General features: G+C 65.8%; 54 protein-coding genes (1 of these 54 cut by a window edge). 39 read left to right on the forward strand and 15 right to left on the reverse strand.

Annotated elements, in window-relative coordinates:
- Positions 1-254 precede the first annotated feature (254 nt).
- Both HWX76_RS23975 and HWX76_RS23980 read left to right on the forward strand, forming a co-directional pair.
- Positions 255-1,406: a branched-chain amino acid ABC transporter substrate-binding protein gene (locus tag HWX76_RS23975; protein WP_176016435.1), complete on the forward strand. Its 1,152-nt coding sequence runs from the start codon at positions 255-257 to the stop codon at positions 1,404-1,406.
- Between the two features lie 153 nt (positions 1,407-1,559).
- Positions 1,560-2,732 (forward strand): FAD-binding oxidoreductase, encoded by a 1,173-nt coding sequence (locus tag HWX76_RS23980; RefSeq protein WP_176016436.1) that lies wholly within the window; start codon positions 1,560-1,562, stop codon positions 2,730-2,732.
- A gap of 100 nt (positions 2,733-2,832) precedes the next feature.
- On the opposite strand, the gene HWX76_RS23985 is transcribed toward HWX76_RS23980, so the two are convergent.
- A complete protein-coding gene (locus tag HWX76_RS23985; protein WP_176016437.1) occupies positions 2,833-4,014 on the reverse strand; it encodes a serine hydrolase domain-containing protein in 1,182 nt (393 codons plus the stop codon).
- A gap of 277 nt (positions 4,015-4,291) precedes the next feature.
- Between HWX76_RS23985 and HWX76_RS23990 the strand changes: the two genes are divergently transcribed.
- The 4 genes from HWX76_RS23990 to HWX76_RS24005 all read left to right on the forward strand — a co-directional run bounded on the left by HWX76_RS23990 (position 4,292) and on the right by HWX76_RS24005 (position 7,226).
- The gene (locus tag HWX76_RS23990; protein WP_089489002.1) at positions 4,292-5,419 is read left to right on the forward strand and encodes an aminotransferase class V-fold PLP-dependent enzyme; all 1,128 of its coding nucleotides are present in this window, start codon (positions 4,292-4,294) and stop codon (positions 5,417-5,419) included.
- 96 nt (positions 5,420-5,515) lie between these two features.
- A complete protein-coding gene (locus HWX76_RS23995; protein WP_089489003.1) occupies positions 5,516-6,085 on the forward strand; it encodes a YdeI/OmpD-associated family protein in 570 nt (189 codons plus the stop codon).
- 94 nt (positions 6,086-6,179) lie between these two features.
- Positions 6,180-6,614, forward strand: coding sequence for a lysozyme inhibitor LprI family protein (locus HWX76_RS24000; RefSeq protein ID WP_124594193.1), 435 nt, complete (start codon positions 6,180-6,182; stop codon positions 6,612-6,614).
- A 105-nt stretch (positions 6,615-6,719) separates the two neighbouring features.
- A complete protein-coding gene (locus HWX76_RS24005; protein ID WP_050017270.1) occupies positions 6,720-7,226 on the forward strand; it encodes a GNAT family N-acetyltransferase in 507 nt (168 codons plus the stop codon).
- A 119-nt stretch (positions 7,227-7,345) separates the two neighbouring features.
- On the opposite strand, the gene HWX76_RS24010 is transcribed toward HWX76_RS24005, so the two are convergent.
- A complete protein-coding gene (locus HWX76_RS24010; protein ID WP_176016438.1) occupies positions 7,346-7,921 on the reverse strand; it encodes a TetR/AcrR family transcriptional regulator in 576 nt (191 codons plus the stop codon).
- 146 nt (positions 7,922-8,067) lie between these two features.
- On the opposite strand from HWX76_RS24010, the gene HWX76_RS24015 reads away from it, so the two are divergent.
- The 3 genes from HWX76_RS24015 to HWX76_RS24025 all read left to right on the forward strand — a co-directional run bounded on the left by HWX76_RS24015 (position 8,068) and on the right by HWX76_RS24025 (position 9,990).
- Positions 8,068-8,760 carry a glutathione S-transferase gene (locus tag HWX76_RS24015; protein ID WP_176016439.1) on the forward strand — a complete coding sequence of 231 codons (693 nt, stop codon included), beginning with the start codon at positions 8,068-8,070 and terminating at the stop codon, positions 8,758-8,760.
- Positions 8,761-8,938: 178 nt separating this feature from the next.
- Positions 8,939-9,313: a VOC family protein gene (locus HWX76_RS24020; RefSeq protein ID WP_176016440.1), complete on the forward strand. Its 375-nt coding sequence runs from the start codon at positions 8,939-8,941 to the stop codon at positions 9,311-9,313.
- Positions 9,313-9,990 (forward strand): hypothetical protein, encoded by a 678-nt coding sequence (locus HWX76_RS24025; protein WP_176016441.1) that lies wholly within the window; start codon positions 9,313-9,315, stop codon positions 9,988-9,990. Before HWX76_RS24020 ends, HWX76_RS24025 begins: the two co-directional genes overlap by 1 nt.
- A 5-nt stretch (positions 9,991-9,995) precedes the next feature.
- On the opposite strand, the gene HWX76_RS24030 is transcribed toward HWX76_RS24025, so the two are convergent.
- On the reverse strand, positions 9,996-10,967 hold the full coding sequence (locus tag HWX76_RS24030; RefSeq protein WP_124638380.1) for a LysR substrate-binding domain-containing protein: 972 nt from the start codon (positions 10,965-10,967) through the stop codon (positions 9,996-9,998).
- 134 nt (positions 10,968-11,101) lie between these two features.
- Between HWX76_RS24030 and HWX76_RS24035 the strand changes: the two genes are divergently transcribed.
- Positions 11,102-13,402: an NADP-dependent malic enzyme gene (locus tag HWX76_RS24035; RefSeq protein ID WP_176016442.1), complete on the forward strand. Its 2,301-nt coding sequence runs from the start codon at positions 11,102-11,104 to the stop codon at positions 13,400-13,402.
- Between the two features lie 124 nt (positions 13,403-13,526).
- On the opposite strand, the gene HWX76_RS24040 is transcribed toward HWX76_RS24035, so the two are convergent.
- Positions 13,527-14,948 carry a hypothetical protein gene (locus HWX76_RS24040; RefSeq protein ID WP_176016443.1) on the reverse strand — a complete coding sequence of 474 codons (1,422 nt, stop codon included), beginning with the start codon at positions 14,946-14,948 and terminating at the stop codon, positions 13,527-13,529.
- 379 nt (positions 14,949-15,327) lie between these two features.
- Here HWX76_RS24040 and HWX76_RS24045 point away from each other — a divergent pair, with 379 nt between their 5' ends.
- The 4 genes from HWX76_RS24045 to HWX76_RS24060 all read left to right on the forward strand — a co-directional run bounded on the left by HWX76_RS24045 (position 15,328) and on the right by HWX76_RS24060 (position 18,423).
- Complete coding sequence (locus HWX76_RS24045) at positions 15,328-15,972, forward strand: hypothetical protein (RefSeq protein ID WP_244138009.1); 645 nt, start codon at positions 15,328-15,330, stop codon at positions 15,970-15,972.
- 362 nt (positions 15,973-16,334) lie between these two features.
- On the forward strand, positions 16,335-17,534 hold the full coding sequence (locus HWX76_RS24050; RefSeq protein ID WP_176016445.1) for a PLP-dependent aminotransferase family protein: 1,200 nt from the start codon (positions 16,335-16,337) through the stop codon (positions 17,532-17,534).
- Positions 17,535-17,546: 12 nt separating this feature from the next.
- Positions 17,547-17,738: a hypothetical protein gene (locus HWX76_RS24055; protein ID WP_124638385.1), complete on the forward strand. Its 192-nt coding sequence runs from the start codon at positions 17,547-17,549 to the stop codon at positions 17,736-17,738.
- A 97-nt stretch (positions 17,739-17,835) separates the two neighbouring features.
- Positions 17,836-18,423, forward strand: a complete 588-nt coding sequence (locus HWX76_RS24060) for a pyridoxamine 5'-phosphate oxidase family protein (RefSeq protein ID WP_176016446.1) — start codon at positions 17,836-17,838, stop codon at positions 18,421-18,423.
- 25 nt (positions 18,424-18,448) lie between these two features.
- Here the strand turns inward: HWX76_RS24060 and gcvA are convergent, their stop codons facing one another.
- A complete protein-coding gene (gene gcvA / locus HWX76_RS24065) occupies positions 18,449-19,339 on the reverse strand; it encodes a transcriptional regulator GcvA (protein WP_176016447.1) in 891 nt (296 codons plus the stop codon).
- 134 nt (positions 19,340-19,473) lie between these two features.
- On the opposite strand from gcvA, the gene HWX76_RS24070 reads away from it, so the two are divergent.
- The 12 genes from HWX76_RS24070 (at position 19,474) to HWX76_RS24125 (ending at position 31,580) form a co-directional block, all read left to right on the forward strand.
- Positions 19,474-20,178, forward strand: coding sequence for an SDR family oxidoreductase (locus HWX76_RS24070; RefSeq protein ID WP_124554383.1), 705 nt, complete (start codon positions 19,474-19,476; stop codon positions 20,176-20,178).
- A 198-nt stretch (positions 20,179-20,376) separates the two neighbouring features.
- Complete coding sequence (locus HWX76_RS24075) at positions 20,377-21,654, forward strand: epoxide hydrolase (protein ID WP_176016448.1); 1,278 nt, start codon at positions 20,377-20,379, stop codon at positions 21,652-21,654.
- Positions 21,655-21,945: 291 nt separating this feature from the next.
- Positions 21,946-22,989, forward strand: coding sequence for an alpha/beta hydrolase (locus tag HWX76_RS24080; protein WP_050017258.1), 1,044 nt, complete (start codon positions 21,946-21,948; stop codon positions 22,987-22,989).
- A complete protein-coding gene (locus HWX76_RS24085) occupies positions 22,989-23,531 on the forward strand; it encodes a cytochrome P460 family protein (RefSeq protein WP_050017257.1) in 543 nt (180 codons plus the stop codon). The genes HWX76_RS24080 and HWX76_RS24085 overlap by 1 nt, the downstream gene beginning before the upstream one ends.
- 259 nt (positions 23,532-23,790) lie before the next feature.
- The gene (locus tag HWX76_RS24090) at positions 23,791-24,138 is read left to right on the forward strand and encodes a DUF4148 domain-containing protein (RefSeq protein ID WP_050017256.1); all 348 of its coding nucleotides are present in this window, start codon (positions 23,791-23,793) and stop codon (positions 24,136-24,138) included.
- Between the two features lie 84 nt (positions 24,139-24,222).
- Positions 24,223-25,014 (forward strand): alpha/beta hydrolase, encoded by a 792-nt coding sequence (locus HWX76_RS24095; protein WP_050017286.1) that lies wholly within the window; start codon positions 24,223-24,225, stop codon positions 25,012-25,014.
- A 76-nt stretch (positions 25,015-25,090) separates the two neighbouring features.
- Positions 25,091-26,491, forward strand: a complete 1,401-nt coding sequence (locus HWX76_RS24100; protein WP_176016449.1) for an amidase family protein — start codon at positions 25,091-25,093, stop codon at positions 26,489-26,491.
- 375 nt (positions 26,492-26,866) lie between these two features.
- Positions 26,867-27,337 carry a rhodanese-like domain-containing protein gene (locus tag HWX76_RS24105; RefSeq protein ID WP_050017254.1) on the forward strand — a complete coding sequence of 157 codons (471 nt, stop codon included), beginning with the start codon at positions 26,867-26,869 and terminating at the stop codon, positions 27,335-27,337.
- A gap of 28 nt (positions 27,338-27,365) precedes the next feature.
- Positions 27,366-28,304, forward strand: coding sequence for a serine O-acetyltransferase EpsC (gene epsC, locus HWX76_RS24110; RefSeq protein ID WP_050017253.1), 939 nt, complete (start codon positions 27,366-27,368; stop codon positions 28,302-28,304).
- Positions 28,305-28,312: 8 nt separating this feature from the next.
- On the forward strand, positions 28,313-28,534 hold the full coding sequence (locus tag HWX76_RS24115) for a helix-turn-helix transcriptional regulator (protein WP_050017252.1): 222 nt from the start codon (positions 28,313-28,315) through the stop codon (positions 28,532-28,534).
- A 138-nt stretch (positions 28,535-28,672) separates the two neighbouring features.
- Positions 28,673-29,605: a family 2A encapsulin nanocompartment shell protein gene (locus HWX76_RS24120; RefSeq protein ID WP_050017251.1), complete on the forward strand. Its 933-nt coding sequence runs from the start codon at positions 28,673-28,675 to the stop codon at positions 29,603-29,605.
- Entirely contained in the window at positions 29,580-31,580 is a 2,001-nt protein-coding gene (locus HWX76_RS24125) for a family 2A encapsulin nanocompartment cargo protein cysteine desulfurase (RefSeq protein WP_124630873.1), read from the forward strand. Before HWX76_RS24120 ends, HWX76_RS24125 begins: the two co-directional genes overlap by 26 nt.
- Positions 31,581-31,660: 80 nt before the next feature.
- On the opposite strand, the gene HWX76_RS24130 is transcribed toward HWX76_RS24125, so the two are convergent.
- From HWX76_RS24130 to HWX76_RS24155, 6 genes are all read right to left on the reverse strand, one after another.
- Positions 31,661-32,545 (reverse strand): acetylglutamate kinase, encoded by an 885-nt coding sequence (locus HWX76_RS24130; RefSeq protein ID WP_176016450.1) that lies wholly within the window; start codon positions 32,543-32,545, stop codon positions 31,661-31,663.
- A gap of 48 nt (positions 32,546-32,593) precedes the next feature.
- Positions 32,594-33,115 (reverse strand): PTS sugar transporter subunit IIA, encoded by a 522-nt coding sequence (locus HWX76_RS24135; RefSeq protein WP_176016451.1) that lies wholly within the window; start codon positions 33,113-33,115, stop codon positions 32,594-32,596.
- 132 nt (positions 33,116-33,247) lie between these two features.
- On the reverse strand, positions 33,248-33,469 hold the full coding sequence (locus HWX76_RS24140) for a hypothetical protein (RefSeq protein ID WP_050017247.1): 222 nt from the start codon (positions 33,467-33,469) through the stop codon (positions 33,248-33,250).
- A 546-nt stretch (positions 33,470-34,015) separates the two neighbouring features.
- Positions 34,016-35,656 carry a chaperonin GroEL gene (gene groL / locus HWX76_RS24145; protein ID WP_050017246.1) on the reverse strand — a complete coding sequence of 547 codons (1,641 nt, stop codon included), beginning with the start codon at positions 35,654-35,656 and terminating at the stop codon, positions 34,016-34,018.
- 12 nt (positions 35,657-35,668) lie between these two features.
- A complete protein-coding gene (locus HWX76_RS24150) occupies positions 35,669-35,959 on the reverse strand; it encodes a co-chaperone GroES (protein ID WP_011694564.1) in 291 nt (96 codons plus the stop codon).
- A gap of 193 nt (positions 35,960-36,152) precedes the next feature.
- Entirely contained in the window at positions 36,153-37,172 is a 1,020-nt protein-coding gene (locus HWX76_RS24155) for an NAD(P)-dependent alcohol dehydrogenase (protein WP_124638399.1), read from the reverse strand.
- Between the two features lie 126 nt (positions 37,173-37,298).
- Between HWX76_RS24155 and HWX76_RS24160 the strand changes: the two genes are divergently transcribed.
- Positions 37,299-38,228 carry a LysR substrate-binding domain-containing protein gene (locus tag HWX76_RS24160; protein WP_176016452.1) on the forward strand — a complete coding sequence of 310 codons (930 nt, stop codon included), beginning with the start codon at positions 37,299-37,301 and terminating at the stop codon, positions 38,226-38,228.
- 123 nt (positions 38,229-38,351) lie between these two features.
- Here the strand turns inward: HWX76_RS24160 and HWX76_RS24165 are convergent, their stop codons facing one another.
- Complete coding sequence (locus HWX76_RS24165) at positions 38,352-38,534, reverse strand: hypothetical protein (protein WP_244138010.1); 183 nt, start codon at positions 38,532-38,534, stop codon at positions 38,352-38,354.
- Positions 38,535-38,884: 350 nt separating this feature from the next.
- Here HWX76_RS24165 and HWX76_RS36950 point away from each other — a divergent pair, with 350 nt between their 5' ends.
- The 8 genes from HWX76_RS36950 to HWX76_RS24205 all read left to right on the forward strand — a co-directional run bounded on the left by HWX76_RS36950 (position 38,885) and on the right by HWX76_RS24205 (position 45,840).
- Positions 38,885-39,010 (forward strand): hypothetical protein, encoded by a 126-nt coding sequence (locus tag HWX76_RS36950; protein ID WP_256975687.1) that lies wholly within the window; start codon positions 38,885-38,887, stop codon positions 39,008-39,010.
- Positions 39,011-39,321: 311 nt separating this feature from the next.
- A complete protein-coding gene (locus HWX76_RS24175; RefSeq protein ID WP_176016453.1) occupies positions 39,322-40,005 on the forward strand; it encodes a hypothetical protein in 684 nt (227 codons plus the stop codon).
- Between the two features lie 25 nt (positions 40,006-40,030).
- Complete coding sequence (locus tag HWX76_RS24180; protein WP_050017241.1) at positions 40,031-40,342, forward strand: hypothetical protein; 312 nt, start codon at positions 40,031-40,033, stop codon at positions 40,340-40,342.
- 291 nt (positions 40,343-40,633) lie between these two features.
- Positions 40,634-42,583: an arylsulfatase gene (locus HWX76_RS24185; protein WP_050017240.1), complete on the forward strand. Its 1,950-nt coding sequence runs from the start codon at positions 40,634-40,636 to the stop codon at positions 42,581-42,583.
- Positions 42,584-42,598: 15 nt separating this feature from the next.
- On the forward strand, positions 42,599-43,648 hold the full coding sequence (locus HWX76_RS24190) for a formylglycine-generating enzyme family protein (protein ID WP_176016454.1): 1,050 nt from the start codon (positions 42,599-42,601) through the stop codon (positions 43,646-43,648).
- Positions 43,649-43,701: 53 nt separating this feature from the next.
- Entirely contained in the window at positions 43,702-44,466 is a 765-nt protein-coding gene (locus tag HWX76_RS24195; protein WP_244138015.1) for a MetQ/NlpA family lipoprotein, read from the forward strand.
- Complete coding sequence (locus HWX76_RS24200) at positions 44,460-45,446, forward strand: YkgJ family cysteine cluster protein (RefSeq protein ID WP_176016456.1); 987 nt, start codon at positions 44,460-44,462, stop codon at positions 45,444-45,446. Before HWX76_RS24195 ends, HWX76_RS24200 begins: the two co-directional genes overlap by 7 nt.
- A gap of 67 nt (positions 45,447-45,513) precedes the next feature.
- Entirely contained in the window at positions 45,514-45,840 is a 327-nt protein-coding gene (locus tag HWX76_RS24205; RefSeq protein WP_050017237.1) for an antibiotic biosynthesis monooxygenase, read from the forward strand.
- Positions 45,841-45,850: 10 nt separating this feature from the next.
- On the opposite strand, the gene HWX76_RS24210 is transcribed toward HWX76_RS24205, so the two are convergent.
- Positions 45,851-46,741, reverse strand: coding sequence for a hypothetical protein (locus tag HWX76_RS24210; protein WP_176016457.1), 891 nt, complete (start codon positions 46,739-46,741; stop codon positions 45,851-45,853).
- Between the two features lie 155 nt (positions 46,742-46,896).
- On the reverse strand, positions 46,897-47,829 hold the full coding sequence (locus HWX76_RS24215; protein WP_050017235.1) for a LysR family transcriptional regulator: 933 nt from the start codon (positions 47,827-47,829) through the stop codon (positions 46,897-46,899).
- Positions 47,830-48,034: 205 nt separating this feature from the next.
- Here HWX76_RS24215 and HWX76_RS24220 point away from each other — a divergent pair, with 205 nt between their 5' ends.
- The 4 genes from HWX76_RS24220 to pdeR all read left to right on the forward strand — a co-directional run bounded on the left by HWX76_RS24220 (position 48,035) and on the right by pdeR (position 56,539).
- Positions 48,035-48,808, forward strand: coding sequence for a putative hydro-lyase (locus HWX76_RS24220; RefSeq protein WP_176016458.1), 774 nt, complete (start codon positions 48,035-48,037; stop codon positions 48,806-48,808).
- 86 nt (positions 48,809-48,894) lie between these two features.
- Complete coding sequence (locus HWX76_RS24225) at positions 48,895-50,193, forward strand: MFS transporter (protein WP_176016459.1); 1,299 nt, start codon at positions 48,895-48,897, stop codon at positions 50,191-50,193.
- A 127-nt stretch (positions 50,194-50,320) separates the two neighbouring features.
- The gene (locus HWX76_RS24230) at positions 50,321-53,959 is read left to right on the forward strand and encodes a hydantoinase B/oxoprolinase family protein (protein ID WP_176016460.1); all 3,639 of its coding nucleotides are present in this window, start codon (positions 50,321-50,323) and stop codon (positions 53,957-53,959) included.
- Between the two features lie 576 nt (positions 53,960-54,535).
- Positions 54,536-56,539: a cyclic di-GMP phosphodiesterase gene (pdeR, locus tag HWX76_RS24235; RefSeq protein ID WP_176016461.1), complete on the forward strand. Its 2,004-nt coding sequence runs from the start codon at positions 54,536-54,538 to the stop codon at positions 56,537-56,539.
- Between the two features lie 49 nt (positions 56,540-56,588).
- On the opposite strand, the gene HWX76_RS24240 is transcribed toward pdeR, so the two are convergent.
- Positions 56,589-56,849 carry the 3' end of a crotonase/enoyl-CoA hydratase family protein gene (locus tag HWX76_RS24240; protein WP_050017230.1) on the reverse strand. The gene runs 603 nt beyond the window's last position, so 261 of the gene's 864 nt are visible here — the last part of the coding sequence; the start codon falls outside the window, past its right edge; the stop codon is at positions 56,589-56,591.

The following is a 56,849-nucleotide window of genomic DNA, read 5'->3' on the forward strand; positions in this document are numbered from 1 at the left end:
CGGCCATGAATCCGGAACTTGATGACAAATCCTCACAACGTAGTTCCGATATTTCGTTTGCTGCACGGGTATTGGCTACCCACAATCCATTCACCTCTTTCGCGATGAAAGGTTCTTCGGAGACGGAATCGCGGTGATCGGCGCACCGGTCGCGCGCATTGCGCGTCGGCAGCGCAAGACATCATCGGCGCGCAGGAGGTTGCCGACGCGCGCCGATCGCGCGTTGCATCCCGACTCTCACAAGAAGGACTGCCATGACGTTCCGCATTCGTTCGCTTTCCGGCGTCGCCCTGACCGCCGTGCTTCTCGCGTTTCAGACGGACGCGGCCCATGCGCAGGAGACGATCGTCAAGGTCGGCGTGGCCGGCCCGCTGACGGGCGGCGGCGCCGCTTACGGCAAGGACATCGAGAACGGCGTGCGGATGGCGGTGGACGAAGCGAATGCCGCGCACACGACCGTCGGCGGCAAGCCGGTGAAGTTCGTGATCGCGTCGCAGGACGACCAGAGCGATCCGCGCACCGGCGTGCAGGCCGCGCAGCAGCTCGCCGACGCGCAGGTGGCCGTCGTGATCGGCCACTTCAATTCGGGCACGACGCTGCCCGCGTCGAAGATCTACGCGAAGGCCGGCATTCCGATGATCACGCCGTCGGCGACCAATCCCGACATCACGCGCGCCGGGCTCGATAGCGTGTACCGCGTGATCGCGACCGACACGCAGAATGCCGGCAATGCCGGGACGTATGCCGCGAGCGTGACGAAGGCGAAACGCATCGCGATCATCGACGATCGCACCGCGTTCGGCCAGGGCGAAGCCGACGAATTCGAGAAGGCCGTGAAGGCGAACGGCGGCGCGATCGTCGCGCGCGAGTTCACGAACGACAAGGCCGTCGACTTCAGCGCGCAGCTCACGAAGATCAAGAGCGCCAACGCCGATCTCGTGTTCTTCGGCGGCCTCGACGCGCAGGCCGCGATGCTCGTGAAGCGCATGCGCCAGCTCGGCATCCGCGCGCAGTTCCTCGCGGGCGGCGGCGTGATGAATGCGAACTTCATCAAGCTCGCCGGCAATGCGGCCGAAGGCGCATCGGTGTGGGAGTACGGGCAGCCGCTGTCGCGTCTCGCGAAAGGCAAGCTGTTCGAGACGAAATTCAAGCAGAAGTACGGCGTCGACATGCTCGCGTATGCGCCGTTCGCGTACGACGCGACGTGGATCGCGATCAACGCGATGCAGAAGGCGAACTCGACGAAGCCGGCCGATTTCAATGGCGCGCTCAAGGGCACGCGCTACGACGGCATCACCGGCACGATCGCGTTCACGAGCACGGGCGACCTGAAGAACCCGAGCTCGACGCTGTACGAAGTGAAGAACGCCGCGTGGCAGCCCGTCACGACCAAATCGGCGGACTGAAGGCAACCCGCGCGGGCGGGCTTTCGCGGCGATGCAGGACGTGCTGAAATAGCCGCAGCGATCGTCCACGAAGCCTGCCCGCGCGACGCCGCGTGCGACGCGGCATGAATCACCCACAGGCCCTGAGCCTTTTACGTGCAACCGGAGTCAGTCGTGAGTTCTCAAGTCGTCATCGTCGGCGGTGGTGTGATCGGCAGCTCGATCGCTTATTTCCTGCGCGCCACCGATCCCACGGTCGCCGTGACCGTCATCGAACGCGACCCCACCTATGCCAAATCGTCGTCGGCATTGTCTGCCGCGTCGATTCGCCAGCAGTTCTCGACGCCGCTGTCGATCGAGATGTCGCTGTTCGGCATCGACTTCCTGCGCACGATCGGCGAACGGCTCGAAGTGGACGGCAATCGGCCGTCGATCGATCTGCACGAAGGCGGCTACCTGTTTCTCGCGACGCCGGCCGGCGACGCGACGCTGCGCGAGAACCATGCGCTGCAGACGCGCCTCGGCGCCGATATCCGGCTGATGGATCGCGATGCGCTGCGTGCGAAGTTTCCGTGGCTGAACGTCGACGATCTCGTGTCGGGCGCGTATGGCGTGAGCGGTGAAGGCTGGTTCGACGGCTACGGGCTCGTGCAGGCGCTGCGCAAGAAGGCGCAGGCGCTCGGCGCGCGCTACGTGCCGGCCGACGTGAAGGACGTGGTGCGCGACGGCCGCAGAATCACGCATGTCGTGACGGGCGACGGCGAGCGCTACGCGTGCGACACGCTCGTCAACGCGGCCGGTGCCTGGACGCGCACGCTGTCGTCGATGATGGGCATCGATATTCCGGTGTATGCGCGACGGCGCAGCATCTTCAACGTATCGTCGCCGGCGAAGCTCGCCGATTGCCCGCTGCTGATCGATCCGATCGGCGTGTATTTCCGGCCCGAAGGGCGTACGTATATCTGCGGGACGTCGCCGAGCCCCGATCGCGACCCGGACGACCTGCCGCTCGACGAAGTCGACCACGCGCTGTTCGACGACGTGATCTGGCCGACGCTCGCGCACCGCGTGCCGGAATTCGAGGCGCTGCGCGTCGAGAATTGCTGGTCCGGTTACTACGAGTACAACGTGTTCGATCACAACGCGATCATCGGCTACCACCCCGAGCTCGACAACGTCGTGTTCGCGAACGGCTACAGCGGCCACGGCTTGCAGCAAGGGCCGGCGACGGGGCGTGGCGTCAGTGAACTCATTCTGGGCGGGCGTTACGACACGCTCGACCTGTCGTCGCTCGGCTGGGCGCGTGTGCTCGAAAACCGGCCGATCGTCGAAAAGAACGTCGTGTAGTGTAGTGCGGCGTAACCGCCCGGTATGGGGTGGGCGGGATTCTCCTTGTGTCTCAAACCCGTTGGCCCGACGCTGTCGGGCCTTTTTTCGTGTGCACGCGTTAGCCGACGCCGTAGACGGCATCGCGCAGATCGAGCGTGTACTGCCCGTTCATCCCTTCGTAGAGCGTGTTCGTCAGCGACACGACGGTGAGTCCGCGCGCGCGATCGACGAACCACGAATGACCGTAGACGCCGCCCCAGCGCCACGTGCCGACGGATTCCGGCGACGCGGCCGCCTGCGGGTCGCGCAGCACCGAGAAGCCGATCCCGAAGCCCGCGCCCGGCAGGTCCGGCAATTCGAAATCGCCGGTCTGCACGCGTCCCATCTCGTCGACCAGTTCGGCCGGCAGGATCGCGCCGCCGCCCGCGCGCAGCGTGTCCAGCACCGTCAGCACGTCGCCGGCGGTGCCGACCATTCCGGCGCCGCCCGACGGGAACGCCTGTGCATTCAGCGCGCGCGACGGCGAGTACGTGACGCCGACGAAGCCCTCCTCGATGGGCACCGTCTCGTTTTCCGCGAGCCGGTGCGGCTGCGGCGTGTCGTTGACGTACGGCGTGGCGAGCCGCGCGGGATCGCGTGCGACGAAGCCCGTGTCGCGTGCGCCGAGCGGGCGCAGCACGAGCGCATCGATCGCGTCGGCGAGCGGCACGCCGCACACAGCCTCGATCAGCGCGCCGATGACGTCGATCGACAGCGAATAGTTCCAGTTGGTGCCAGGCGCGAACAGCAGCGGCACGCTCGCGATCCGGCGCAGGTTTTCGGCGAGCGTGATCGATGCGCCGTCGAGCCCGTCGGACACGCCCGCACGCGCATAGGGACCGTTCGCGTCGGTTTCGTTGAAGCGATAGTCAAGGCCGGCGGTATGCACGAGCAACTGGCGCACCGTGATCGTCGGCACGCGGCCATCGGGCAGCGCCGGACGGAATTCCGGCAGCCAGCGCGTGACGTCTGCGTCGAGCGACAGCTTGCGTTGCGCGACGAGCGCCATCGCGGCCGCCGAGACGATCGGCTTCGTGACCGACGCGAGCCGGAACTGCGTGTCCTCGCGCATCGGCGTACGCGATTCGCGGTCCGCGAGCCCGGCCGCGCGGCGATAGACGAGTTCGCCGTCGCGAGCGACGAGGACGACCGCGCCGACGAGGCGCTGCGTATCGAGCTGGCGGGACAGGACCGCGTCGATGCGCTCGGCGAGCGCGGGATCGGTTGACGACTGCAGTGACGATGCGGGAGAGGAGGTCATCGTGAATTCCGTCGTGAGGGGGCTGGTCGACATGTTAGGCGGCTGTTGCCGTGCGCGTCGTTAACCCTTACACGGAACAGGGCGATGTGCGCGGCACGGACCGGCGTCGGCGCATACCGAGCCCGGGAGCGGGCAAAAATATGCGCCAATCGGCCGGCGGCGTTCGCTAGAATCGGCTTTCGTCGAGGAAATGACGTATTTGCATGGTGCAGAGCAGTATCGAATCGAAGACGCTGCTTGTCCTGATTCCATCGTTCATCTTTCACCGGAGGCGCGCATGCCAGGTTTACTTCCCGATGTTGACCGCGAGGGGCTCCTCGAATATTCGGTGGTATACACCGATCGCTCGGTCAACCATATGTCGCAACGCTTCCAGGGCGTCATGCGCGACATCTCCGCCACGCTGAAGAAAGTCTACAACGCGAAGTCGGTCGCGATCGTGCCGGGCAGCGGGACGTTCGGCATGGAAGCCGTGGCGCGACAGTTCGCGACGAACAAGAAGTGCCTCGTGATCCGCAACGGCTGGTTCAGCTTCCGCTGGTCGCAGATTTTCGACATGGGCAGCATTCCGTCAGAGACCACGGTGCTGAAGGCGCGCCCGGTCGAAGCGGGCAGGCAGGCCGCCTATGCGCCGGCGCCGATCGACGAAGTGGTCGCTGCGATCCACGCCAACAAACCCGATCTCGTGTTCGCGCCGCACGTCGAAACCGCGTCCGGGATCATGCTGCCCGATGCGTACCTGCGCGCGGTGGCCGATGCCGTGCATGCGGTCGGCGGGATGTTCGTGCTGGATTGCATCGCGTCGGGTACCGTGTGGGTCGACATGCAGGCGAGCGGCGTCGATATCCTGATCAGCGCGCCGCAGAAGGGATGGAGCGCGTCGCCGTGTTGCGCGATGGTCATGTTGAGCCCGCTCGCGCGCGAGCGCATCGATTCGACGACCAGCACCAGCTTCGCGTGCGATCTGCGCAAGTGGCTGCAGATCATGGAAGCGTACGAGGACGGCGGGTTCGCGTATCACGCGACGATGCCCACGGACAGCCTCACGACGCTGCGCGACGTGATGAAGGAAACCGACGCGTACGGTTTCGACAAGGTGAAGGCGGAACAACTCGAACTTGGCGAGCGCATTCGCGCGCTGCTGACGGAGAAGGGGTTCAGGAGCGTGGCCGCGAAAGGGTTCGAGGCGCCGGGTGTCGTCGTGAGCTACACCGACGATGACGGTATTCGCACTGGGAAGAAGTTTGCCGATGTCGGTTTGCAGATCGCGGCGGGTGTGCCGTTGCAATGCGACGAGCCGGAGGATTTCAAGACGTTCCGGCTCGGGTTGTTCGGGCTCGACAAGCTGCATGATGTCGATGGCGCGGTGAAGCGCTTTGCCGATGCGTTGAACCGGATTCTTTGAGGCGGTGTTGCGGAATCGGCGGCTCCGGTGGCCGCCGCTCGTTGGTGGAGCGGCGGCTTTCGAGTCGTTGAAAACGCAACCATTCAGGATCGTGACATGACCGAAGGCGCTCTGACGTTTGCCAGTCAAGCCGAATGGGAAAGCTGGTTGGGGCAGAACGGCGGCACGTCGACCGGAGCATGGCTGCGGCTCGCGAAAAAAGGCGCGGGGCAGCAAACCGTCACCTACCAAGAGGCGTTGGAGAGTGCCCTTTGTCATGGTTGGATCGACGGCCAAAAGAGGGCCGAGAGCGAGCAATACTGGTTGCAACGCTTTACCCCGCGCTCGGCGAAAAGCATCTGGTCCAAACTCAACAAGGACAAGGCCGAAGCGTTGATCGCCGCAGGCAGGATGCGCCCAGCCGGCATGGGCGAAATCGAGAAGGCGAGGAAGGACGGCCGTTGGGAGGCTGCCTATGCGTCGGCCGGCAACTCGATCGTGCCGGACGACTTGCAGGCGGCGTTGGATGCCCATCCGAAAGCCGGGAAGTTTTTCGCAACGCTGAACAGCCGTAATCGCTATGCGATCCTGTTTCGGATACAGAATGCCAAGAAGCCGGAAACACGAGCACGGAAAATCGCGGAATTCATCGACATGCTGAAGCGGGGCGAGACTTTTCATCCGTAGAGCGTGGGTTTCCGACGGAGATTTTGTCGAACGCGATCGGCGCGTGAATTGTTCCGATCGCCATATGAATGGGAAAACGGGAATAGGAGCAAGAATGCATATCCGCGCATCGGCGTTCAGCCTTCGTCGCGCGGCGCTGGGCGCCGCCATGGCGCTGACATTGTCGTGGTTCACCGCTGCGCAAGCGCAGAGCTGCGCACCGGATAGCGTAGCTCCCGAGTGCTTGCTGCAGCGTAGTCAAGATGAATTTCAGCAAGCAGACGACGAATTGAACCGCACTTACCAAAAGGTTTTGAAGTCGCTGTCTCGGCCGCGTGACGAGTACGTCGACTACCCTGCACTCAAGGTGAAATTTGTCGCGGCTCAGCGGCAATGGATCCGTTTTCTCGATGACGAATGTTCCGCTTGGTATCTGATAAACGAGGCAGGCGCGGATCGTAATCTTGATCTACTGACTTGCGAAATCGACAGAACACGCGATCGTACGCGTCAATTGAACGCGTGGCTCAAGCAAGTGAGCCACGGTTAGCGCAGCGCTGGATAAAGACAGCATGGGTGCCGTGCGCGCGGCTAGCGTCAGGTTGGTTACGTGGTGCGCCGGGATGGTAGCTCGGATATAACGGGGAAACGAACGATGGTGTCGAAAAGCGTCCGCAGAGCGACGGCAGACGATGTCCCGGTGCTGACACAGATCCGGAACGATGCACATGCCAAGAAGGTCGCGCACGGCGACCACGTATGGGGCAAGGAAGGCGACGGCTTCTCCGAACGGTGGGTACGAAACCACGTCGCCGAGAAGGCCGTGTACGTCGTCGAACAGGATGGCACGCTGGTCGGAACGTTTTCGCTCGACTTCGACGACGACAGGCACTGGGGGCCTCAAGCGCCGATTGCGGGCTACGTGCACGGCCTCTGTGTGCGGCAGGGTTTCAACGGGCTCGGGCTCGGCAGCTTCATGCTCGACTGGTGCGCTCACGAGGTGAGTCGCTTGAATCGGCGTTTGCTTCGACTCGACTGCGGCGCCGAAAACATGACGCTCTGCGCTTACTACGAGTCCCTGGGCTTTGTCCGCGTTGGATTGAAAACGGACGGTATTGTCTGGTCTCTTTACGAAAAGCCTGTCAATTCGGCCTGCTGCTGATCGCGGCGGTCCGGCAGCAAACATCGGCGACGGAATCCACGTCAGTCGGGGTCACACGATCGAACATCATGCATTCGCGAACGTTCGACATCATCCGAAGCCGCGTCACCGTTACCCTGCTACGCCGGCAAAAGCCCCGCTTTACGATAATTGTCGATCAGCGCGTCATAGAGCGAGAGATCGGCGCGACTCCGCGCGATGAGCTGAGCGCCGGCGATGGCGGCGAAGATTGCCCGCGCCCGCTGTTTGCTCTCCCGAGCGCTGACCACCGCCGCTGCGGACAGCACCTTGCTGAGCCACGCCACGTTCACGTCGGCGAAGGCCAGCACTTCTTTCATCACGACTTCCGGCAGATCGTCGGTTTCGGCCGCCATGAAGCTGCACAGGCACAGGCGGTTGCCGGTCGCGAGCGCCTTGCGGAAGGTATCGGGATAGCGACGCAGGCAGTCCAGCGGATCGCGCGATCCGGCCAGCATGTCGTCCAGCGCCGCCGCGGAATCCTCCCAATAACGCCTCGCCACCGCGGCGCCGAGATCGGCCTTGCTGTCGAAGTGGTGGTAGATGCTCGCGGCCTTGATGCCCACCTCGTTGGCAAGATCCCGGTAATTCAAGCCGCCGTAGCCGTGCGTCTGCGCGAGCCTCGTGGCGGCTGCCAGAATTCTTTCTCTCGAGTTCGAGCTCGCGTCGTTCGTCACTGCTTCAGTCTCCGCGCACAGGAAAGGGTGTTGACACCCCGGATTCTACCTTATATGGTTAATCTAACAAACGTTAGGTAGATTCGTGGGGCGACGTGTTTTCGCGTCGTCCGATCCCCTGCAACCGACTACGGAGCGCCCCTGCAATGACTTCCAGCAATGTCGATTTCGACACAGCCCAACTGCCCATGATGAAGATCCACGATTTCCCGACAGGGCCCTATCCGACACGCGTGCGCATTGCACTGGCCGAAAAGCGGCTGCAATCGCGCGTCCAGTTCGTGATGGTCGATCTTTACAAGGGCGAGCATAAAAAGCCCGAGTTCATCGCCGGCAAGAATTATTCGGGTACGTTGCCGGTGCTTGAACTCGATGATGGCACCTGCATTGCCGAGTGCACGGCCATTACGGAGTACCTCGACACGCTCGATGGCGTACCCGTGCTCACCGGCAGCAAGCCACGCGAAAAGGGCATCATCCACATGATGAGCAAGCGCGCCGAGCTGGAACTGCTCGACGCGATCAGCGTCTATTTCCATCACGGCACGCCGGGGCTGGGGCCCGACGTGGAGACGTATCAAAATCCGGAGTGGGGATTCCGTCAACGCGACAAGGCGTTGAGGGGCATGCGCTACTTCGATGCGGTTCTGCAAAGGCAACCGTACGTCGCGGGCGAGACGTTCTCGATGGCCGACATCACCGTCATCGGCGGTTTGATCTTTGCGATGCTCGTGAAGCTGCCGGTGCCTGAGGAGTGCGAAGCGCTTCGAGCCTGGTACGCGAGAATGTTGGCGCGTGAGAGCGTCAGGAACCAGCCGGTGTTTGCTACCGTGACCTGAGTCGCCGCAGACGACTGCTTCGGCGTGCGCGAGGGCGCATAGAATACCGGCGCGTTGCGCGATCGTAGATCGGCATCGACCATCGCCATTCCCGTATCATCTGTCCGATTCGTCGGGACCGAACCATCTGACCGTCCCGCACACGAGCGTGCACGCCCATTCATCCGGGAGGGAACTCATGTTTGACCACGTCAAATTCGGCGTCAGCGACTACGCCGCCAGCAAGGCGTTTTTCCTGAAGGCACTCGAACCGCTGGGCGCCGAAATTGTCGGGGAAAGCGACCCGTCGTACGGGATCGAGATCGGTCTGCCCAGCAAGTCTTCGCTGTGTCTGTTCCCGACCGACGAGAAGCCGGCGCCTCTCCACATCGCGTTCGCGGCCGACACGCGGCAGCAAGTCGATGCATTCCATCGCGCGGCGCTGGCGGCCGGCGGGAAAGACAATGGCGCGCCCGGGCTGCGGCCGCATTATCACGCGAACTACTACGCGGCGTTCGTCATCGGGCCGGATGGACACAATATCGAGGCGGTGTGTCATCGGGCGGAGGGGTGATGCGCTGGATCGGTAAAACGCTCGCGGCGATCGCAAGCATGGCGCTCGTCGGCATCGCCTGCGTTCAAGCAGCGCCCCGCGAAACGGCATTCCCGCGCTTCACTCAGACGGAAGGCAAGCTCGATGGCGACGGGCTTCCGCTTTCCGGCGTGAAGCTCTGCGTGCTGCCCGACCGTGCGCCGTGCTTCGAGATGCCGCCGGCGCCGCTTCCTCATTCCTCGAAGGAGCTGTACCAGTTCGGCCTGAATCCACGGTCCGAGCGGTTGCCGATTGCATCGGGCGGCTCGTGGGTATTCTTCTCGGGGATGTTCTCGGGTGGCGGCAGCGGGATGCTGGAGCGCGTGGCCGTGCTGCGGGTCGGCGCGACTGGCAAGATCGAGAACCTGATGCCGATCGTCACCGAAACGGAAATGGCCGACCGCGCGATGTGGAACTTGCCGGAGGTGTCGCCGTATCCGCTGTTCGTCCGAGCCGATTACGTGTGGGGCAAGGACGAGGATCATTTCGGTCAGCACTTCTTCGACGTCGATGCGTGGATGTTCGATCCCGCCGCCAATCAATACGCGAAGCGCTTTTCCTACCGCACGAGCAAACGCTACGACAGAGGCGAGGGCTCGGACCACGTGCTGGCCGCCGAGCGTGCGGAAATCCTGCGTCGCCTTGCAGCGGGCAAGTAACACGGCTATCGCTGCGCGTCCCCGTACGTCTCCTTGCATACCGCGCGTAGCGCGTCGACGAGCAGATCGCGCGCGGGCGATTGCGAATCGGCGGAGCGCGTGAACAGCGCGATCGGCGGCAACGTCCACACCAGCGAATAAGGCACGATCGCCACGCCGGCGATCCGCACCAGTTCCTCCGCGATATCGGCCGGCACGATCGACACGGCCTCGTCGCTCGACGCGATCATTTCGCCGATCAGCTTCGACGAGTAGCTTTCGACGATCGGCACGGGCGGCGCGATGCCGGCCGACAGGAACAGGTCGGTCACCTGTTCGCGCATCGGCGTATGCGGCGCGCCGAGAATCCAGTCGAGCGCGTGCAGCTTGTGCCAGTCCAGCGGCGTGCGGGCGAGCTTGGCCGCCAGCCGCCGGCTCGCGATCATGCGCGGCTGCTGCTGGTACAGCACTTCGAACGAAACCTGCCCGAGATCGATCGCCGACGACGCGCGCCCGATCACGATGTCGACGCTGTGATCGCGGAGTTGCAGCAGCAACTGATCGCTGGTGCCTTCGTGAATCGTCACGGTCAGGCGCCGCTCCATGCGCGCTTGCAGCCGCTTCAGCGCGGCCGACAGCATCTGGCCGGAGATGAACGGAATCACGCCGATGTGCAGATGGGCCGCATGCCCGGCGGCGACGGTCTCCATCTCGCGGGCGAGGTGGTCGAGATCCTTGATCATCGCCTTCGCCCGTTCGAGCACGACCGCGCCGAGCGCGGTGGGCCGCATGCCGCGCGACGAGCGTTCGAACAGCGGCGTGCCGAACATGCTCTCCAGCTCGGACAGCGCATTCGTCACGGCCGGCTGGCTGCTCGCCATGTGCTCGGCGACGCGCGTCAGCGATCCGTGCTGCTGGATCTGCAGCAACAACACCAGATGCCGAATCTTCAGACGCGCGCCCAGCCGCCTGACCACGTCGTTTGCGTCAAAATTCATTGACTAGTCACGTATTCATCATGAAAAAGTGATGGACCGATACTAAAACAAAATCGTCACGTTATGGCAGATCCCTAGAATCACCTTCATGGATCGCGCCGGGACTGGCTTGGCGCCCACGCCGGGACCACAACATGAAACAGACAGAGACACAGCAGCAGGCCGCGTTCGACTATCACGAGTTTCCGACCCCCGGGAAAATCTCGGTCGTGGCGAGCAAGCCGCTGGTGACGCAGCGCGATCTGGCGCTGGCCTATACGCCCGGCGTGGCGAGCGTGTGCGAGTCGATCGCCGCCGATCCGCTGCAGGCCCACCGCTTCACGAGCCGCGGCAATCTGGTCGGCGTGATCACCAACGGCACCGCGGTGCTCGGCCTCGGCAACATCGGCCCGCTCGCGTCGAAGCCGGTGATGGAAGGCAAGGCCGTCCTGTTCAAGAAGTTCGCCGGGATCGACGTGTTCGACATCGAGATCAACGAGACCGATCCGGACAAGCTGGTCGACATCATCGCCGGCCTCGAACCGACGTTCGGCGGCATCAATCTCGAGGACATCAAGGCGCCGGAATGCTTCACCGTCGAGCAGAAGCTGCGCGAACGCATGAAGATTCCCGTCTTTCACGACGATCAGCATGGCACGGCCATTACGGTGTCCGCCGCGTTCATCAACGGGCTGAAGGTCGTCGGGAAATCCATCAAGGAAGTGAAGGTCGTGACGTCCGGCGCCGGTGCGGCCGCGCTGGCGTGTCTGGACCTGCTGGTCGACCTCGGGCTGCCGGTGGAAAACGTGTGGGTGACCGACATCGAGGGCGTCGTCTATCGCGGCCGTACCACGCTGATGGACCCGGCCAAGTCGCGCTTCGCGCAGGAAACCGAGGCGCGCAAGCTCGCCGAAGTGATCGGCGGCGCGGATGTGTTCCTGGGGCTGTCGGTCGGCGGCATCCTCACGGCGGAGATGCTCAAGCAGATGGCGGCGCGTCCGCTGATTCTCGCGCTGGCCAACCCGACGCCGGAAATCTTCCCGGAACTGGCGCATGAGACCCGCGACGATGTCGTGATCGCGACGGGCCGCTCGGATTATCCGAACCAGGTCAACAACGTGCTGTGCTTCCCGTACATTTTCCGCGGCGCGCTGGACGTGGGCGCGACGACGATCACGCGCGAGATGGAAATTGCCGCGGTGCACGCAATCGCCGGGCTCGCCGAGGAAGAGCAGAACGAAGTCGTCGCGGCGGCCTATGGCGCGTACGACGTGTCGTTCGGCCCGCAATACCTGATTCCGAAGCCGTTCGACCCGCGCCTGATCGTACGGATCGCGCCGGCCGTCGCGAAGGCGGCGATGGACGGCGGCGTGGCGACGCGTCCGCTCGCGAATCTCGACGCGTACGTCGAGCAGTTGCAGCAATTCGTCTATCACTCGGGCGCGTTCATGAAGCCGCTGTTCGCGACCGCGCGCCAGCTCGTGCGTGACGGCGGCAAGGCGCGGATCGTGTTCACCGAAGGCGAGGACGAGCGGGTGCTGCGTGCGGTGCAGGTGATCGTCGACGAGAAGCTTGCGCGGCCGATTCTGGTCGGGCGTCCGGAGGTGCTGCTCGCGCGCATCGAGCGATTCGGCCTGCGCCTGCGACTCGGTCAGGATGTCGAAGTGACCAATCCCGAATATGACGAGCGTTTCCCGCAGTACTGGACGAAGTATTGGGAGCTGCGCTGCCGCGACGGTATTTCGAAGGAAATGGCGCGCGTGGAAATGCGCCGTCGCCTGACGCTGATCGGCGCGATGATGGTGCAGCTCGGCGACGCGGACGGGATGATCTGCGGGACGGTGGGCGAGTATCACAATCACCTGCGGTTTGTGGACGAAGTGATCGGCAAGAAACCGGGTGCGTCGACCTACGCGGCAATGAACATCCTGTTGCTCGATCAGCGAACGGTCGCGTTGGTGGATACGCACGTGAACGACAACCCCGATGCGGAGCAGATCGCGGAATTCACGATCGCGGCGGCGCGGCAGATGGAATGGCTGAACCTGACGCCGAAGGTCGCGCTGTTGTCGCGGTCGAACTTTGGGTCGGGGAGTGCGGCTTCGGGCGTGAAGATGCGCCGGGCGCTGGAGATCGTGCGGGAACAGGCGCCGGATATCGAAGCGGACGGCGAGATGCATGGCGACTGCGCGCTCGATGAAGGGCTGCGGGCAAAGCTGCTGCCGATGTCGCCGTTGAAGGGGGCGGCGAATTTGCTGGTTTGTCCGAATGTGGATGCGGGGAATATCGCGTACAACCTGCTCAAGACCGAGGCGGGGAGTAATGTGGCGGTGGGGCCGTTCCTGTTGGGCGTTAATGCTCCCGTGAATATCCTTACTTCGAGCGCTACCGTGCGGCGGATCGTGAATATGGCTGCGTTGACGGTGATCGAGGCTAATCGGGGCGCTTCCGCGTGATGGAATGACGTTAGTGGTGGGGCGGTCATCGCCGGCCCGCCACTAACGCAATGCGAAACGCCTTTTATCTCCGCCACAATAGGCTTCATACGCAAGGAATCATGCTGTGAACTGCGCGCTCATCTTATTGGTTGGCATACAGCAAGCGCACCAGTATGGTCGCAAGGTTGGTCTGCGTCGTAGCGTTGTGAACAGGAGTGCCCGTCGCCTGTAAACCATCGGTGTCGATGACAGTCGAATCGCCTTCAATGTTCCAGAGGTGACCATTGGCGGGAAACTGCTTTCGGCCTGTATGGGGTGACTCACTTCCCACCATCTTGGTACAAATGCCCGTGGCTGTCATCGCTTCCGTTGCGTTCTGATTGTATGGATATTCTCGTATCAAGCCGCACGTGTTTGCACCAGCTTCAAGGCTTTCAGGAACGTATTGCAGCACGAAGAAATGATAGGGAGCCGGCAGCCAGTAATTTTCTGTGAGAAGTGCCGCTATACGGCTCTTGTCTCCGCATCCCACGGCGTTGCAATCCGCAAAACTTATCTGATGCGTTTTGTAGGAGGGATAGTGACCGATGGTGCTGCCACTTGAATCGTCCCCCGGATGGTCGGGATGCATGTTGCCCAGCAGGTGTGCAAACGGATAGGTACGTCGAGTTGTCCAATCGTCGCGGCTCGTGATGTTCAGCCATGTTGGTGTGGATGCAGTCGGCGCAAGGCGTGTGGAGTCGTGATAGAGGTCATAGTAAGCGTCTGCTCCAATAGCCGCATTCAATGTAACGATCAGCGTCTTTTCTCCAAGAGGCTGGTCTGTTTTCATGAACGTGGGTAACAGGGCGCGCGATAAAATTCTGCCACCCAAGGAATGACCGGTCACAATCATACGGTTTGCTGTGGGGCCCTTCTGGACAGCGCGAGCAATATCGGCCAAATCGGATGCCATCGTGCCACTTGTGGCGATCGAATCTGCCGCGCGTGCACGGTTCGCGATTGTAAAGACGCTTGCTACTGGCGTTGAGATGCTTTCTCCCCGCCAGCCAACATAAACACCGAGTACCTGCGTATTCGCTTGCCCCGCGCGCGACAGTGCATCCTTGTACCGCGCCAGCATATGGTCGAAATATTTGACGTTCTCGTCGTCGGGGCTGGCGCTATGGTGCCAGCCATGCACGTAGACAGCGACAAACGTTGCTTCTCCCGCGGTATTTGAATTCTCGATTTTCTGCAGGATGGCTTGTAGCTGATTTGGCGCGAACAGTTGGCCCGGTCCCTTGCATGCCTCGCTCTCCAGTTCGCAGTATTCGAGAAAGGCCACGCTGAAGCGCCTTTCCACGCGACCATCGTTGTTCTCCGTAACGCCCGCTTGGGTAGCCGGACAGTCGGCGCGTCGGCCGACTTTATCGATTGTGCATGACCTGGATTGGAAGCCAACTTGTTGATACTGCTTGTCTGGTACGGCACTGCACCCTGCTAAGGTCAGTGAAGTGATGCATGCGCCAAAGATCATCGTGCGTGCGATGTTTCGATACTCTTTAATTTCCCCATTTTTCATTTTTTTGTCGCTCCGTTATCGATCTGTAACACTTCTCAAGTGTGCAGGTCGAGTCCGAGTCACGTTGGCCGCTCCTGCATGATCGAAACATAGTCGATCATTTTTAAAAGTTCCACTCAGGAGATTCCGCACTATCTCTGTACGGAATCGAGTTCAATAGGGCGGTCGACAGACGAACCAGGAGATTTCGGGAATTTCGAGAGAAGGATGTCTACTGGTCGAAGCATAACAAGACGTACCGACACTGGAGATCCGTGGATAATTGTGGCGGCGACTTCGTGGTCTACAGCTAGCCCAAACTCATCAAGCTGGACAAGCCGATCATTCTGAAAATTGACACCGTATGCAGAACCATTCCGGCCGAGCAATGAAAGCGGTCATGACCGTCCTCAAAGTAGTCTTGTCCATAGTCGCCATATACCTCGTTGTTGATATCGTGTGGCTGTTCTTGCCGCGCAACGTGAGGAACGGGATCGTACTTGTCTCGGTCATGAACACGAAGCTGGCGATCTTCGCCATCACGTCGATCATCTTCGGGTTCTACGTGTACCGGCTCGTCAGAAATTTCAACCGTTTCAGCCGAGCGAAGCGCGCAGGCGCCGCGATCGTCACACTCGTTTTTTTCGCATTCGTCTACTTGGTAGGCTATCGCGGAATCATGATTGACCGTACCGATTGTCAGCGCTTCAACTACAACGTCAAGATGGATGGTGGTGTCAAACAGGTCGACGGCATAACCTACATCGTCAACATCTGCGGAAGCGGTGTCCGCAGCAATGGTTTTTTGGGTGATCAGAATGAGCAGGTCAAACTCGTCGTCAGCGAGGCACATGGCTCGACGCTTGCTACGCGACTATTTTTCGTTTTTTGGGACGGCCGGCCGGGTGAGGACTCGACCATCATCCGTAAGAACAAGTTGGTTTATTTCGACGCATCGGATGAGGACGACAGTGAAAGGTCGATCTCGCTGCCACCCACCACGTTCGATTGGGTCGCGGCAAAATTTCCGATTTGGCTTCGCTGAGAATGGTCCCGCCGCCCGGGCGGTCGTTGCGTTGAAGCGGCGCCACCCACGATTCTCGCCGAACCACCCAAGCCAAGAAAGCAGCGGTGATCGCCGTGACCACCCCCGGCGAAACAATCGCCCGAATCAAACACCCGTTCGACGAACCGCCACCGAACCCCGCATCCCCACGCGCCGCCAACACCCGCCCAACCGCGATGTAATGACCAAACCGCAAGACCTAGTGCATAGATATCGTTTGCCGAGCCCTTAATGACTATCGACAATCGTGGCTCGAATTCACCGCCGCGACGCCAGAAGCGCCTTGGCGGCCGGCGCTCGACGGCTATCCCGGCCGTCCGCGCCCACCTGCACACGACGACATGTACGCGTTCACGCCCTCATTCCAAAACCCCGCCGGCTCGCCGATCCGCGAGTTGTTCAAGTACCTGTCCGAACCGGGCATGATTTCCTTCGCGGGCGGCTATCCGGCCAGCGACCTGTTCGACGTCGACGGCCTGAACGCGGCGGCCGAACGTGCGTATGGGCAGCCCATCCGCTGTCTGCAATACGGCCCGACCGACGGCCTCGCCGAACTGAAGCAGCAGCTGATCGCGCTGATGGCGCGTCGCGGCGTCGCGTGCACGCCGGCCGAACTGCTCGTCACGACCGGCTCGCAGCAAGGTCTCGACCTGCTGCTGCGCGTGATGGTGTCGCCCGGCGACGTCGTGCTGACCGAACAACCGGCGTACCCGGCCACGCTGCAGGCGATGCGTTTGCAACAGGCGCGCATCGTGACGATTCCGGTCGACGGCGAAGGCGTCGACGTCGATCGTCTGGCCGAACAACTCGCGTCCGGCGCGATCGCGCAGCCGAAGCTGCTCTACACGGTCCCGACTTTCGCGAACCCGACGGGCGCGACACTGACGCGCAAACGCCGGCTGAAGCTGCTGCGTCTCGCGGTGCAATACCGTTTCCTGATCATCGAGGACGATCCGTACGGCGACCTGCGTTTCGCGGGCGAAGCCGTGCCGTCGATGCTCGCGCTGGCCGGCGAGGTGGATGGCGCGCGCGACTGGCTCGTGCATTTCGCGAGCCTGTCGAAGATCGTCGCGCCGGGGCTGCGCGTGGGCTGGACGATCGCGCCGGCCGAAATCGCGCGGCGCTGCGTGATCGCGAAGCAGACGGTCGACCTGTGCAGCGCGCCGTGGACGCAGGCCACCGCCGCCGAATATCTGGCGGACGGCGCGCTCGAACGCCATCTGCCGCGCATCACGGCCGCGTACCGTCGCAAATGCGACGCGATGTGCGATGCGCTGCGCGACGGCTTCGGCGATGCGATCGAATTCCATCGTCCCGAAGGCGGGATGTTCGTGTGGGCGCGGCTCGGCGCGGTATCGTCGGACGGGTTGCTGCAACAGGCGATCGCCAACAAGATCGTGTTCGTACCCGGCAAGGCGTTCTTCGCGGACAACGTCGATGCGGCGTCGCTGCGCCTGTCGTTCGCCGCGCCGGACGTCGATGCGATCCGGGAAGGCGTCGCGCGTCTCGTGCGCGCGTATGGTGCGGCGCGGGCCGCGTGAGGAGACACCGACATGAATAACACCATCAACGAAACGGCCGCGGTGGGCGCGGCTGCGAACACCGGCGACAAGCGGCCGGCAAAGCATCCGTCGTCGCAGATCAGCGCCGGGCCGCAGTATGTGGCCGACGTGCTCGGCCGCTTCGGCGCGGAGCCGGCGACCGATGCCGGCGATGCGGCGCCGGTCGTGCTCGGCTACAACTGAGCGGCACAACGGCGGCTGCGGCGCATCCGATGCGAGCCGTCGCCGACACAAACGGTTAAGCTTGCGCGATCGAAACACCGACGATCGCCGCCGCCTCATGTCCGACTCGACCTCCGAATCGCTCGCGCAAACCTACGACCGCGTCTGGTCCTGCCTCGAATCCGGCGTGAGCGTACAGCGTTCGCCGTTCACGATGCTGCAGGCGGCGACGCTCGGCCTCGATGGCGCGCCGAAGGTCCGGACGATCGTATTGCGTGAGGTGAGCCGCACCGCGCACGTGCTGTCGTTTCATACCGACGTGCGTTCGGAGAAAGTCGCGGAGTTGCGTCGCGATCCGCGCATCTCGATCGTCGCGAACGATCTCGACGCGCTCGCGCAGATTCGCGCGGAAGGTGTTGCATCGATCTGCGACGACGAAGCGCAACGGCGCGCGATCTGGGCATCGAGCCGCCCGCATACGCTGCTGCTGTATCGCGCGCCGTTGCCGCCCGGCACGCCGATCTACTCACCGGAAGACGCGCATATCGACGACGCCGCCTCAACCGGCGACGGCTACGACAACTTCTGCCTGATCCACATGACGATCACGCGCATCGACTGGCTCGAACTCGCGCACGCCGGCCATCGCCGCGCGGTATTCGACCTGAACGAAAGCGACTACGAAGCCCGCTGGATCGCGCCTTGACGCTGGTCAAGCGCGCTCGATCCACTCAAGGCCGCCCGTCCGACGCGGCCTGGATCATCCACTCGCGCATCACCGCGATCGCGTCGTCGTCGCGACGCTCGGCTGGATACACGAGATAGAACCCCACCGACAGCGGAAACGCGAAATCGAACGGCTTGCACAGCCGGCCTGCTGCGATATCGCGTTCGACCAAAGGCTCGGTCGCGAGCGCGATGCCCTGGCCGGCGACGGCCGCATCGATCGCGAGCGACGTCTGGTTGAAGCGCAGCCCCTTGTGCGGATCGACGTCGACCGGTTCGGGCATCGCGGCGAGGAACTCGGGCCACAGGTCGTGCGCGTCGTGCAGCAGCACCTGCCCGGCGAGCGCGCGCGGCGAAGCCGGCGCGGTCAGCACCGACGGGCTGCACACCGCGCACACGTCGAGCGGGAACAGCGCATGGGTGGCGAGATGCTTGCCGAACGGCGGCTTGCCGTAGCGGATCGCGAGATCGACGCCGTCATGGCGGAACGTCGCGATCTGCGGGTCGGCGATCACGCGCACGTCGTAGTCGGGATGCGCGTCGGTGAACTGCGCGAGCCGCGGAATCAGCCACTTCGACGCGAACGACGGCGTCGTGCTGATCGTCAGCGCGGCGCGCCGCTTCACGAGCTTGTCGGTCGCGTCGGCGATCGCGTGCAGCGCGCGCTGCACGTCGGAGAAATACGCGGCGCCGTCGTGCGTGAGCGAGGGGCCGCGCGGCAGGCGCTCGAACAGCTTCAGGCCGAGCACGTCCTCGAGGTGGCGCACCTGCTGCGCGACGGCGCCCTGCGTGACGCCGATCTCGTCGGCGGCCGCGCGGAAATTGAGGTGCCGCGCGGACACTTCGAACGCGCGAAGCGCATTCAGCGGTGGCAGGCGGGAAGGGCGTGGCGGCATCGTCAGGCTGTAGAAAAACTATCGACTGGCGGCAGAAATACTGGTTCGACAGTGGGAAGCGATGCGCCTACATTACCATCATGGCGCGCCGAATGGCGGCTGCGCGGCGGCAGAATGAGAATGAGGAGCGGATCGTGACTGTAGAAAAAGTGGCGTTGATCACGGCGGCGGGCAAGGGCATGGGCGCGGCGATCGCGCGCGAACTGGCGGCGACGGGCTATCGCGTCGCGCTGATGTCGCCGTCGGGCAGCGCGGTGGCGCTCGGCGACGAACTCGGCGGTTTCGGCATCAAGGGCTCGGTGACCGAAGAGGCCGATATCGACCGGCTCGTGCAGGAAACGGTCGCGCGCTACGGCCGGATCGATGCGGTCGTGAACAACACCGGCCATCCGCCGAAGGGCGAGCTGCTGGCGATCACCGACGACAACTGGCACACGGGGCTCGATCTGATCCTGCTGAACGTGGTGCGCGTGATGCGCCGCGTGACGCCGATCTTCCAGAAGCAGGGCGGCGGCGCGGTGGTCAATATCTCGAGCTTCGCGGCGGACGCACCCGAGCAGCCGATGCCCGTGTCGTCGGCGCTGCGCGCGGCGCTGAGCGCATGGACGCGGCTGTACGCGGAACGCTATGCGGCCGAGAACATCCGGATGAACGCGGTGCTGCCGGGCTTCATCGACAGCTGGCCGGAAACGCCGCAGATCGTCGCGCGCATTCCGGCCGGCCGCTTCGGCAAGACCGGCGAGATCGCGAAGACAGTCGCGTTCCTGCTGTCGGACGGCGCGGGCTACATCACCGGGCAGAACATTCGCGTCGACGGCGCGATCGTCAACGCGCTCTGAGCGCGACACCGGCGAGCGGCCGCGCAAGCGCTGCTCGCCGCGCAGCAGCTACAAACGCGTACAAATCAGACAAATTCGGGATACATCCGACCTTTCAAATGGGCGACGCCGCGTGACATGGGCACGCCGGATTGAAAGCCTGAGCGCGATCCCCCGCGGCATGTTCACTTTCCATTTCACGAAAGGAGATGCCGAACGATGTCTTCCACACCGTTTTCCCCGATGCGTCGCCACCTGCTGGCCACTTCCGTGGCCGCCGGGGTCTCGGCGATGCTGCCCACCGCGCTGCATGCGGCCACCGGCGCGAGCGGCATACGCCCGTTCACCGCCCACATCCCCGATGAAGCCGTGGTCGATCTGCGTCGTCGTATCGTCGCGACGCGCTGGCCGGGCCGCGAGACCGTCGCCGACGAATCGCAGGGCGTGCGGCTCGAGCGCATGCAGGCGCTGCTGCGCTACTGGGGCACCGACTACGACTGGCGCAAGGGCGAGGCGCGCCTGAACGGTTTCCCGATGTTCATCACCGAAATCGACGGGCTCGACATTCATTTCATTCACGTGCGGTCGCGGCACGCAAACGCGATGCCGATGATCATGACGCACGGCTGGCCCGGTTCGATCTTCGAGCTGCTGAAGGCGATCGGCCCGCTGACCGACCCGACCGCGCATGGCGCGAGCGCGGACGATGCGTTCCACGTCGTCGTGCCGTCGCTGCCGGGCTTCGGTTTCTCGGGCCGGCCGACGAAGACCGGCTGGGGCTCCGACCACATCGCGCGAGCGTGGGGCGAGTTGATGGCGCGGCTCGGCTATACGCGTTTCGTGTCGCAGGGCGGCGACTGCGGCTCGGTGATCTCGCACCGGATGGCGATGCAGCGCGTGCAGGGTCTGGCCGGGATTCACGTGAACATGCCGGCGACGGTGCCGCCGGATATCGCGACGCTGCTCGAGATCGATGCGCCCGCGCCGGCTTCGTTGACGCCGAAGGAGAAGGCCGCGTACGAGAAGCTCGCGACGTTCTATCGCGACAATTGCGGCTACTCGGCGATGATGGTCACGCGGCCGCAGACGGTCGGCTATGCGCTTGCCGATTCGCCGTCCGGGCAGGCTGCGTGGATGTACGACAAGATCTCGCAGTGGACGTATAGCGGCGGCGTGCCCGAACGCTCGATTCCGCGCGACGAGATCCTCGACGACATCTCGCTGTACTGGCTGACGAACACCGCGACGTCGTCCGCGCAGATCTACTGGGAGGATCACTCGAACAACTTCAACGCGGTGGATATCTCGCTGCCGGCCGCGATCACGGTGTTTCCCGGCGAGATCTACCAGGCGCCGCGCAGCTGGGCCGAGCGCAGTTATCACAACCTGATCTACTTCAACGAAGTCGACAAGGGCGGGCACTTCGCGGCATGGGAAGAACCGGAACTGTTTGCGCGCGAAGTGCGTGCGGGGTTCCGGCCGTTGCGGCGCGCGTAAGCGGCGTAGTAAGCGCAGTGAATACGGGCCGGCCTGGTGCGCGGCCCGTTTTCGTTTCTGCCGCGCGGCCGCGCCGAAACGTCGTTTTTCTCGCGATTTTTGAATCGCTGTGTGTCGTGTTCGCACACGGATACGTTGAGATACAAAGCCTCCGGATGGTTCGGATATAAAACCGGTGAAGCAATTCACACGGCGGCGCGGCGCCATCCGCTGCCGCCGCGACCGACGACACCCGATTGCCCGCACGTGCCGCGGGCCTCTTTCTTAGCGATCGACAATGGAGAACGAGTCATGACCGATACCGTGAACACCCGCCGCCGCCTGCTCCTGGGCACCACGCTGGCAAGCCTGAGCCTGGCCGACCTCGGCTTCAGCGCGCTCGCGCATGCGCAGTCGGCGCCCGATGCATCGGCGGCGAAGCGCCCGGCCGGCGTCGCGTCGCTGGGTACGATCCACCAGATCGATGCGGGCGTGCTCAACGTCGGTTATGCGGATCTCGGCCCGAAGCAAGGCCCGGTCGTATTCCTGCTGCACGGCTGGCCGTACGACATCTACAGCTACGCGGACGTCGCGCCGCTGCTCGTCGCGGCCGGCTATCGCGTGATCGTGCCGTACCTGCGCGGCTACGGCTCGACGACGTTCCGCTCGGCCGACACGGTGCGCAACGGCCAGCAGGCGGTGACGGCCGTCGACATCGTCGCGCTGATGGATGCGCTGAAGATCGACCACGCGATATTCGGCGGCTACGACTGGGGCGCGCGCACGGCCGACGTCATCGCGGCGCTGTGGCCGCAGCGCGTGAAGGCGCTGGTGTCGGTGAGCGGCTACCTGATCGGCAGCCAGGCGGCGAACGCCAAGCCGCTGCCGCCGCAGGCCGAACTGCAGTGGTGGTATCAGTTCTACTTCTCGACCGAGCGCGGCGAACTCGGCTACGCGCAGAACCGCGACGCGTTCAACAAGCTGATCTGGCAACTCGCGTCGCCGAAGTGGCAGTTCTCCGACGAGACCTACGCGCGTTCGGCCGCATCGTTCCGGAATCCCGATCACGTGGCCGTCGTGATCCACAACTATCGCTGGCGTCTCGGGCTCGCGCAGGGCGAAGCGAAATACGACGACATCGAGCGGCGTCTCGCGGCCGGGCCTTCGATCGCCGTGCCGACGATCACGATGGAAGGCGACGCGAACGGCGCGCCGCATCCGGCCCCGGCCGCGTACGCGAAGAAGTTCACCGGCAAGTACCAGCACCGGACCATTACCGGCGGCATCGGCCATAACCTGCCGCAGGAAGCGCCGCAGGCCTTCGCCGATGCGATCCTGCAAGTGGAGCATCTGTGATGCGGGCCCGCGTGGGGGGATGGCGGCGCGGCGCGCGCCGCGCGTTCGTCGCGGGCGTGCTGCTGGCCGGCGCGTGGTCGGCCAGCGGCCCGGCCGCGTTCGCGGAACAGTCGAAGCCGGCCGCGGCCGCATCGCCGATTTACGGCGTGACGATTCCGCCCGGCTACCGGAAGTGGGAAATGGTCGCGCCGGCCGAAGAGGCCGCACCGCTCGACGAGTTGCGCGTGGTGCTCGGCAATCCGGTTGCGATGCGTGCGCTCGAAAAAGCGACGCTGCCGTTCCCGGACGGCACGATCCTCGTGAAGCTCGCGTACAAGCGCAAGCAGTCCGACGAGTTCGCGCCCGCGACGGTGCCCGGCCAGGCGACGACCGTGCAGGTCATGGTGAAGGACTCGCGTCGCTATGCGGCGACGGGCGGCTGGGGGTTCGGGCGCTTCATCAACGGCGTGCCGGCCGATATCGGCCAGCATCAGACGTGCTTTGCGTGCCATCAGGCGCGGGTCAAGAACCACGATTACGTGTTCACGCGGCTCGCACCGTGACGTGACGCGTGAGCGTGAAGCGGATGGAAAGGCGTGCCCGGCGAGGCACGCCTTTTTTCGTGGTGCGTTGCGTGGCCGGTGTGTATCGCACTGTATCTGCGGCCGTTCCTGAAAAACTGGCATGCAGAAAGCCCGGTTCCGGAAACATGCCGGATACGTGCGCGGGTTCTACTGTCGACATGCAGCAAACGTTCGGTGCCAGGCGTTCGCACCGGATGCCCAGTGCTCGACACCTCAACTTCGTTCAAGGAGAACCTTCATGAAAGCCGCTCGAATCCTCGCCGTTGCCGTCCTCGCCGCCGCCCCCGCGCTGTCGTTCGCCGATACCGGCCACAGCCTCACGCGTGCTGAAGTGCGCGCCGACCTCATCCGTCTCGAGAAGGCCGGCTACAACCCGGCCGGCAGCGAAGCGCACTATCCGGACGACATCGCCGCCGCGGAGAACGCCGTCGCGGCTGCCGAGCAGGTCGCGCGTTCCGACCAGAATGGCCCGTCGAAGTCGCAAGGCGACAACGTGGCCGATGCGTCGACGCCGGCCGGCCATCGCGGTGCCGCGCCGTCGCGCGCCGCACGCTACGCCGCCGACGACCTGTACGCGCATTCGTGATCGGGCGCCGCGCTTGCCGCATGCACGCGCGGCTGCTCGGGCAGCACTTTATTTCAACGACACGATAAGGAAGGGAGCATGACGATGGCCGGTTTGATGAAACGCGTTCTGGTATCCGCCGCGATGATCGGCGGACTGTTCGGTGCGGTCGCGGCGCAGGCCGCGCCGAAGGAAGACCTGAAGGGCACCAACGTCGTGCTCGTGCACGGCGCATTTGCCGACGGGTCGAGCTGGAACCGCGTGATTCCGCTGCTCGAGGCGCGCGGGCTGCACGTGGTGTCGGTGCAGAACCCGCTGAGCTCGCTTGCCGACGACGCGGCCGCGACGAAGCGTACGATCGACGAACAGAAGGGGCCGGTCGTGCTGGTCGGCCACTCGTGGGCGGGCGTCGTGATTAGCGACGCGGGCAACGACGACAAGGTGAAGTCGCTCGTGTACGTCGCGGCGTTCGCGCCGGACAACGGCCAGTCGATCGCCGACGTCACGCAGGGGCTGCCGGCGCCGGCATGGGCTGGCGAACTGCGCAAGGACGCCGGCGGTTTCGCGCGGCTGTCGGACAAGGCGATCGCACAGGATTTCGCGCCGGATCTGCCGCCCGCGCAGCAGCGCATCGTTGCCGCGACCCAGGGGCCGTGGTATAGCGGGTGCATCTCGGAGAAGGTCGCGCAAGCCGCATGGCATGCGAAGCCGTCGACGTTCGTCGTCGCGACGCACGACCGGATGATCGATCCGACGCTGCAAGAAGCGATGGCGAAGCGGATCGGCGCGACGGTCGCGCGCGTGAACGCGAGCCACGTCGCGATGCTGAGCCAGCCGAAGGCCGTGGCCGACGCGATCATCGCCGCCGCCGAGCGCGCGAAGCAGGATACGCAGTGAGCGAATGCGGCGCCGCGCTTTCGTGACGAAGCGCGGCGCCGCGCGTGATTGTGATGTCTTTTCAGCAGGAGAAGTCATGACCGAACTCTGGCAACTGCCGGCGACCGAACTCGCGAAACGCGTGCGGCAGCGTGACGTGTCCGCGCGCGAAGTGGCGGACGCCGTGCTCGATCGTCTCGATGCGGTGAATCCGGCGATCAACGCGGTGATCGAACACCGCCCCGACGACGTGCGGCGACAGGCCGACGAAGTCGATCGCGCGATCGCGCGCGGCGACGATCCGGGGCCGCTCGCGGGCGTACCCGTCACCGTGAAGATCAACGTCGATCAGGCCGGCTTTGCGACGACCAACGGCACGCGCCTGCAGGAAAACCTGATCGCGCCGGCCGACAGCCCGGTGGTCGCCAACATCCGCAAGGCCGGCGGAGTGCTGCTCGGCCGCACCAATTCGCCGACGTTCGCACTGCGCTGGTTCACGTCGAATCGCGTGCATGGTCCTACGCGCAATCCGCGCAATGCGTCGCTGACGCCGGGCGGATCGAGCGGCGGCGCGGCGGCGGCCGTAGCAGCCGGGATCGGACCGCTCGCGGTCGGCACCGACATCGGCGGCTCGGTGCGCTACCCGGCCTATGCGTGCGGCGTGCATGGAATCCGGCCGTCGCTCGGTCGCGTGCCGGCATTCAATGCGTCGTCGCCCGAGCGGGCGATCGGCGCGCAACTGATGTCGGCGGCCGGGCCGATCGCGCGCACGATCGACGATCTCTCGCTTGCGCTGCGGGCGTTCTCCGCACCGGACCCGCGCGATCCGTGGCACGTCGCGGTGCCGTTCGACGGGCGTGAGGTGCCGAGGCGCGCGGCGCTGTGCGTGCGTCCGCGCGGCCTGGAGGTCGTGCCCGAAGTCGAGACCGCGTTGCGCGATGCCGCGCGCCGGCTCGTCGATGCCGGCTGGACCGTCGACGAGATCGACGATACGCCGCCGATGCGCGAGGCCGCGCTGCTGCAGGAACAGCTGTGGCTCGGCGATGGCTTCGACGCGCTGGCGAACTCGGTCGAGCAGGATGGTGATCCGGGCGCGGCTGCGGTGATCGCCGCCGTGCGCGGCAAGGTGTGCGATCTGCCGGCCGACGTGATCAGCCGCGCGCTGGTCCGACGCACGACGTTGACGCGCGAGTGGCGGCTGTTTTTCGATGAATATCCGGTGTTGCTGCTGCCGGTTTCGTCGGAACTGCCGTTTCCGGACGATCTCGACCGGCAAGGGCCGGACGGGTTCGAGCGCGTATGGGAAGCGCAGCTCACGTTGCGCGCGCTGCCCGCGATGGGGCTGCCGGGGCTGGCCGTCACGACGTCGATCGTGAACGGCGTGCCGGTGGGCGTGCAGGTGGTCGCCACGCATCATCGCGAGGATCTGTGTCTGCTCGCGGGGCGCGATATCGAGGCGCGTGGTGCGCCGGTTACGGTGGTCGACCCGGTGGTGTGACGTACTGAAGAACACGTGCATCGGCGAGGCGCGGTGGCTTCGTCGGTGCATCGCGTGATCCGTTCCATTTCGGACTCCATGACGACGCGCCGCATGCCGCGCCGATCGTCTCTCTCGCTTCCTTTCAAATCCCTTCGATGCACGACATCGAACGGCCCCCGTCCTCCATTGCCATCTCGCCAGCGACCGCGCATCGATAGCGCGCGTCTGCTATTGCATTCCCCGCGGCGCTGATTAGGAAATGAATTTTTATTGGTTCTGCTTCCCCGACCGCACTCGCATAGTGGCGCTGACGGCTATAGACAGCACGCAAGCTGCAACAGCCGCATTCCCGGTGTCTTTGTTCATACGAATCTGAGAATACAAGGAAGTGTCATGACGGTTGAACTGGAAGAACGAACCGCCGCCCAGCAGGCGCTGGAAGACGCGCGCACAACGGCCGTGGCGGCCGGCACGCCCTACGCGGGCGGCGTTGCGCCGGAAGCCGCGTGGGCGTTGTTCACGGCGGGCGACGCAGTGCTGGTCGACGTGCGCACGGCCGAGGAACGGAAATTCGTCGGTTACGTGCCGGAGTCGCTGCACGTGCCGTGGGCGACCGGTACGAGCCTGACGCGCAACCCGCGCTTCGTGCGCGAACTGGAAGCGAAGACCGGCAAGGATGCGGTCGTGCTGCTGCTGTGCCGCAGCGGCAACCGCTCGGCGCAGGCGGCCGAGGCTGCCACGAAGGGTGGTTTCACGCAGGTGTTCAATGTGCTCGAAGGCTTCGAGGGCGACCTCGACGAGCGGCAGCATCGCGGCGGCCACAACGGCTGGCGCTTTCGCGGCCTGCCGTGGGCGCAGGATTGATTCACGGCCGTTACGGGGAGAAAGCAGCATGGCCGCATTCGATATCGACGACATCGTTCAATCGCTGCAGACGGTGCGCCGCGCATGGCGCGAAAAACAGCGGCGCTCGCTCGAACCGGGCGGGCGCGATTTGCCGGCGCGCGAGGCGCTCGCGCAGATCGTCGGCGCGCTGAAGGGGGTGCTGTTCCCGATGCGGCTCGGGCCCCCCGACCTGCGGCAGGAAAGCGAGAACTTCCACGTGGCTCACGCGCTCGACGCGGCGCTGAACGCGCTGCTCACGCAGGTGACGCTCGAATTGCGTTACGCGGCGCGCCAGCGTAACGCCGACGGGCCGGTAGACAACCTCGGCGAAGTCGCGTCGAAGGCCGTGCAGGCGTTCGCCGCACGCTTGCCGGAGATTCGCCGCCTGCTCGACAGCGACGTGCTCGCGGCCTTCCACGGCGATCCGGCGGCGGGCAGCGTCGACGAGGTGCTGCTGTGCTATCCGGGCATCCTCGCGATGATCCACCACCGGCTCGCGCACGAGCTGTACGGGCTCGGCCTGCCGCTGCTCGCGCGGATCATCGCCGAGCAAGCGCATGCGGAAACCGGCATCGACATCCATCCGGGCGCGCGCATCGGCGCGGGGTTCTTCATCGACCACGGCACGGGCGTCGTGATCGGCGAGACGGCGATCATCGGCGAGCGCGTGCGCGTGTATCAGGCCGTCACGCTCGGCGCGAAGCGCTTCCCGCGCGATGCGGACGGCCATCTGGAGAAAGGGCTCGCGCGCCATCCAATCGTCGAGGACGACGTGGTGATCTATGCGGGCGCAACGATTCTCGGCCGCGTGACGATCGGGCGCGGCGCGGTGATCGGCGGCAACGTGTGGCTCACGCAGGACGTGCCGGCCGGCGAAAACGTCACGCAGGCCGTGCTGCGCAGCGAAGCGAACGCCGCGCCGCGCACGGCGGCGCGCGTCGCCTAGGAGGCGCGATGAGCGACCTCATCCATCACTTCGGCGCCACCGTGCGCAAGCTGCGCGAAGCGCGCACGTGGTCGCAGGAGCAACTGGCCGAGCACGCGGGGCTGAACCGCTCGTATGTCGGCGAGATCGAGCGCGGCGAGGCGATCGCATCGATCGTCACGGCCGACAAGATCGCGCGCGCATTCGACGTGTCGATCTCCACGCTACTGCCGAGCGCGTACGTCACCTGAGGCCGCCCCCCATCGTTTTCCCCCTTCGGGTGCACGACCTGACGGCTATAGCATGTTGAGCCGGCAGGGGCGTGCTTCCGATAATCACCCAGCGTCATAAGCAATCCCGTTTTTCATCTTAAGAACCCGGAGCCACACATGTCGACCGTTGCAAGCGGCACGGCCGCGCTGAGCGATCACGCCGCCCGCCAACTAGCGAACGCTACCAAGACCGTCCCGCAGCTTTCCACGATCACGCCGCGCTGGCTGACCCATCTGCTGCAATGGGTGCCGGTCGAGGCCGGCATCTACCGCCTGAACCAGGTGAAGAACCCGGAAGCGGTGCGCGCCGCGTGCACGCAGCTCGAAGACGAAAGCGTGCTGCCGCAGACCTTCGTGCCGTACGAGGAACAGCCGCGCGAATACTTCCTGAACGCGGTGAGCACGGTGCTCGACGTGCATACGCGGATCTCCGATCTTTACAGCAGTCCTCATGACCAGATCAAGGAACAGCTGCGCCTGACGATCGAGACGATCAAGGAACTGCAGGAAAGCCAGCTGATCAACAATCCCGATTACGGGCTGCTCGCGAACGTGACCGACGAACAGCGGATCTTCCCGCTGACGGGCGCGCCGACGCCGGACGATCTCGACGAGCTGCTGACGAAGGTGTGGAAGGAGCCGGCATTCTTCCTCACGCACCCGCTCGCGATCGCCGCGTTCGGCCGTGAATGCACGCGACGCGGCGTGCCGCCGCCGACGGTCAGCCTGTTCGGCTCGCAGTTCCTCACGTGGCGCGGCATTCCGCTGATTCCGTCGGACAAGGTGCCGGTCGCGGACGGCAAGACCAAGATCCTGCTGCTGCGCGTCGGCGACAAGCGCCAGGGCGTCGTCGGCCTGTATCAGCCGGGCGTCGCGGGCGAGCAGGGGCCGGGCCTGTCGGTGCGCTTCATGGGGATCAACAACCAGGCGATCGCGTCGTACCTGATCTCGCTGTATTGCTCGCTCGCGATCCATTCTCCGGATGCGCTGGCTGTCCTCGATGACGTCGAAATCGCCAAGTTCCATGACTATCCCGACACCTACCGTTAATCCCGGCCTGGCCGGCGGCGACGCGCACGCGTTGCCGCATGCGCCGCTGCCGGCCGGCTTGCCCGACCCGGCGACGCTCGCGCGGCTCGCGTCCGAGTTCTTCGCGACGCCGCCCGGGCAGGCCACCGCGCCCGGGCTGTCGGCCGGCAGCGGTGCGGTTGGCGGCGTGCCGTCGGCCTTGCCGGCCGCGGCGCCGATTCTCGCGGCGGTGAGCAACCCGGTGCCGGGCGGCTCGCCGCTCGCGGGCCCGGGCGGCGCGGGCACCGGCGTGCCGGGTCTTGCGTTGCCGCAAGGCAAGGTACCGGGCGCGAACCTCGCGCCGTCCGCGCCGACGCACGTGCTGTCGCTCGGCAACCGCGCACCCGCGCTCGCGCCGCATGCGGCCGCGCAGAACGGGCTGCCCGACAACGCGGTGTCGATCGCGCCCGCGCTCGAACCGCGTGTCGGCGGCGCGGCGCTCGGCGTGCCGCAGGTGAATACGCCGGCACCGGAAAGCGCGGCGAAGACGTCGCCGTACTACTTCACCGACGGTTCGCTGCAAGGCTGGCAGGCGACGCCGCAGGACATCGTCGTGCCGTCGAACGGGCTGGCGTCGCCGGAAGCGTTCGGGTTGCCGGACGACGACGCGCTGCGCGAACTGCTCGCCGTGCATCGCGACGTGCCGGTGTCGCGTGCATCGGGCGCGGATGTGCCGCGGTATTTCATCGACGACGCGCACGCAGCCGAGCCGCAAAGCCAGCTGTATCGCGGCGCGCATCCGCCGTTCGACGTGAACGCGATCCGCCGCGATTTCCCGATCCTTCAGGAGCGCGTGAACGGCAAGCAGCTCGTCTGGTTCGACAACGCGGCGACGACGCACAAGCCGCAGGCCGTGATCGACCGCCTCGCATACTTCTACGCACACGAGAACTCGAACATCCACCGCGCGGCGCATGCACTGGCCGGCCGCGCGACGGATGCGTACGAGCATGCGCGGGAAACGGTGCAGCGCTTCATCGGCGCATCGTCGCCGGACGAGATCGTGTTCGTGCGCGGCACGACCGAGGCGATCAACCTGATCGCGAAGACGTGGGGCGTGCAGAACGTCGGCGAAGGTGACGAGATCGTCGTGTCGCATCTCGAGCATCACGCGAACATCGTGCCGTGGCAGCAGCTTGCCGCGGTCAAGGGCGCGAAGCTGCGTGTAATTCCGGTCGACGATTCGGGGCAGGTGCTGCTCGACGAATACCGGAAGCTGCTCAACGATCGCACGAAGATCGTGTCCGTCACGCAGGTGTCGAACGCGCTCGGCACGGTCGTGCCGGTGAAGGAGATCGTCGAACTCGCGCATCGCGCGGGCGCGAAGGCGCTCGTCGACGGTGCGCAGTCGATCTCCCACATGCGTGTGGACGTGCAGGCGCTCGATGCGGATTTCTTCGTGTTCTCCGGACACAAGATCTACGGGCCGACCGGGATCGGCGTCGTGTACGGCAAGCGCGCGATCCTCGACGACATGCCGCCGTGGCAAGGGGGCGGCAACATGATCGCGGACGTGACGTTCGAGCGCACGGTGTTCCAGCCGCCGCCGAACCGCTTCGAAGCCGGCACCGGCAACATCGCGGATGCGGTGGGGCTCGGCGCGGCGCTCGACTATGTGAACCGCATCGGCATCGAGAACATCGCGCGCTACGAGCACGATCTGCTTGCGTATGCAACGAGCGTGCTCGCGCCGGTGCCGGGCGTGCGGCTCGTCGGTACCGCGCGCGACAAGGCGAGCGTGCTGTCGTTCGTGCTGAAGGGCTATGAAACCGAGGAGGTCGGGCAGGCGCTGAACGAAGAGGGCATCGCGGTGCGCTCGGGGCATCACTGCGCGCAACCGATCCTGCGGCGTTTCGGGCTCGAGGCCACGGTGCGGCCGTCGCTCGCGTTCTACAACACGTGCGATGAAGTCGATGCGCTGGTGAGCGTCGTCAGGAGACTGGCGGCGCGGCGTTGATGTTTTCGTTGCGCTGACGTCGATGTTGCCCGCTTGCGGCGGCCTTTGCGGGCCGCCGCAAGCGTTTTTATGCTACCCGGTTAGAAACGCACGACCGGCTTCTGCTCGACGCTGAAGCCGTCACGCAGCACACTGGCCGAATCCGCGAAATAGCGGCGGATTTCCGACAGCAGATCGGTGTTGCCGCGCCGGCAGAACACCACGCCCGATCCTTCCTCCGTCAACAGCTCATCGATCAGCGATTCGGGTTGCCCGATATCGGCGAGATGGACGTTCTGCACGCCGTGCGCGAGCGCATCGAGCGCGTCGCGTACGCACGGCGCCGCGTCGGCGGCTGGATGTTCGGCGAGCCATTGCTCGAGTTCCGCGATGCCGTACAGACCGGCAAGCTCGCCGAGTTCGCGCAGCCATGCACTGTCGACCATCATCACCAGCGTGACGGCGCCCGTGCGTTGCGCGAACAGGCTGCCGAGCCGTTCCGGGCGCAACAGCCGGTCGTGGCCCGCGTCGTCCGGTGCGACCGGCATCACGACGGGCACCAGTCCATTGTCGAGAAACGCGTTCAACGCAGCGCTGTCGAATCGTGCGATCGCGCTTGTGCTCGCGTGGTCGGGTTCAGCGCAGGCAACCAGCAAGCCGCCGTCGTGACCGTCGACATCGATCGCCCGGGCGCCGTGGCTGCCGATCAGGCGCACCAGTTCATGATTGATGCCGGTCATGGCCGCATGCACGGTGTGGACCGATTGCGTGCCGGACGCGGTCGGGATGCTTTGGATCACGATCGGACGGATGCCGGTGAGTGCGAGCAGCGCGACATCCTGTGCGAAGGCGGAGCGCGCGTGGGCGTCGCTCGCGGCACCGCCGTCGACGATGACGACGGTCTGTCCGTGCAGCGCCTGCATGAAAGGCAGCGCGCGGGTCAGGCCGGCCACGCGTCGGGTGGGAGTATCAGGGTCTGGGAACATGGGAATCGGAAATGATGGAGGGAATGCCTGCCGTTGCACGATGTCGGGTCAAACAGTGCGTTGCATGAGCCGGTGAATCTCTTCGGGCGTTTGCGCATCGCGCGACGCCTGCCGGATCGCGCGTTCGCTGAACCATCGCGCGGCATCGGCGAGCAGTTCGAGGTGCACGCGGTCGTCCGCGTGCGGCAGCACCAGCACGATGAATTCATGCACGGGCTTGCGGTCCGGCGCGTTGAACGCGAACGGGTACCGCGCGCGAACGAACAGCGCGACGGCCGAGCCGAGCCCGTCGACGCGCGCATGCGGAATCGCGACGCCTTGCCCGAGGCCGGTCGAGCCGAGTTGCTCGCGCTTGATCAGTTCGGCGCGGATCCGGTCGGCGGATACGCCGCTGCCGCGCGCGACATGGCGCGCGATCAGGTCGAACAACTGGCTCGCGCTTTCCACGGGTACATCGAGCAGGATGTTGTCCGGCGGACAAGCGTTGGCGAGCCGGGGCGCGGACGGCGTGCTGCCGCGTCGGTGAGCGAGGGGGGATTGGCCGCCGACGGCGGCCTGCTGCGTTTGCATGCGGATTGCTCCGTGTCGGGATGACAGGGAAATCCTAGATAACCTCGCGTAAAGACGGTGTTAGATACGCGGTGGGCAAGCATTAAAATTTCGTATCGAGCGCCGACGGAGCCGCGCCCGATATGGGCAACCTCAGGTGCCCGACAGTACGAACGGCAGCGTCGTCAGCACAAACACCGAAATGCCGACGACCGGCGCACCGAACGCGATTGCCGCGAACGCGACCGCGGCGCTCGCCAGTACGAGCGTTCTCGACACCCGGCGATGCCGGTCGTGCGCCGTCGTTCGTGCTTCGTGGAGGGTTTCGGTCCGCCGCCCGATCACGTGTTTCCAGAACGTCAAACCCAGCATCATTTCACGGCTCCTGTATGAAAGACGATCGCGACGGGGCATGCGATGCTGCGGAAGCGGAAGGCCCCGTGAATGAAATCAGTGATGCAAAACAACCGGCTAGAATCGGCGGATCGATGGCGCGTCGTTACGCGGCCTGTGTCGATGCACGTGCTCGAACGCATACATTGCGATGCGTGACGACCACATCGACATCGCGTTCAAGCGTGCACGGAAAGGACTACGGCGCGCATCGTCCGCCTGTCGGCAGGACGGTGACTCGGGAAGGTGACGCAGGCGTCCGGCCTGTCAGGCAGAAAAGCAACTCGGAGGACGAGGACGTCGGATGCGCATGGCGCGTGCTCGGTCGTGGATGGCGAACCCATTCTAGTGAACGGATGCGCGGGCGCAAGTAAAAAGGTCGTAAAGGAGTGTGAGTCGCGCGTTACCAGCGGTTCCGCAGACGGTCGATCCTAAAGAAAAACGCGTGACGACTTCCGTCGCCACGCGTTTCCCGTGACTACATGACCGCGCGCATACCGACAAACCGGCGCGCACGCCGCCGCGTCGTCAGAAATCGAACCCCGGCCCGCCCGCGCCCGGGCCGCCGGGCGCGGCGGCCGGCGCCGCATCCTTCGGCGCTTCGAACACGGTCGCATCGGTCGTCAGCAGCAGCCCGGCCACCGACGCCGCATTCTGCAGCGCGGTGCGCGTGACCTTGGTCGGATCGAGCACGCCCGATTCGACGAGGTCGCCGTACTCGCCCGTCTGCGCGTTGTAGCCGAAGTTGCCCGCGCCTTCCGCGACCTTCGCGACGACGACGCTCGCCTCCTCGCCCGCATTCGTGACGATCTGGCGCAGCGGTTCTTCCAGCGCGCGCAGCACGATCTTGATGCCCGCGTCCTGATCGGCGTTCGCGCCCTTCAGTTCACGAATCGCCTGCCGTACGCGGATCAGCGCGACGCCGCCGCCCGGCACGATGCCTTCCTCGACGGCCGCGCGCGTCGCGTGCAGCGCGTCGTCGACGCGATCTTTCTTCTCCTTCACCTCGATTTCGGTCGCGCCGCCGACCTTGATCACCGCCACGCCGCCCGCGAGCTTCGCGACGCGTTCCTGCAGCTTCTCGCGATCGTAGTCGGACGTCGCCTCTTCGATCTGCACGCGGATCTGCTTCACGCGCGCCTCGATGTTCTTCGCATCGCCCGCGCCGTCGATCACCGTGGTGTTTTCCTTGCCGACTTCGATGCGCTTCGCCTGGCCGAGCTCGGCGAGTGTGGCTTTTTCGAGCGTCAGGCCCGTTTCCTCGGCGATCACCTGGCCGCCGGTGAGGATCGCGATGTCCTCGAGCAGCGCCTTGCGGCGATCGCCGAAGCCCGGCGCCTTGACCGCCACCGTCTTCAGGATCCCGCGGATGTTGTTCACGACGAGCGTCGCGAGCGCTTCGCCTTCGACGTCTTCCGCGATGATCAGCAGCGGCCGGCCCGACTTCGCGACCTGTTCGAGCACCGGCAGCAGATCGCGGATGTTCGAAATCTTCTTGTCGTGCAGCAGGATGTACGGGTTTTCGATCTCGGCGATCTGCTTGTCGGGATTGTTGATGAAGTACGGCGACAGGTAGCCGCGATCGAACTGCAGCCCCTCGACGACATCGAGCTCGTCCGCGAGCGACTTGCCGTCCTCGACGGTGATCACGCCTTCCTTGCCGACGCGGTCGATCGCCTCGGCGATACGCTGGCCGATCGATTCCTCGCCGTTCGCGGAGATCGTCGCGACCTGCGCGATTTCCTTGCTCGTGGTGGTCGGCTTGCTGATCTTCTTCAATTCGTCGACGGCCGACGCGACGGCCTTGTCGATGCCGCGCTTCAGGTCGAGCGGATTGAGCCCGGCCGCGACGTACTTCTGGCCTTCACGGACGATCGCCTGCGCGAGCACGGTAGCCGTCGTCGTGCCGTCGCCGGCCGCGTCGCTGGTGCGCGACGCGACTTCCTTCACGAGCTGCGCGCCGATGTTTTGCAGCTTGTCCGCGAGTTCGATTTCCTTCGCGACCGACACGCCGTCCTTCGTGACGACGGGCGCGCCGAAGCTGCGTTCGAGCACGACGTTGCGGCCCTTCGGCCCGAGCGTGACCTTGACCGCGTTCGCGAGAATGTTCACGCCTTCGGTCAACTTCGATCGTGCGATGTCGCTGAAAATGATTTCCTTGGCTGCCATGATTGCGCTCCGTTATTGATTGACGACCGCGACGATGTCTTCTTCGCGCAGTACGAGAAACTCGTTGCCGTCCACCTTGACGGCTTGCCCCGCGTACTTGCCGAACAGCACGCGCTCACCGACCTGCAGGTCGGGCACGATGCGCTGGCCGTCGGTATCCTTGCGGCCGGGGCCGACGGCGATCACTTCGCCCTGGTCGGGTTTCTCGGCGGCGCTATCGGGAATCACGATGCCCGATGCGGTGGTGGTTTCCTGGTCGAGTCGCTTCACGATCACGCGGTCGTGCAAGGGGCGTAGGCTCATCTTTTCGTCCTGTGCTGTTCTGTCGAAATTGGCTGGCACTCTTTAACAGAGAGTGCTGACGAGTATAAAAACGCGCGGCGGTGCGATCCAATAACGGATTCGGAAAAGCATTTGCGCGAATGCGCTTTGGACGGGAAGACGGGGATCGGAGAGGGAGGAGGCGGAAGAAGGCGGCGTCTGCCGCCTTCAGGCGTCACGATGCGACGCGAATCACGACCTTGCCGAAGTGCTGCCCCGATTGCAGGTATGCATACGCTTGCGGCGCCTCGTCGAAGCCGAACACGCGATCGACCACCGGCTTGATCCGTTTCGCGTCGACGAGCCGCACGACGTCGTCGAGCATCGCGCGGCTGCCGACCATGAAGCCGTGCAGACGCCGGAAGCCGCCGATCAGCGGCAGCAGCCCGAGTTCGGGCCCGTCGAAGCTGCTGAGCCCGCCGATCACCGACACGATGCCGCCTGTTTTCGTCGCGGCGAGCGAGCGAGGCAGCGTATCGCGTCCGCCGACTTCGACGACGAGATCCGCGCCCGCACCGCCGGTGAGGCGCAATACTTCGTGTTGCCATTCGGGCGTCGTCCGGTAGTTGATCGTTGCGTCCGCACCGAGTGCACGGGCGCGTTCGAGCTTCGCGTCGCTCGACGACGTGACGATCGTGCGCAACCCGGCGGCCTGCGCGAGTTGCAGCGCGATGATCGATACGCCACCCGTGCCGAGCAGCACGACGGTCGCGCCCGGCGACAGTCCGCCGTCGACGAACAGCGCGTTCCACGCGGTGACGCCCGCGCACGACAGCGTCGCGGCTTCGTCGTAGTCGAGATGCGCGGGGATCGCGACCAGCGCGGCCTCGTCGGACACGAAGCGTTCGGCGAGCACGCCGTCGAATTGCGCGCCGGGCGAACCCGACACTTTGTGCGGTGTCGGCGGCCCGTCGATCCACCGCGGGAAGTACGTATTGATCACGCGGTCGCCCGGCTTGAAGCGCGTGACGTCGCGGCCCGTCTCGACCACTTCTCCGGCGCCGTCGGCGACCGGGATCAGCGCGTCGGTGCCGATACCGAGATAGTCGCCGCGCGCGAACATCAGGTCGCGATAGTTCAGCGCGGCCGAATGGATCCTGACGACGACGCCGGTCGGCCCGACCGCGCGCGGTGTCGCGTCGATGCGCCGGAGCCCGGCAATGCCGTCGCCCGGTTTGATTTGCCATGCATGCATGTCGACTCCTTTTCGAGATAGTCAGGACTATCATAGTGTTGCGCAGGTGGACGCATTGGCGAGAATTCGGCCGACGATTGTCGCCAGCACGGACACAACCCTGTCATCGCACCGGAGCGGAGCGGCATGGATGAACGGCTGAGAGGCGTCGCCGAATTTGTCGACGTGGTGGAATCGGGCAGCTTCGCGGCGGCGGCGCTGCGCCTCGGCATGACGCGCTCGGCCGTCGCGAAGATCGTCGCGCGGCTCGAACTGCGTCTCGGCGCGCGGCTGCTGCAGCGCACGACGCGCCAGGTCGGCCTGACCGACGAAGGGCTCGTCTATTACGAGCAATGCCGGCGGCTGCTGGCGGAACTCGGCGAGACGGAGGCCGCGCTCGACGCGGGGCGCCGCGAGCCGGCCGGGCGCGTGCGCGTCAGCGTGCCGGTGCTGTTCGGGCGGCAGTGCGTGGCGCCCGTGGTGCGGCGTCTCGTCGAGCGCCACCCGCGGCTCGAAATCGACATGTCGTTCAGCGACCGCGTGGCCGACCTCGTCAACGACGGCTTCGACCTGGCGGTGCGCATCGGCGAGTTGGCCGATACGAACGCGCTGATCGGCCGCAAGCTGGGCGTGCAGCGCATGGGCATCTGCGCATCGCCCGCGTATCTCGCGCGTCACGGCCGGCCGTCGGGGCTCGACGAACTCGCGTCGCACGTCGGCATCGCGTATTCGCGCGGCGGACAACCGACGCCATGGCGGGTCATCGGCGCGGACGGCGTGGTGCACGACCATCGCGCGGCCGGCCGGCTGCGGTTCGACGACCTGCAGGCGATCGCCGATGCGGCTGCCGCCGGCGCGGGCCTTGCGTGGCTGCCGTGTTGGCTGATGGCGCCGTACGTGCGCGACGGCCGCCTCGCGCTCGTGATGGACAGCGACAGCGTGTCGGGCGCCGAAGTGTTCGCGGTGCGACCGGCGGCGCGTCACGTGCCGTCGAAGGTGCGCGTGGTCGTCGATGCGCTGGTCGACGAGATTCCGAACATGCTGGCGTCGGACGACGCGAACGGCGAGCGCGGATGACGGCGAGCGGTTCTCCGATGACGACATGACAATCTGGTTGGATGCGTGTCGCACTTTCGTGCGTCTCGCATAGTCAGCCTGAACCCAGTGAGGAAAAACCGGTAAGCCGCTTTTTTCGGGCGACTAGCGCTTGCGTCGTCGCGGATCGATACCGTTTTGTTCGAGCAGCTTGCGCAGCCGCGAGTTTTCGATCCACAGTGAAGCGAACGCGGTCACCGTCATCAGAAGCGGAAACCATTCGCCTGTCGCGCTGATGATCGCCCAGCCTGCGGCCGTGACGATCAGTGCCGTGACGATGAGAAGCAATCGGTCTGCAAGCCAATTCATTGCGCACCCCGAATCGCAGTGTTCGCCTTCAGGCCGAGATAGCTGCGCGGGCGCGGCGCGAGCACTTTCTCGGGATAAGTCGCGCAATTCTTACATGTCCCTTTCCAAAAATTGACCGGCAACTCTAGCAGGTTGTCGAGCAGATCGATCGAGTTTAGATCGGGTGATTGCGCCGGCGATATCCCGCCCATGGTGCCGGGTAGCGCTGACGCTGGCATGCCGATCGGTCGCGGTAACCTTCGCGATTGCCGCGATCGGTGTAGTTTTGCAGCTCTTGTTGGCCGTCTCGAGACTTTTTCTAATGTTTCCACGCCAAGGATGGCGAGGGTATGGAGCGCATTGGTGCGCTACGGCGACGCGTCGCGTGTGTCGGCGCTGTTTTCCTGATACCACCCGCCACCGCGTTGATCGCGCTCGTCGTGGTCAGCGAGACGAGCGGCGGGCTCGCGTGGTGAGGCATGGCGCTCGCGGCCGCCGGTCTGTATCGGGTGATGCGGTATTGAGCGCACGACAGGGACTACCTGGGGCAGGTAACAGAATTTAAAGATTTCCGACGCTGGGAGCACATACGTGCACACATCCGGAATGCGAGCGTCTGCGCGGCGCCAAACAGCGAGCCGCAGCGCCTCGGCGGCATGTCTCGGGGAAACAATGCGAGCCGTCAGTCCCGACGCGCGCAGGTTTTTGCGTGTTCCATGAAAACCGCGAGCTTGTGACATCGTGTTGCGAAAAGTAGATTCGCCCGACGGTAACGCCGGGGTTTCGAATGGCTTCAATCGCAATCGAATTGGGTTCGGGAAAGCGCGCGACACTGACGCGCGCGGGATGTGGAACGTTGTTGGCCAGTCAGCGCGCCGCAATCTCCGAACTGATGCTGCACTGGCCGAAGTATGCAGGCCTGACGACGAATGCGGTGATGTACGTGCGGCAATTGGGCCTTGGTACCGTTCGTGGTGCACCGCTCGATGTGCTCAGGTCCGCCATCGAGGATGGGCGGGTCGTCGTCGAGATTGAGCGCGTGGCGGTGAATGGCGGCGCTTCGGGTGGTCGGCGGTCCCTGCCCCCTTTCCCTCGTGGGAACCGGTTCGGTAGAGTGGCACCCATGGCGTTGCGGTCTGCGGACACGCCAATCCCGAGTTGGGCACGGCCAAGCGATGTATCGGCTGATGAGTTGATACGATACCTGGAGAGCATCATAGCTGGCACAGGCAGTGGTATTGCCGGCATCGCGCCCGTACGGGTTGATAGTGCGCTGCTCAGCGACGCGACACCGTTCTCGCTCGACGACTCACCGTGGGGCGACGCTATGACCACGGCGGCTGTCGACGCGTTTCAAGAGGAACAGTGTTTCGCACGATACGAAATCGACATGGAAATGTGTGCGGCCGCTGGCGCGATGTATAAAGACCCCAGAACCTACGCATTGTGCAGGCAACGTGCTTTCGAATAATTTCAGACCTGTAGAGGACGGTGACATGAGCAAACCGAGACGCGCCACCATCGTGTTTTACGACGAGGAGACCGAACAGGTTACGCTGTGCACGGTGTTTCGCCGCGACGTGCAGGCCGTCCTTGACCGCGAAATGAATGCAGGTGTCGCCATCACGATTCCGCCGCACGCAGAACCGAATGACGGGTGCCCGATTACCGATGAGGACGCGCGGCGATTGGGCGGCATGGCGCTGCTGATGCAGGCGGGTGTACATCCGGAATTGCGCGAACGGCTCAAGTTCGCAGAGTCGGGTTCCATCGACTGGTCCCCCGTTCAGCGCCCGGACACCGACTGAGAATTGGGGTGGGGCGCCTGCATCATGCCGTCGTGATGGTCTACGACGAGAAGAAGGGCGGACGTCCCCGTAAAAGGCGCGGTGCCGGACAAACGTGCGCCGCAATCGCGATTCGCCCGAAGCTGATGCGACGTGATTCAACCTGACGCGGCGAATCAATCGTCGTGCGAGTTGCGGAATACTGGCCTCCTTACATATTCCCCCACCCCGTTAGCATGTGACGAATCCGACTTTGGGCGTTGCGCGCGCGACGCTAAGATCGCCGCTCCCGTAGATCGAGCGTCAACAAGAATGAAAAAGTCCGCGTCGCCGTTGCATGCTTTTCGTTTCCGTGTCGTCTGCGCCGCGATTGCCGGCGCGGTGTCGCTCGCGTCGTGCGGCGGCGTCGACAGCAGTCCGCCGCCGCAGGCCAGCGCGACGCCCGCGGCCAAGCGCCCGAACATCCTGTACATCATGGCCGACGATCTCGGCTATTCCGACATCCATGCGTTCGGCGGCGAAATCAACACGCCGAACCTCGACGCGCTCGTCGCGTCGGGCCGCATCCTGTCGAACCACCACACGGGCACTGTTTGCGCGATCACGCGCGCGATGCTGGTGTCGGGCACCGATCACCATCTCGTCGGCGAGGGCACGATGGGCGTGCCGACCGACGAGCGGCGCGGGCTGCCCGGCTACGAGGGCTACCTGAACGATCGCGCGCTGTCGTTCGCGCAATTGCTGAAGGACGCCGGTTATCACACGTATATCGCGGGCAAGTGGCACATCGGCTCGGGCATCGTCGGCAGTGCGACGGGCAGCGGGCAGACACCCGACCAGTGGGGCTTCGAGCGCAGCTACGTGCTGCTCGGCGGCGCGGCGACGAACCACTTCGCGCACGAGCCGGCCGGCTCGTCGAACTACACGGAAGACGGTCGTTACGTGCAGCCGGGCCAGCCCGGGCAACCGGGGGGCACGGGCGGCAGCCCTGCCGTGTTCTATTCGACCGATTTCTATACGCGGAAGCTGATCTCGTACATCGATGCGAACAAGCAGGACGGCAAGCCGTTCTTCGCGTACGCGGCCTACACGTCGCCGCACTGGCCGCTGCAGGTGCCCGATCCGTGGCTGCACAAGTACGCGGGCGTGTACGACGCCGGCTACGACGCGATCCGCAACGCGCGGATCGCGCGACAGAAGGCGCTCGGCCTGATTCCCGCCGATTTCAAGCCGTTCGACGGGCTGCCGGAGACGACGGCGGCATCGCCCGCGACCGCGAACAACGGCACGGCCAGCGCGAAGTACATCAGCGCGGTGCATTCGGCCGCGGACGGCTACAGCGACTACGGCTCCGGCAAGGTCGACAAGCTGTGGTCGAGCCTGTCGCCGGCCGAGCGCAAGGCTCAGGCGCGCTACATGGAAATCTACGCGGGGATGGTCGAGAACCTCGACTACAACATCGGACTCCTGATCCAGCATCTGAAGGACATCGGCGAATACGACAACACATTCATCATGTTCCAGTCGGACAACGGCGCGGAAGGCTGGCCGATCGATTCCGGCGCGGACCCGACGGCGACCGATACCGCGAACGGACAGGACCCGATCTACTCGACGCTCGGCACCGACAACGGCAAGCAGAACGCACAGCGCCTGCAGTACGGGCTGCGCTGGGCCGAAGTGAGCGCGGCGCCGTTCCGGCTCACGAAGGGCTATTCGGGCGAAGGCGGCGTGTCGACGCCGACGATCGTGCACCTGCCGGGCCAGTCGCAACCGTTGCCGACGCTGCGCGCGTTCACGCACGTGACCGACAACACGGCGACGTTCCTCGCGGTCGCGGGCGTCACGCCGCCGTCGCAACCGGCGCCGCCGCTGGTCAACACGCTGACGGGCGTCGACCAGAACAAGGGCAAGGTCATTTACAACAACCGCTACGTGTATCCGGTGACGGGCCAGTCGCTGCTGCCGGTGCTCACCGGTTCGACGACGGGCGAAGTGCATACGACGCCGTTCGGCGACGAAGCATACGGCCGCGCGTATCTGCGCAGCGCCGACGGTCGCTGGAAGGCATTGTGGACCGAGCCGCCGCTCGGCCCGCTCGACGGTCACTGGCAGCTTTACGATCTCGCGGCGGACCGTGGCGAGACGACCGACGTGTCGGCGCAGAACCCGTCGGTGATCGGCACGCTGGTCGATCAGTGGAAGACCTACATGAGCAACGTCGGTGGCGTCGAGCCGCTGCGTCCGCGCGGCTACTACTGATCGCGAGGCGACACGATGCGGTTGCGTTTCTGGACGATCGGCGCGGCGCTGGCCGCCACGCTGTTCGCCGCCGCGTTCGCGGTGGGTTATGCGAATCCGGCGGTGCCGGCAGGCGGCGCGTTCGACGATCTGAATCGCGGCCGCGCGCTCGCGCCGCTCGGTTCGGAGCGCGAGTGCAAGCGCTATTCGGGGCTGCCGGCGAAGTGGCGCGACGATCCGAAGGCGGGCATGGTGCACTTGCGCGGCGGCGCGTTCGTGTTCGGCAGCACGCGCGGCTATGCGGACGAGCGTCCGGCCGGCGACGGCGCGACGCGCGTCGGCGGCTTCTGGATCGACCAGACCGACGTGACGATCGCGCAGTTCGCAGCCTTCGTGCAGGCGACCGGTTACGTGACCGAGGCCGAGCAGCAGGGCGGGGCGGCGGTGTTCCATGTGCCGACGCGCGACGAGATGAATGCACGCGACCTCGCGTGGTGGTCGTGGGTGAAGGGCGCGTCGTGGCGGCATCCGCGCGGGCCCGGCAGCGACGTGGACGGGCTCGGCAACCTGCCGGTGACGCTCGTCACGCAGCGCGATGCGCTCGCGTATGCGCACTGGCTCGGCCGCGATCTGCCGACCGAGGCCGAATGGGAATACGCGGGCAAGGCCGGCCGCGACGACGCGTCGCTCGATGCGGCGCCGCGCGACGCCAACGGCAAGCCGGTCGCGAACTACTGGCAGGGCGCGTTTCCGGTGCTCGACTCGGCCGAGGACGGTCACGCGGGGCTGGCGCCCGTCGGCTGCTATGCGACGAACGGCTTTCGTCTTTACGACATGATCGGCAACGCATGGGAATGGACGAAGGATGCGTACACGGGCCCGCATCAGTCGCATACGAACGGCGACACCGCAGCCGTCGCACCGTCGACGCGCCGGCACGATACGCCGATGGTCATCAAGGGCGGCTCGTTCCTGTGTTCGCGCGATTACTGCGTGCGCTATCGCGCGTCGTCGCGCGAACAGCAGGAAGCGGATCTCGGCGCATCGCATATCGGGTTTCGCACGATCCTGAGGGACGCGTCGTGACCGCGGGCATCGGGCGATTCGTTTCGGCGTGGCTGCTGGCTGCCTGCGCGGTGATGCAGCAGGGTTCGGCGATGGCTGTCGAAGCCGCCGCACGTGCCGCACCGGCAGTGCGCGTCGGCGTCACGCGCGGCGTGCATGCGCAGATCCTCGACGAAGTGAAGAAGGCGGCCGCCGCGCGCGGGCTGGGCGTCGACGTCGTCGAATTCGACGATGCGTCGCGCATCGACACGGCGCTGGCCGACGGGCGGATCGACGCGGCCAGCTTCGAGGATGCGCAGCGCCTGAGCGCCACGCGCGCGGCGAAAGGCTATGCGCTGACCGCCGTCGCGCCGACGGTCACGCTGCCGATGGCATTCTATTCGCGCAAGCTGAAGAACCTGAACGAACTGCAACCGGGCGCGACGGTCGCGCTGCCCGCCGATCCGCGCGGGATGGCGCGCTCGCTCGTGCTGCTGCAGAACGACACGCTGGTGACGCTGCGCGAAAAAGCCGGCCTGCATGCGACGCTGCGCGACGTGACGGGCAACCGGCTCGCGCTGAAATTCGCCACGCTGCGCCGCGACCGGCTTTACGCGGCGCTCGACACGGCCGCATTCGTCGCGATCGACAGCGACGACGCGGCCCGCGCCGGGCTGCAGCCCGCGCGCGACAGCATCAGCCTCGAGGACGCCCGCTCGCCGTATGCGAACGTGCTCACGGTGCGCGACACTGATCGTGCGAAGCCGTGGGTCGCGCAGCTCGTCGCCGCGTATCACTCGGACGACGTCGCGCGCTTCATCCTCACGCGCTACCAGGATTCGGTGCGGCGGCCGTGGTAGACACCTACCTGCTCGCGTGCAACGCGTGCGGACGCTGCTGCAACAGCGCGCCGACGCTGTCGTTGCGCGAACTGTTCCGGCATCGGCACCGCTTCGTCGGCGCGTTGACGATTCGTCGCGTGCCGAAGCGGCGGATCGGCGAACACTGGCAGGCGGGCGGGCGCGAGCACACGCTCGATGCGGACGACGTCGCGGCCACCGATGCGCTGGCGGACCGGCTGTTTCATCGCGGCGGCGGCGTGCACGGCGAATGGCTCGCGCTGACGCTGCAAGGCTACGACTATCCGTCGCTCGGCCGTTGCGCGGCGCTCGCCGACGACGGCCGCTGCGGCGTGCACGCGAACAAGCCGTCGATCTGCCGCGCGGTGCCGCTCGATCCGATGCTGCCCGACCGGTTGCAGGCCAGCGTGCTTGCGGCACGACACGACGATGCGGCGTGGCTCGGCGCGAACTGCATCGTCGAGGCCGGGAGCGTGCAATCCACAAACGAATCGTCGTTCCCGATTCCGCTGGTGACGGCCGGGCAGGTCGCGGATCGTGCGGCGCTCGACGCGTATCGCGATGCGCTCGTGTTCGAGCGCGCGGTGTGGCGCGACGCCGTATTCGCGTCGCTGACCGACGGCGGGCAGGACCTGCGCGATGCGCTGTCGCGGCTGGCGCCCGGCGGCTACCTGACCGTGTCGATCGTGCCGGTCCTGCTCGTCGTCGCTCAGGTGTCCGCGCATTGCCGCGCGCTGTGCGTCGACTTCATCGACGCGCAGTTGGTGTTGATCGGCGCGAACGTCGAAGCGGCGCTCGCGCGTCGACGGTCCGACGACCGGCCGGCGACGCACGAATTGCGTGGCTTCGCGCAGGCGCTGGAACGGGCGCGACAAGCGCTCGCAGCCATGCCGTCACCCACTGCCGCCACGCGCGACGATGCGTCATGGATCGACGCGTGGCTCGACGATCGCGCCGCCGCCGCTCCGCTCGCCGCTTGACGACGATCGCGGCACGCCGTGCGTGCCTTACACTTGGCGCTCTTTCATCGTGGCAGAGTGAGCGGGCATGTACGCGTCGACCTTCATTTTTCGTGCCGGGCAGTACGACGACGAATTCCACCGGCTCGACCGGCAGATCGCCGACATGGCGCGCGCGACGCCCGGTTATCTCGGCGAGGAAACGTGGGAGAACGCGGAAGCCGGCTTGATCCAGAATATCTACTACTGGGAATCCGAGGCGGCGCTGCGGCAGTTGATCCAGCATCCCGCGCATCTCGAAGCCAAGGCGAAGCAGGCGCGCTGGCTGGACGGGTATCGTGTCGTGATTTCGCAGGTGCTTCGCGAGTACGGCGACGGCAAGCTGACGCCGTCGCGTGCGGAGCCCTCCGCGTAACGGTCGCCGGTCACGCGGTCGCGCCGGTCTCTCCCGGCGTGGCCGGTTCGCGCGCCGCGCGCTCCCAGATCGGGAACGTCGCGTTCTGGATCGACGTCTGCGCGTCGATGACCTTGCGGTGGTCGATGCCGGGCAGGTCGAGCAATCGGTCGACCGCCGCCTTCGCGCCTTCGGCATCCTGCGGAAAGGCACACGCGAACTGCTTGTTCGTATCGAACAGGATCCACCAGACATCCGACACGAACGGCCCCTGGTCGTTGGTTTCGATCAGGATCGCGCCGAGGTCGGACAGCGCGATGCCGCGTGTCGTCCCGGTCTGATCGGTCGACGCGATGCGCGTATCGGTTGCCGTCACGGTCCAGCCGCGCTGCCGGGCAGGCGGACGCGTCGATGCCGGCGCGGCATTCGGCCGGGCCAGGCCGCCGGTGCCGGTGACAGCATCGTTCGGTACGACCCCATCCACGGCGCCGACGGCACCGCTTCGCGTCACGCCATCCTGCCGCTCGCGCCCGTCGATCCACGGCAGCGCGGCGGCGCCCACCATCGCCGCGATCGACAAGTAGTACCCGGCCCCGAACGTGCGGATCGTTTCGTAGTTCGCATCGGTCGGGATCGTATGCCAGCCGAGCGCAAAGACGACGACCACGGCCAGTAGCGCCGACACGGTACGGCTCGGCCTGAGCAGCGCGACGACGAGCAGCGGGTTGCCGAGCCACGCGAATTGCAGGTCGAGGATCGCGAGCGGCCCGAGCGCGAGCACGGTGTAGCCGTGCAACCAGCTTACCGCGCCGACCGCATTCGGCGGTTCGGCCGCGACGGGCAGCAGCAGCGACGCGACATACAGCGCGACGATCACGACGCGCGCGAGGTTCAGGCGGGACGAAGTGGAGCGGATCTGCATGTTGCCTTCTCGTGGTGCACGATCATGCGAAGCGACGAATGCCGGACGGCCGGGCGGTCATTCACGATGCGCGGCGCCGATGTGGCGACGCGCCGATCGCGATTGTGGGCGATTCGCGCGGCGATGTCGAACGTGCGTCATCCAGCGCGTCGGGGTCAAAGCGCTTCGACCAGCAAGCGCGTGCTCTTTTCGCAATACTCGTGACACGCCGCCCGCGCGGCGATCGACGCACCGTGCACGAACCGCGGCGCGTCCGTTCGCCGCGACATCGACACGACGATCGACGGCGGCGACGGCTGCAGCGGCAGCTCGACGACTTCGCCGCTTTCGATCAGCGCATCGACGAACAGCACCGGAATCGCGGCGACGCCGAAACCGTCGCGCACCAGTTGCACGATCACCGAGATCGATGGCGACCCGGTGATGCGCGTCTCCGACAGCGGCACGCCGTGCGCATGCGCGAGCGTGCGGACGATGTCTTCCAGCGCGCGATGGGGCGCTGTGCCGCGCCCGTAGGTGAGGATCGGCTGGCGCAGCACCTGCCGCGCGAGGCCGGTGCGCGTGTTCGGCAGCAGCCCGGCGCGCGCGATCCAGCGCACCGGGTAGTTCGCGAGCGCGTCGCACACGACCGACGCCTCGTCGCTGCCTTCCACGCGAATGATCAGGTCGAGTTCTCCGGCCATCAGCCGGCGCTGCAGCACGACGCTGACGTCGACGGTCAGGTCGATTTCCAGTTGCGGGTAGTCGGCCGCGAGCCGCCGCATGTAATGCGGTAGCCAGCTGTGCACGACCGTCTCGATCACGCCGAGCCGCAGCTTGCCGCGCAGCGCACGCTCGCCGGACGCGGCGGCCTGCAGTTCCTGCGTCGCCTCGACGACGGCCTTCGCATAGCCGAGCAGGTATTCGCCGTTGGGCGTGAGCCGGAACGCGCGGCTGTCGCGATCGACGAGTACGGTATGCAGTTCGTCCTCGAGCGCCTTCAGGCGCTGCGAGATCGCGGCCGGCGTCGCGTGCAGCGCGGCCGCGGTCGTGCGGAAGTTGCGCAGCTTTGCGAGCATGACGAAGGTTTCGAGAAAACGCGTGTTCATGGCAGTCGGGCGAGCAATGGATGCGCAGCTTGCCGGCGACGAAAAGTGAACGGGACCGGGGAAAACCCGCAGACCCGTTAAGAAATTCTATGCAACGGGCGCAAAAAAACTCGTTGGCGACAAAATTTTTTCCTTTCTATTCTTCGCCATATCCGATGACACACCACCGTCATCGCCCCGCCATCCCGATCTGCGACCGACCATCATGACGCCTTCCGAATTCCGCCAGTCCGTGCGCCACGGCGCGTTCCGCGGCCCGACCGCCGGCCATTGCGGCCCGTTTGCCCAGGCGAACCTCGCGATCCTGCCCGACGCGTATGCGCACGATTTCCTGCGCTTCTGCCAGGCGAACCCGAAGGCCTGCCCGCTGCTGGGCGTCGGCGAACCGGGTGCGTTCCGGATCGCCGCGCTCGGCGAGGATCTCGACATCCGCACCGACGTGCCGAGCTACAACGTATATAGGGACGGCCGCCTGACCGAGCAGGTCGAATCGCTCGAAGCGCTGTGGCGCGACGATTTCGTCGTATTTGCGATCGGCTGCTCGTTCTCGTTCGAGGACATGCTCGCCCGCGAAGGGATCGGGTTGCGCCACGTCGAGGAGGGGCGCAACGTGCCGATGTACCGCACGTCGATCGCGAACCGCCGCGCGGGGATTTTCGGCGGCCAGCTGGTCGTGTCGATGCGGCCGCTGCGCGGCGCCGACGCGATCCGCGCGGTGCAGATCACGAGCCGGTTTCCGGGCGTGCACGGCGCGCCGATCCATATCGGCCATCCGCGGGAACTCGGCATCGACGATCTGGACGCGCCCGAATTCGGCGACGCGGTGACGATCCGCGACGGCGAGCTGCCGGTGTTCTGGGCGTGCGGCGTGACGCCGCAAACCGCGCTGATGGACGCGAAGCTGCCGATCGCGATCGCGCATACGCCCGGCCACATGCTGATGACCGACATCACGAACGCGTCGCTGGCCGTGTTCTGACCCGCCGGCCCCGCACGCGACACACCTACGACAGACACACAGCACCACACGCCATTTGATCGGCGCACAACGACAGGAGTACCACCATGGAAAGCAAGACCCTCGCGGCGCCCGCCGCCGAGCCCGCGAGCCGAGAGCGCAGCGGCCTGTTCTCGTGGTACGCGGATGCGCAACCGCGCGAACGCCGCGCGTTCTGGAGCTGCAAGGTCGGCTACATGCTCGACGGGATGGACACGCAGATGCTGTCGTTCGTGATCCCGACGCTCGTCGCGACCTGGGGCATCTCGTTGGCCGACGCAGGCTTCATCGGCACGATCACGCTGCTCGCGTCGGCGCTCGGCGGCTGGATCGCCGGCATCCTGTCCGACCGGATCGGCCGCGTACGCACGCTGCAGCTCACGGTGATGTGGTTCGCGGTGTTCACCGCGCTGTGCGGGCTCGCGCAGAACTATCACCAACTGGTCGCGGCGCGCGCGCTGATGGGCTTCGGCTTCGGCGGCGAATGGACGGCCGGCGCGGTGCTGATCGGCGAAGTGATCCGCGCGCGCGACCGCGGCAGGGCGGTCGGCCTCGTGCAGTCGGGCTGGGCGATCGGCTGGGGGCTGTGCGCGCTGCTGTATGCGCTGCTGTTCTCGGTGCTGCCGGCCGAGCAGGCGTGGCGCGCGCTGTTCCTCGTCGGCCTCGCGCCCGCACTGCTGGTCGTCGCGATCCGCCGCTACGTGAAGGAGCCGGATGTCTACGAGAAGGAGAAGGCCGCGCAGGCGCAAGTGGCCGATGCGCCGAGCCTCACCGAGATCTTCGCGCCGAAGCTGATCACGACGACGCTGCGCGCGGCGCTGCTGACGACCGGCGCGCAGGGCGGCTACTACGCGATCACGACGTGGCTGCCGACCTTCCTGAAGACCGAGCGTCACCTCACGGTGATGGGCACCGGCGGCTATCTCGCGATGATCATCTTCGGTTCGTGGGTCGGCTACCTGACGAGCGCGTACCTGACCGACCGCCTCGGCCGCAAGCCGAACTTCATCCTGTTCGCGGTCGGCTCGATGGTGATCGCGTTCGCGTACACGTCGCTGAACCTGACCAACGCGTCGATGCTGTGGCTCGGCTTCCCGCTCGGCTTCTTCGCATCGGGCATCTTCTCGGGGATGGGCGCGTTCCTCACCGAGTTGTTCCCGACCCGCGTGCGCGGCTCCGGCCAGGGCTTTTGCTACAACGTGGGCCGCGCGATCGGCGCGCTGTTCCCGTTCCTGATCGGCGCGCTGTCCAAGCAGTACGGGCTCGGCACGAGCATCGGCATCTTCGCGGTCGCCGCGTACGGCGTGGTGATCGTCGCCGCGCTGACACTGCCCGAGACCCGCGGCCGCGAACTCGACGCCGCCTGACCGACGGCAGCGGCGGGGCCGTCGGCCCCGCGCTTTTTTCCCTTTTCATCGACACCGTGACACGGCGTGCGACGCGCGCCGTGCGGCGGCGCTCGTCCCTCGATTCAACGACGCATCGACCGACATCATGACTGACCGACACCTTTCCTCCGTTCCCTCCGACGCCGCGCGCTGGCAATTCTGGATCGACCGCGGCGGCACGTTCACCGACATCGTCGCGCGGCGGCCCGACGGCACGCTCGTCACGCACAAGCTGCTGTCGGAGAACCCCGAGCAGTACCGCGACGCGGCCGTGGCCGGCATCCGCCACCTGCTCGGCCTCGCGGCCGGCGAGCCGATCACGCCCGCGCAGGTCGACATGGTGAAGATGGGCACGACGGTCGCGACCAACGCGCTGCTCGAACGCAAGGGCGAACGCACCGCGCTCGCGACGACGCGCGGTTTTCGCGACGTGCTGCGTATCGCGTACCAGAACCGGCCGCGCCTGTTCGATCTCGACATCGCGCTGCCCGACGCGCTGTACGAGACGGTCGTCGAGATCGACGAGCGCGTCGGCGCGCACGGCGACGTGGTCGTGCCGCTCGATGTTCAGGGTGCCGAAGCGTCGTTGCGTCGCGTGTTCGACAGCGGCGTGCGTGCGCTCGCGATCGTGCTGATCCACGGCTATCGCCATACCGCGCACGAACGGATGCTGGCGGCGCTCGCGCGCCGCATCGGCTTCACACAGGTGTCGGTGTCGCACGAGGTGTCGCCGCTGATGAAGATGGTGTCGCGCGGCGATACGACCGTGGTCGACGCATACCTGTCGCCGATCCTGCGCCGCTATGTCGAGCAGGTCGCGCACGAGATGCCCGGCGTGAACCTGCAGTTCATGCAGAGCAGCGGCGGCCTCACGCGCGCCGACGCGTTCCAGGGCAAGGATGCGATCCTGTCGGGCCCGGCCGGCGGCATCGTCGGGATGGTGCGCGCGGCGCGTGCGGCCGGCTTCGAGCAGGTGATCGGCTTCGACATGGGCGGCACGTCGACCGACGTGTCGCACTACAACGGCGAATTCGAGCGCGTGTTCGAGACGCAGGTGGCCGGCGTGCGGATGCGCGCGCCGATGATGAGCATCCACACGGTCGCGGCCGGCGGCGGCTCGGTGCTCGGCTTCGACGGCGCGCGGCTGCGCGTCGGACCCGAATCGGCCGGCGCGAACCCGGGGCCGGCGGCGTACCGGCGCGGCGGCCCGCTGACGGTGACCGACTGCAACGTGATGCTCGGCAAGATCCAGCCCGATCATTTCCCGCGCGTGTTCGGCCCGCATGCGGACCAGCCGCTCGATCGCGACGGCGTGGTCGCGAAGTTCGCGGCGCTCGCCGACGAGATCCACGCGGCGACCGGCCGGCGCGAGACGCCCGAGGCGCTCGCCGAAGGATTCCTGGAGATCGCGATCGGCAGCATGGCGAACGCGATCAAGAAGATCTCCGTGCAGCGCGGCCACGACGTGTCGCGCTACGTGCTGACGACGTTCGGTGGCGCGGGCGGCCAGCACGCGTGCGGCGTGGCCGATGCGCTCGGGATGACGCAGGTGTTCGCGCATCCGCTCGCGGGCGTGCTGTCCGCATACGGGATGGGCCTCGCCGACCAGACCGCGATGCGCGAGCGCGCGGTGGAAGCCGTGTTGTCCGACGAATCGCTGTCGGCGCTGAACGCGGCGCTCGACCGGCTGGCCGACGAGGCCATCGGCGCGCTGCTCGAACAGGGTGTGCCGCCGGAGCGGATCACGACCGAGCGACGTGTGCACCTGCGCTACCAGGGCACCGATTCGGCGCTCGACGTGCCGGCCGGCTCGGTCGCGGCGATGCAGCAGGCGTTCGAAACCGCATATCGGCAGCGCTACGCGTTCCTGATGCCCGGCACGCCGCTCGTCGCCGAGCTGGCGTCGGTCGAGGCGATCGGCCGCTCGGACGCGCCGGTCGACATCGCGCCGCTCGCACCGCGCGAGGCGGGCGCGGCGCCGCAAGCGCACGCGGCCGTGCGTTTTTATTCCGGCGGCCAGTGGCACGACGCGGCGCTGGTCGTGCGTGACACGCTGCGCGCCGGCGACGCGATCGACGGCCCCGCGATCGTCGCGGAGCAGAACGGCACGACCGTCGTCGAACCTGGTTGGCGCGCGGAGATGACCCCACAGGGCAATCTCGTGCTGACGCGCACGACGCCGCTGCCGACGCGCCGCTCGCTCGGCACCGACGCCGATCCGGTGCGGCTCGAGATCTTCAACAACCTGTTCATGTCGATCGCCGAGCAGATGGGGCTGCGGCTGCAGAACACCGCGTACTCGGTGAACATCAAGGAGCGGCTCGACTTCTCGTGCGCGATCTTCGACGGCGACGGCAACCTGATCGCGAACGCACCGCACATGCCCGTGCATCTCGGCTCGATGGGCGAGAGCATCCGCACGGTGATCGAGCGCAACCGCGGCCGCATGCGCGACGGCGACGTGTTCACGCTGAACGACCCGTACCACGGCGGCACGCACCTGCCGGACGTGACGGTCATCACGCCGGTGTTCGCGGACGGCGCCGACGCGCCGCTGTTCTACGTCGGCTCGCGCGGCCACCATGCGGACATCGGCGGCACGACGCCGGGCTCGATGCCGCCCGATTCGACCCATATCGACGAGGAAGGCGTGCTGATCGACAACTGGCAGCTCGTGTCGGCCGGCGTGCTGCGCGATGCCGAGACGCGCGCGCTGCTGGCATCCGGCCGCTATCCGGCGCGCAACGTCGAGCAGAACATGGCCGACCTGCGCGCGCAGGTCGCCGCGAACCAGAAGGGCGTCGACGAGCTGCGCCGGATGGTCGCGCAGTTCGGCCGCGACGTCGTGCTCGCGTTCATGACGCACGTGCAGGACAACGCCGAAGAAGCGGTGCGGCGCGTGATCGGCGCGCTGCAGGACGGCGCTTACCGCTATCCGCTCGACAACGGCGCGGAGATTCGCGTCGCGATCCGCGTGGATCGCGCGGCGCGGTGCGCGGAGATCGATTTCACCGGCACGTCCGCGCAGCTCGACAACAACTTCAACGCGCCGAAGGCCGTCTGCATGGCGGCGGTGCTGTACGTGTTCCGCACGCTCGTCGGCGACGACATTCCGCTGAACGCCGGCTGCCTGAAGCCGCTGACCGTGATCGTGCCGGCCCGCTCGATGCTGAACCCCGACTACCCGGCGGCCGTCGTGTCGGGCAACGTCGAGACGTCGTCGGCGATCACCAACGCGCTGTACGGCGCGCTCGGCTGCGTCGCGTCGAGCCAGGGAACGATGAACAACTTCACATTCGGTAACGATCGAGTCCAGTACTACGAGACGATCGCGGGCGGCAGCGGCGCGGGCGACGGCTTCGCGGGCGTCGCCGCGGTGCAGACGCACATGACGAACTCGCGGCTCACCGATCCGGAGGTGCTCGAATGGCGCTACCCGGTGCGGCTCGATTCGCACCGGATCCGCGCGGGCTCGGGCGGCGGCGGGCGCTGGCGCGGCGGCGACGGCGCGGTGCGGCGGATCCGCTTCCTCGAGCCGATGACCGCGTCGATCCTGTCGAACAACCGGGTCCACGCGCCGTTCGGCGCGGCGGGCGGCGAAGCCGGCGCGCTCGGCCGCAACACGATCGAGCGGGCGGACGGCACGGTCGAGGCGCTCGACCACATCGGCCGCGCGCAGATGGCGCCCGGCGACGTGTTCGTCGTCGAAACGCCGGGCGGCGGCGGCTACGGCGCGGCAGGCTGAGCCCGCGCACCCGGCGCGGATGCGCCGCGCCGGGTGCGACGGGGGCGGGCGGAGGATATTGCAACGAACTGTGGAATAAAGCCGCGTATTCGCGCACGAACGGAATCAAAAAACACGGGAAACTGCGGATCACGGGATCCGATTCGACCCTGCCGCCACAGGCTCCCGAAAGATCAGGCCCCATATCGATGGACCGGCCCCGAACGCCCGCCCGGCGGGGCTTTGGGGCCTGGCACGCCGCTCCCGATGCGCACCGCCCCGTGCGCGCATTCGCCAGCCGCCAATCATGAAAACTCCGGTCTGCCAATCGAGTCCCGATTCCTTGACACACTTCTCTAAATGTGAGTGCAAATCTTCATTGTCATTTGATAAGATGGCTCTCATCATTCCGTAAGGCAGAACCTGCGCGCATCACGCGCGAACGCCGGTCGCATCAGCTGCAAACAAGTACGGGACGAGGCCGCTGTCACGGCAATCACGGCCGCCCTGCGGGGCACGTGCGTCGCGGCCCGGGAAGGCGGTGGGGTCACTCGCCTCCGTCTACACTGTGCGTTTTTTTTGGATCGGGGCGTGTCCATGGATGACGAAAACGATAGCGCGGTGCTCGAGGCGCACGTCGGTACGCGCAGCCCCTGCTGGCGTCTCGGCAGCGACAGCAATGCACTCGAACTGGCCGCGGTCCGCGGGCTGACCAACGTCGCGGTCGCGCTGACGGTCGAACAGGCCGGGCGCATCCGTGCGCTGACCGGCGTCACGTCGCACCTCGTGCTCGACATCGTGCTGTTCGGCAGCACGGTCAGCCTCCACCTCGTCGGCAGGATGGTCAATACGGTCGACTGGGCCGGCACGGCGTCCGCCTATTCCGATACCGAGTCCGTCGCCGGCGACCTGTCGCACGGGCTCGCGTTCGCCGAGCAGGTCGTGTCGGAAGTGAATTCGCTCGTCGTGATCCTCGATCGCAACGGGATGGTGCAGCGCTTCAACCGCCTGTGCGAGGAAGTGACCGGCAAGCGCGAGGTCGACGTGATCGGCCGCAGCGCGTTCGAGCTGTTCATGAGCCCGGAGCAGGGCGCGCAGTCGCGCACCAACATCACGGGCTTCTTCGCGAGCAACCAGTCGTTCGCGGTCGAGCGCTACATCAATACGGTCAACGGGCCGCGCCTGTTCCAGTTCCGCAACAAGTTCGTGCAGAGCGGCAGCGGCGTCGAAGAGCAGTTCCTGATCTGCTCGGGCATCGACATCACCGAGGAGCGCAACGCGCAGCAGCGGCTCACCGAACTCGCGAACACCGACGTGCTCACCGGGTTGCCGAACCGCCATGCGATCAGCGAGCGCATCCACGCGGCGATCGCGCAGGAGGACGCCAATACGCGCGGCCAGGTCGGCATCCTGTTCCTCGATCTCGACAACTTCAAGCGCGTCAACGATCACTACGGGCACATCACCGGCGACCGCCTGCTGCAGGACGTGTCGGCGATCATCAACGGCTGCCTGCCGTCGGGCGCGACGCTCGCGCGGCTCGGCGGCGACGAATTCCTCGTGCTGTTCGAACACGGCACGCGCCCGCTGCTCGAAGCGACCGCGCAGATCATCCTCGAACGGCTGCGCACGCCGATCCATCTCGGGCTGATGGAGGTCTACACGAGCTGCTCGATCGGCATCGCGATGTACCCGCAGCACGGCGATTCGCTCGAGACGCTGATCCGCTGCGCCGACACCGCGATGTACGTCGCGAAGGAGGAAGGCAAGCATACGTATCGCGTGTTCTCGCTCGAGATGAACCAGAAGGTCGCGAAGTACATGTGGCTCGACACGAACCTGCGCAAGGCGCTCGAGGAAGAGCAGTTCGTGCTGTACTACCAGCCGGTCGTCGACATCGCGACGGGCGACGTGCACGGCGTCGAGGCGCTGATCCGCTGGCAGTCGCCCGATCGCGGGCTCGTCGCGCCGATCGAGTTCATCCGTTTCGCGGAAGAGTCGGGGCTGATCGCGCCGCTCGGGCGCTGGGTGATGCGCACCGCGGCCGCGCAGGCCGCCGCGTGGAAAGCGAAGGGGCTCGGCATCCGGATCGCGGTGAACGTGTCCGCTCGGCAGTTGCAGGACATGAACATCGTCCATCAGTTCGCGTCGATTCTCGATGGCGCGGGGCTGAAGCCCGGCCTGCTCGACATCGAGCTGACCGAGAGCTGCTTCATCGAGGACGAGGAGGCGGCCATCGGGCTGATGCGGCAGTTCCGCCAGCTCGGCGCGGAGATCCATCTCGACGATTTCGGCACCGGCTATTCGTCGCTGTCGCAGTTGTCGCGTCTGCCGCTCGACGCGATCAAGCTCGATCGCACCTTCATCACGGCCATCGACCGCAACCCGCGCTCGCAGGCGCTGGTGCACTCGGTCGTGTCGCTCGCGAAGGCGCTGAATTTCGCGGTGGTCGCCGAAGGCGTCGAAACGCATGCGGAAGCCGAATTCCTCAAGCAGCTCGACGTCGATCACGCGCAGGGCTACTACTACGCGCGGCCGATGCCGGCGCAGGCGTTCGAGGCGTGGCTCGCGGAGACGAGAAAGCTCAGGCTGATCGCTTGAGCGTCGTTCCGGAAAAAGGCGCCGCCGGCCGTCGGCGGCGCCCGTCGCATTACACCGTGCGCAACTTCGACACGCGCCGGTTCTGCAGCATCACCAGGCGTTCCATGTACGCGAGGTCCTTCGGCTCGATCGTGAACGCCGCATGCACCCACGCTTCCGTGATGTCCATCAGCTCCGAGCGCGACAGCTGGAACACGCGATCGCGGGCGCGCAGCATCGCGCGGATGCCGTTCAGCTTCGGCTTCGCCACGTCGATGAAGGTGCGCGTCGCCAGATACGCATCACCTGCTTCGAACGTCTCGTCGATCAG

The sequence above is a fragment of the Burkholderia sp. BCC0398 genome (genome assembly GCF_902833245.1).
Classification (GTDB): Bacteria; Pseudomonadota; Gammaproteobacteria; order Burkholderiales; family Burkholderiaceae; genus Burkholderia; species Burkholderia sola.

Bases quoted from the DNA above. Each gene is read 5' to 3' on its own strand.
- HWX76_RS23975 (WP_176016435.1), top strand. From the start codon at position 255: ATGACGTTCCGCATTCGTTCGCTTTCCGGCGTCGCCCTGACCGCCGTG.
- HWX76_RS23985 (WP_176016437.1), bottom strand. From the start codon at position 4,014: ATGACCTCCTCTCCCGCATCGTCACTGCAGTCGTCAACCGATCCCGCG.
- HWX76_RS23990 (WP_089489002.1), top strand. From the start codon at position 4,292: ATGCCAGGTTTACTTCCCGATGTTGACCGCGAGGGGCTCCTCGAATAT.
- HWX76_RS23995 (WP_089489003.1), top strand. From the start codon at position 5,516: ATGACCGAAGGCGCTCTGACGTTTGCCAGTCAAGCCGAATGGGAAAGC.
- HWX76_RS24000 (WP_124594193.1), top strand. From the start codon at position 6,180: ATGCATATCCGCGCATCGGCGTTCAGCCTTCGTCGCGCGGCGCTGGGC.
- HWX76_RS24005 (WP_050017270.1), top strand. From the start codon at position 6,720: ATGGTGTCGAAAAGCGTCCGCAGAGCGACGGCAGACGATGTCCCGGTG.
- HWX76_RS24015 (WP_176016439.1), top strand. From the start codon at position 8,068: ATGACTTCCAGCAATGTCGATTTCGACACAGCCCAACTGCCCATGATG.
- HWX76_RS24020 (WP_176016440.1), top strand. From the start codon at position 8,939: ATGTTTGACCACGTCAAATTCGGCGTCAGCGACTACGCCGCCAGCAAG.
- HWX76_RS24025 (WP_176016441.1), top strand. From the start codon at position 9,313: ATGCGCTGGATCGGTAAAACGCTCGCGGCGATCGCAAGCATGGCGCTC.
- HWX76_RS24030 (WP_124638380.1), bottom strand. From the start codon at position 10,967: ATGAATTTTGACGCAAACGACGTGGTCAGGCGGCTGGGCGCGCGTCTG.
- HWX76_RS24035 (WP_176016442.1), top strand. From the start codon at position 11,102: ATGAAACAGACAGAGACACAGCAGCAGGCCGCGTTCGACTATCACGAG.
- HWX76_RS24040 (WP_176016443.1), bottom strand. From the start codon at position 14,948: ATGAAAAATGGGGAAATTAAAGAGTATCGAAACATCGCACGCACGATG.
- HWX76_RS24045 (WP_244138009.1), top strand. From the start codon at position 15,328: ATGACCGTCCTCAAAGTAGTCTTGTCCATAGTCGCCATATACCTCGTT.
- HWX76_RS24050 (WP_176016445.1), top strand. From the start codon at position 16,335: ATGTACGCGTTCACGCCCTCATTCCAAAACCCCGCCGGCTCGCCGATC.
- HWX76_RS24055 (WP_124638385.1), top strand. From the start codon at position 17,547: ATGAATAACACCATCAACGAAACGGCCGCGGTGGGCGCGGCTGCGAAC.
- HWX76_RS24060 (WP_176016446.1), top strand. From the start codon at position 17,836: ATGTCCGACTCGACCTCCGAATCGCTCGCGCAAACCTACGACCGCGTC.
- gcvA (WP_176016447.1), bottom strand. From the start codon at position 19,339: ATGCCGCCACGCCCTTCCCGCCTGCCACCGCTGAATGCGCTTCGCGCG.
- HWX76_RS24075 (WP_176016448.1), top strand. From the start codon at position 20,377: ATGTCTTCCACACCGTTTTCCCCGATGCGTCGCCACCTGCTGGCCACT.
- HWX76_RS24080 (WP_050017258.1), top strand. From the start codon at position 21,946: ATGACCGATACCGTGAACACCCGCCGCCGCCTGCTCCTGGGCACCACG.
- HWX76_RS24085 (WP_050017257.1), top strand. From the start codon at position 22,989: ATGCGGGCCCGCGTGGGGGGATGGCGGCGCGGCGCGCGCCGCGCGTTC.
- HWX76_RS24090 (WP_050017256.1), top strand. From the start codon at position 23,791: ATGAAAGCCGCTCGAATCCTCGCCGTTGCCGTCCTCGCCGCCGCCCCC.
- HWX76_RS24095 (WP_050017286.1), top strand. From the start codon at position 24,223: ATGGCCGGTTTGATGAAACGCGTTCTGGTATCCGCCGCGATGATCGGC.
- HWX76_RS24100 (WP_176016449.1), top strand. From the start codon at position 25,091: ATGACCGAACTCTGGCAACTGCCGGCGACCGAACTCGCGAAACGCGTG.
- HWX76_RS24105 (WP_050017254.1), top strand. From the start codon at position 26,867: ATGACGGTTGAACTGGAAGAACGAACCGCCGCCCAGCAGGCGCTGGAA.
- epsC (WP_050017253.1), top strand. From the start codon at position 27,366: ATGGCCGCATTCGATATCGACGACATCGTTCAATCGCTGCAGACGGTG.
- HWX76_RS24115 (WP_050017252.1), top strand. From the start codon at position 28,313: ATGAGCGACCTCATCCATCACTTCGGCGCCACCGTGCGCAAGCTGCGC.
- HWX76_RS24120 (WP_050017251.1), top strand. From the start codon at position 28,673: ATGTCGACCGTTGCAAGCGGCACGGCCGCGCTGAGCGATCACGCCGCC.
- HWX76_RS24125 (WP_124630873.1), top strand. From the start codon at position 29,580: ATGACTATCCCGACACCTACCGTTAATCCCGGCCTGGCCGGCGGCGAC.
- HWX76_RS24130 (WP_176016450.1), bottom strand. From the start codon at position 32,545: ATGTTCCCAGACCCTGATACTCCCACCCGACGCGTGGCCGGCCTGACC.
- HWX76_RS24135 (WP_176016451.1), bottom strand. From the start codon at position 33,115: ATGCAAACGCAGCAGGCCGCCGTCGGCGGCCAATCCCCCCTCGCTCAC.
- HWX76_RS24140 (WP_050017247.1), bottom strand. From the start codon at position 33,469: ATGATGCTGGGTTTGACGTTCTGGAAACACGTGATCGGGCGGCGGACC.
- groL (WP_050017246.1), bottom strand. From the start codon at position 35,656: ATGGCAGCCAAGGAAATCATTTTCAGCGACATCGCACGATCGAAGTTG.
- HWX76_RS24150 (WP_011694564.1), bottom strand. From the start codon at position 35,959: ATGAGCCTACGCCCCTTGCACGACCGCGTGATCGTGAAGCGACTCGAC.
- HWX76_RS24155 (WP_124638399.1), bottom strand. From the start codon at position 37,172: ATGCATGCATGGCAAATCAAACCGGGCGACGGCATTGCCGGGCTCCGG.
- HWX76_RS24160 (WP_176016452.1), top strand. From the start codon at position 37,299: ATGGATGAACGGCTGAGAGGCGTCGCCGAATTTGTCGACGTGGTGGAA.
- HWX76_RS36950 (WP_256975687.1), top strand. From the start codon at position 38,885: ATGGAGCGCATTGGTGCGCTACGGCGACGCGTCGCGTGTGTCGGCGCT.
- HWX76_RS24175 (WP_176016453.1), top strand. From the start codon at position 39,322: ATGGCTTCAATCGCAATCGAATTGGGTTCGGGAAAGCGCGCGACACTG.
- HWX76_RS24180 (WP_050017241.1), top strand. From the start codon at position 40,031: ATGAGCAAACCGAGACGCGCCACCATCGTGTTTTACGACGAGGAGACC.
- HWX76_RS24185 (WP_050017240.1), top strand. From the start codon at position 40,634: ATGAAAAAGTCCGCGTCGCCGTTGCATGCTTTTCGTTTCCGTGTCGTC.
- HWX76_RS24190 (WP_176016454.1), top strand. From the start codon at position 42,599: ATGCGGTTGCGTTTCTGGACGATCGGCGCGGCGCTGGCCGCCACGCTG.
- HWX76_RS24195 (WP_244138015.1), top strand. From the start codon at position 43,702: ATGCAGCAGGGTTCGGCGATGGCTGTCGAAGCCGCCGCACGTGCCGCA.
- HWX76_RS24205 (WP_050017237.1), top strand. From the start codon at position 45,514: ATGTACGCGTCGACCTTCATTTTTCGTGCCGGGCAGTACGACGACGAA.
- HWX76_RS24210 (WP_176016457.1), bottom strand. From the start codon at position 46,741: ATGCAGATCCGCTCCACTTCGTCCCGCCTGAACCTCGCGCGCGTCGTG.
- HWX76_RS24215 (WP_050017235.1), bottom strand. From the start codon at position 47,829: ATGAACACGCGTTTTCTCGAAACCTTCGTCATGCTCGCAAAGCTGCGC.
- HWX76_RS24220 (WP_176016458.1), top strand. From the start codon at position 48,035: ATGACGCCTTCCGAATTCCGCCAGTCCGTGCGCCACGGCGCGTTCCGC.
- HWX76_RS24225 (WP_176016459.1), top strand. From the start codon at position 48,895: ATGGAAAGCAAGACCCTCGCGGCGCCCGCCGCCGAGCCCGCGAGCCGA.
- HWX76_RS24230 (WP_176016460.1), top strand. From the start codon at position 50,321: ATGACTGACCGACACCTTTCCTCCGTTCCCTCCGACGCCGCGCGCTGG.
- pdeR (WP_176016461.1), top strand. From the start codon at position 54,536: ATGGATGACGAAAACGATAGCGCGGTGCTCGAGGCGCACGTCGGTACG.